Raw genomic sequence first — 57,671 nt, 5'->3', positions numbered from 1 at the left:
GCCATCGTCAACATCGCCACGCTGGTCACCAACGACCCCTCCCTCGGTGACTCCCCTCTCGGCCTGCTCCGGGACGCGGCCGTCGTCATGGACGGCGACCGCGTCGTGTGGACCGGTGGAACAAGCACAGCACCCGCCACCGACAACCGGGTCGACGCCGAGGGCCGGGCGGCGATCCCGGGCTTCGTCGACTCCCACTCCCACCTGGTCTTCGCGGGCGACCGCACCGAGGAGTTCAACGCCCGGATGTCCGGCCGCCCCTACAGCGCGGGCGGCATCCGCACCACCGTCGCCGCCACCCGGGCCGCGAGCGACGCGGAACTGGAGGCGAACCTGACCCGCCTGCTCACCGAGGCGCTCCGCCAGGGCACCACCACCCTCGAGACCAAGTCGGGCTACGGCCTGACCACCGAGGACGAGGCCCGTGCCCTGCGCCTGGCGGCCCGTCACACCGACGAGGTCACCTACCTCGGCGCCCACATCGTCGCCCCCGAGTACGCCGACGACCCGGCCGGCTACGTCGACCTGGTCACCGGAGTGATGCTGGACGCCTGCGCGCCGCACGCCCGCTGGATCGACGTCTTCTGTGAGAAGGGCGCCTTCGACGGCGACCAGGCGCGCGCGATCCTCACCGCGGGCCGGGCGAAGGGCCTCCACCCGCGCGTCCACGCCAACCAGCTCTCCCACGGTCCCGGCGTCCGGCTCGCCGTCGAACTCGACGCGGCCAGCGCCGACCACTGCACCCACCTCACCGACGCGGACGTCGACGCCCTGGCCGACAGCAGCACGGTGGCGACCCTCCTGCCGGGCGCCGAGTTCTCCACCCGGGCCCCGTGGCCGGACGCCCGCCGACTGCTCGACGCGGGCGTCACCGTCGCGCTGTCCACGGACTGCAACCCGGGGTCGTCCTTCACGTCCTCGGTGCCGTTCTGCATCGCGCTCGCCGTGCGGGACATGGGGATGACGCCCGACGAGGCCCTCTGGTCGGCCACCGCGGGCGGCGCCGCGGCCCTGCGGCGCACCGACATCGGCCGCCTCACCCCCGGCGCCCGCGCCGACCTCGTCCTCCTCGACGCCCCGAGCCACGTCCACCTGGCCTACCGTCCAGGCGTCCCGCTGGTCGGCGGAGTGTGGCGGCGCGGCGTCCGCGCGCTCTGACCTGGCTGATCTGGCTGACCGGCCTGACCTTCGTGACCTGCCTGACCCGCGGACTCAGGCCCCGGCCCGCCACCGCTGGTCCGCCCGCCCCGCCTCCCCGGCCAGGGACACCGAGCCGCCCCCGGCCGGCGTCACCGCGTGGTCCGGCGCGATGGCCGGGCGGATCACTCCGCGGGCGTCGACGGCGAAGCGCAGGTTCTGTCCGTTGCGGCCGTCCACCGAGGCGCACTCCCAGATGCCGACCCCCCGGCCCACCGCGCCACGGCTGTCCAGGCAGTAGTCGGAGTCGGCGTAGGACTGCAGCACACCGCGCTCCGCGTCGACCCGCCACCGCTGGGAACGGGAGGAGTCGCAGGGCGCGGTGACCACGTCCGTGCGGTTCTCCAGGTCACCGTCGATGTCCAGGCACAGGCCCGACGCCAGATTCACCACCTGCGCGTACCCGCCGCCCGGCGGCGGGTACACGGGCGGGGAGGACGGCGTGGGAGGCGGGGTCGGGGACGGCGTGGGGTGCGGGGTGTCCGACGGGACGGGCGTCCCGGTCCTCGAGGGGGACGGCGCGGGGGAGCGCGTCGCGGAGGCGGTGGGGGGCGGTGAGGGGGTGGCGGTCACGGTCACCGGCGGCGGGACCGCCAGGGTGGGGCCCGGTTCCGGGGCGCGCTCGACCGGAGTGCCGCCCGGTGACCACAGCAGGAACAGCAGTGGCACCACGGCCACGCCGAGCGCCGCCGAGGCCAGCACCAGACGCCGGGACGGCGGCCACGACCCGACGGCGCCGTGACCGGCCCCGGCACCGACCGTGGCACCGGCGCCGGCCGAGGGCTGGGCGGACCCCGGCAGGGGAGCGGTGTACGACGCGCCCGCCCACGGCAGCAGACCCTCGGCCAGGGTGGTGCGCGGAGCCTCCAGCAGGGCACGCTGTTCCTCGTACGCCGCGACGCAGTGCCCGCAGCGGGCCATGTGGGTGTTCAGGTCAACGCTGTCGCGGGGGCTGTCGGGCCGTACCGCCTCCTCGATGAGCCGGCGGAAGTCGACGCACCGGGGATCGTCCGAGGCGGCCAGCCGGGCCCGCAGGCAGGCCCGGCCCAGTGCCCGCAGCGCGGGCCGGGTGTCGTGGGCCACGTCCTGAGGGGTGAGGCCGAGCAGCGTCGCCGTGCGGTCCGCGGATTCCTCTTCCACGATGCCGTACCAGACGAGGCCCTGCGCCCGGTACGGCAGTGTCCGGAAGGCGGCGAGCATGGACGGGACCGGGCCCTCGGGACCGGACGAACTCAGCACGAGGTGCAGTCCGGGGTCGAGCCCGCCGGCCCGTCCGTCGGCGGCCCAGGCCGCTGCCGTCCGGGCGGTCAGCAGCAGGAGCCGGTGGCGCAGGGGGCCGCCGGTATCGGTACCGCGGGCGGTCTCGCGGACGGCGTCCGTGAAGGCCTGCGCGGCGAGTTGGCGCGCGCCGGAGTCGCCCGTGGTGCACCGGCGGGCGTAGGCGAGCACGGACGGGCCGTGCCGGGCGCGGAGTTCCTGAAGCGCCGAGTACGCGGCCGGGGTGTCGGCGCGCAGTGATTCGGTCAGCCGGATGTCGGACGCGCCCGCGTACGCGCCCGGGTCCTCGTCGCCGAGCCCGTCACCGTCGACGGTCCCCTCGCCCCGGTCCATGCACCGCCTCCTAGCCCTGGCCGTCGGACCCGTCGTCCTGACATACCAGCCGGTCTGGGCGTGCCCATAGTGGAGGAAGAGGGCCCGCGGGGAAAGGGGTGACCGAGGGTAACGCGTCGCGCCCCGCGTCCTGTCGGCGCCGGACACCCCTCGCGGGTACCGGGCGCCGACAGGACGCGGGGCGCGGGCCGTCGGTCCCCGGCCGTCATTCCTCCAGGGTCAGCCCCTTGCGCAGCCGCTTCAGCGTGCGCGACAGCAGCCGGGAGACGTGCATCTGTGAGATCCCCAGTTCCTCGCCGATCTCCGACTGGGTCATCCCGGCGACGAAGCGCAGCGAGAGGATCGTCCGGTCGCGCGGCGGCAGTTCGGCGATCAGCGGCTTCAACGACTCGACGTACTCGATGCCTTCGAGCCCGTGGTCCTCGTAACCGATCCGGTCCGCCAGCGCGCCCTCGACGTCGTTCTCCTCCGGCTGCGCGTCCAGGGAGGAGGCGGTGTAGGCGTTCGACGCCGCCATGCCCTCGACGACCTCGTCCTTGGAGATGCCCAGGCGCTCGGCCAGTTCGGCCACGGTCGGGGACCGGTCGAGCTGCTGGGCCAGCTCGTCGCCGGCCTTGGCCAGGTCGAGCCGGAGTTCCTGCAGCCGGCGCGGTACGCGCACGGACCACGAGGTGTCACGGAAGAAGCGCTTGATCTCGCCGATGATGGTCGGCATCGCGAAGGTGGGGAACTCCACACCGCGCGACAGCTCGAAGCGGTCGATCGCCTTGATCAGACCGATGGTGCCGACCTGGACGATGTCCTCCATCGGCTCACTGCGCGAGCGGAACCGGGAGGCGGCGAACTTGACCAGGGCCAGGTTCAGTTCGACGAGCGTGTTGCGTACGTACGAGTATTCGTGGGTGCCTTCGTCCAGCGACTCCAGCCGCTCGAAGAGGCTCTTGGACAACGCCCGCGCGTCGACCGGGTCCACCTCGTCATAGGGGGGGATCTCCGGTAGGCCGGTGAGGAGGCCGTCGTCCGGGACGACACCCATGTCGTCCTGCTCGATGGGAGCCGGATGTTCCGGAGGGAGTGCCGACGACGCTTCCTGGGTACGCGATTCGTCGAGCCGGGGTGACATGATGTCCTCCATCGTTCTCGGCATATGGCTGCCGATGCCGTTACGTGCATTGCGGTGTGCGGCGCCTCCAAAGCCGGCCGTGTCGGGTGCGTGTCCTTACTAGCCCTACCCGTTTCCACGAACTCATCGCAAGTGAGTTCTGTGGCTGTATGTCCGTTTGTTGCTGATTGTTCGGCTGTCGAAGTGCGGCGGCAGGGCGTAATGTTCATCAACGTCAGCAGCAGTCAAGACCGGTGGGAGAGAGGGTCGGCATGGACCGCGGGACGGTCGGCAGCGCACAGTCGGGCCGGCTTCTGGTGGAGGTGCGGGAGGAAGGCTCCAGCGCCGTCGTGACTCCGGCGGGTGAGCTGGATCACCACACCGCCGATCTGTTGCGTGAGCCGCTGGAGGAGTGCCTGGCCAAGGGGTTCAGTCGGCTTGTCGTCGACTGCTCCGGACTGGAGTTCTGCGACTCCACCGGGCTCAACGTGCTGCTCGGCGCCCGGCTGAAGGCGGACGCCGCGGGGGGCGGGGTGCACCTCGCGGGGATGCAGCCCGTGGTCGCGCGCGTGTTCGAGATCACCGGGGCGGAAGCGGTGTTCACCCTTCACGACAGCCTCGAGGCGGCCCTCGCCGACGATCCCGGATGACCGCGCGGACGGGCCGACGCCGCCCCGGGGCGGGCCCCGGAACCGGCGGTCTCCTTCCGGCGCGTTTTCCCCCGCGTCCCGCGATGCGCTTCTCCTCGCGTTTCCCGGCGTCTGCCTTGAGTTCCCGAGCCCTTCGAACCCTGTGCGCCCCGTGCGCCCTTCACGCCCTTCGTGCCGCCTGCCCGCCGTCGCGCCCTCCTCGCGCGAATACGGAAGTGTTCCCCGGGGCGCCCCGGGCAGGAGACAAACTGGATGTGTCCGCCGTCATGGTCGCGGGGAGACCGGGAACCGGACGATTCCGCACCGTGTGACTGACTGAATACGGATTATTTGAAACCATGAACTGGTGAATCGGTGAGGTGAAGCGCTGATGAGCACCACCCGGCCCTATCCGGCGGGCGACCGCGGTCCGGAGCCCAGCGCGGCTCCCGGGAGCGGCGCGCCGGCGGCGAGCGGGTCCGGCGAGGCGGCCGTGCCGTCCGGATCGTCGTCCGGGCCGACGGGGCCGTCGTCCGGGGCACCGGACTCGCCGGGCGGGCGGCAGGTCCGTCGGCTGAGCTTCGACGACCAGAGCGGCGTCGTGCCCCTCGCCCGGGACTTCACCCGCCAGGCACTGCACGCGTGGGGCTGGCTGCCCGCCGCCACCGCCGACCGGCGGGCCGCCGCCGAGGACGTCCTGCTCGTCGTGTCCGAACTGGTCACCAACGCCTGTCTGCACGCCGAAGGTCCCGACCAGTTGGGCATCGTCTGCGACAACAAGACGATCCGGCTCGAGGTCACCGACCGGGGCACCGGCCAGCCGGCCCCGCGCACCCCGCACCGGTCGGGCCGACCCGGTGGCCACGGCATGTTCATCGTCCAGCGGCTCTGCCTCGACTGGGGGGTCGTCCGCACCCCGGGCATCGCGGGCAAGACCGTGTGGGCGGAACTCGGGGCGCCCGCCTGACCGGACGGCGGACCCCGTCGCCCCGGCTGCGGCGTGACGCCCGTGAACGCCAGGAGGGCCCCGCTTCCACGGATCCGTGGAAGCGGGGCCCTCCTGGCGTGTGGGCCCGGCCGGTTCACCGGCCGGGCCCAGCAGGTCAGCGGACGCCGCCCATGAGCGACTTGACCTTGCGGCGGTACATCCACACCGCGACACCGGCGGCCACGGCGAGGGCGGCCTCCATCACGACGACGCCCGGCTTGTCCAGGTCGACGCCGGCGATGGAGAGCAGGCCGGTCGTGGCGTCACCGGCGGTGACGGCCAGGAACCAGACGCCCATCATCTGCGAGGCGTACTTCACGGGCGCCATCTTCGTGGTGACCGACAGGCCCACCGGGGAGAGCAGCAGCTCACCGACGGTCTGGGTGAAGTAGATCGCCACCAGCCACATCGCCGCCGCCTTGTGGCCGCCCTCGGCGATGGACAGCGGGGCGAGGAACAGGAAGAAGGACGCGCCGACCAGCACCAGACCGGAGCCGAACTTCACGATCGTGCTGGGCTCCTTGCCGCGCCGGTTCAGCGCCAGCCAGAACCAGGCGAAGACCGGGGCCAGCGCCATGATCAGGACCGGGTTGACCGACTGGTACCAGGAGACCGGGAACTCCCAGCCGAGGACGCTGTTCTCGGCCGACGACTCGGCGAAGATCGCCAGGGTCGAGCCGCCCTGGTCGTAGATCATCCAGAAGATGGCCGCGGCCACGAAGAACCAGATGTACGCGGACATCTTCGACTGCTCGGCCTGGTCCAGGGCCCGGTCGCGCTTGATCCGGACCAGCACCAGCACCGGGATGATCACGCCGAGCAGCGTCAGCGGGACCAGGATCCAGTTCAGGGTGTAGGTGCCGGAGAAGCCGAGGACGGCGTAGGCGACGGCGGCGACGCCGGCCCAGAGGGCGGCCTTGCGCAGCGTGGAGGACTTCTCCGCGGCGGACAGCGGCTTGGGCACGACGCTGGAGTGCGCGGCGAGGTGACGGCTGCCCAGCAGGAACTGGAGCAGGCCGAGCCCCATGCCGACCGCGGCGAGCGCGAAGCCCAGGTGCCAGCTGACGCCCTCGCCGACGGTGCCGATGATCAGCGGCGAGAAGAAGGCACCGAGGTTGATGCCCATGTAGAAGACGGTGAAGCCGCCGTCACGGCGCGGGTCGTCCGGACCGTCGTAGAGCTGGCCGACCATCGTGGAGATGTTGGCCTTCAGCAGGCCGGAACCGATGGCGACCAGGCCGAGGCCCGCGTAGAAGGTTCCGGCGGACGGCAGGGCCAGCGTCAGGTGGCCGAGCATGATGACGCCGCCGGCGACGGCGACGGTCTTGCGCGGGCCCAGGACCCGGTCGCCGAACCAGCCGCCCGGCATCGTGAGCAGGTACACCAGCGACAGGTACACCGAGTAGATGGCCGTCGCCGTGCCGGCGTTCAGGCCCATGCCGCCCGGGGCGACGAGGTACAGCGGGAGCAGAGCTCGCATGCCGTAGTAGGAGAACCGCTCCCACATCTCGGTCATGAAGAGAGTGGCCAGCCCGCGGGGGTGGCCGAAGAAGGTCTTCTCGGAGCCGGGGGTGCCGGGTGAGACCGAGCCCTTCGTCAGGCTGGACGCCATGGTCGTTCCTTGCTGGTCGGGACGCGACACGCGAACGGGTACGCGCCCGGTGGGGGGCGGCCGGCACCGGCGGGCCGTGCCGTCCACCCCACGCCCCTGGGGAGTCCGCTCCGGATCACGCAGCGGGGGACGGCGACCACCGGGATCCACGCCTCTACGCGCGTCGAAGTGCGTAGAGGCCCGGCCACAGGTCATTGCTTACGAGGCCGGCGGGAAGCCGACCGGCACGCAAAAGAGACCTTCAGCGGCAACTGCGCCAAAGGTCCCCGCGGTGCAACAGGCGTTGGTTCACCATACGGCAGGACAGTGCCCGATATGGAAGGACTTGAGACGGGGATCACAGGTTCGAAGGGAACCTTGATCGCTCATTCGAAGGTCTTTCCCAGCATCGCACCCCACAGTCCCAGGCCCCTTGCGCGGGTCCCCGGGGTGGGAAACCGGTGTGCGCCCGGCGGGAACCGGCCGCCGTGATCACACCCCGGACCGTGTCGTGGCGGGACTACCATCAGTGCATGACCCGTGTACTGCTCGCCGAGGACGACGCGTCCATCTCGGAGCCACTGGCCCGCGCCCTGCGCCGGGAGGGCTACGAGGTGGAGGTGCGTGAGGACGGACCCAGCGCGCTCGACGCAGGCCTGCAGGGCGGCATCGACCTGGTGGTGCTGGACCTCGGGCTGCCCGGCATGGACGGCCTGGAGGTCGCCCGCCGGCTGCGTTCCGACGGCCACACGGTTCCCATCCTGATCCTGACCGCGCGCGCCGACGAGGTGGACACCGTCGTCGGTCTGGACGCCGGCGCCGACGACTACGTCACCAAGCCGTTCCGGCTCGCCGAACTGCTCGCCCGGGTGCGTGCCCTGCTGCGGCGCGGTGCCACCGAGCCGCAGCAGCCGCCCGCCACCCACGGTGTGCGCATCGACGTCGAGTCGCACCGGGCGTGGATGGGTGAGGAGGAACTCCAGCTCACCGCCAAGGAGTTCGACCTGCTGCGGGTTCTGGTCCGGGACGCGGGCCGGGTCGTCACCCGCGACCAGCTGATGCGCGAGGTCTGGGACACCACCTGGTGGTCGTCCACCAAGACCCTCGACATGCACATCTCCTGGCTGCGCAAGAAACTCGGTGACGACGCGGCCAACCCCCGCTACATCGCGACCGTCCGGGGCGTGGGTTTCCGCTTCGAGAAGAGCTGACCCCCGCCACCGCGGTGGGTTCTTTCAGGTAAGAGGTCATGCGCCGCCGACTGATCCAGTCCACGCTCGCCGTGGTGCTCGTCGTGATCGCCGTCTTCGGCGTGTCCCTGGTGATCGTGGAGACCCGCACCATCGGCGACACCGCCAGGGAGCGGGTCGAGTCCGAGGCCGTACGGCTGGCCAGCATCGTCGACAGCCGGCTGCTCGTCGAGGAGAAGGTCACCGCCGAGGTCCTGAGCGACCAGATCACCGAGGACCGCTACGCCGTCATCCGCATCCCCGGCAGGGCGCCCATCGAGGTGGGCGACAAGCCCGACGGCGACGTCATCAGCGCCACGGCCCCGGGCGAGGAGGGTGAGACGGTCACCGTCCAGGAACCGCGTTCCTCGGTGACCCGGGAGGTCGGCCGCACGCTGCTGATCATCGGGCTGGTGGCGCTGCTGGCGGTGATCGCCGCGGTGCTGCTGGCGGTCCGCCAGGCCAACCGGCTCGCCTCCCCGCTGACCGACCTCGCGGAGACCGCCGAGCGCCTCGGCTCGGGCGACCCGCGCCCCCGCCACCGGCGGTACGGCGTCCCCGAGCTGGACCGGGTCGCGGACGTGCTGGACTCCTCCGCCGAGCGCATCGCCCGCATGCTGACCGCGGAACGGCGACTGGCCGCCGACGCCTCCCACCAGCTGCGCACCCCCCTCACCGCCCTGTCCATGCGCCTCGAGGAGATCACCCTCACCGACGACCCGGACACGGTGAAGGAGGAGGCGGCCATCGCGCTGACGCAGGTGGAGCGCCTCACGGACGTGGTGGAACGGCTGCTGACCAACGCCCGCGACCCGCGCAACGGCTCCGCGGTCACCTTCGAACTCGACGAGGTGATCCAGCAGCAGCTCGCCGAGTGGCGTCCCGCCTACCGCAGCGTCGGCCGCGCCGTCGTCAGCTCCGGCAAGCGGAACCTGCGGGCGGTGGGCACCCCGGGCGCCGTCGCCCAGGTGCTGGCCGCCCTGATCGAGAACTCGCTCATGCACGGCGGCGGCACGGTCGCCCTGCGCACCCGGGTCACCGGCAACCAGGTCGTCGTGGAGGTCACGGACGAGGGCCCCGGCGTCCCCGCCGAACTGGGCGCCCGCATCTTCGAACGGGCGATCAGCGGCCACAACTCCACCGGCATCGGCCTCGCGGTCGCCCGGGACCTCGCGGAGGCGGACGGCGGGCGCCTGGAGATGCTCCAGGCCAAGCCCCCGGTCTTCGGCCTGTTCCTGTCCCGTACCCCGCCGCGGAAGTCCAGGGACGAGGACCGCCGCACGATCAGGTAGCGGACGGAACGGACGGCCCGAGAAGCCCGAGGAGGAGGACGGGCGGGCAGGAGGGCCGGGCCGTCGGCGCCTACGGCACGCGCTGCCGGGCGGGCGGCTTCGCCCCGCCCCTGGCGACGGCGCCCGCGCCCGCCCCCACCGCCGCGCTCCCGGTGCCCGGCACGCGGGCCGGCAGCGCGCGGAACACCCAGGTGCGGTAGGACCAGAAGCGGAACAGGGTGGCGACACCGATGCCGAGGAACTTGAAGATGTTGCTCTGCAGCGGGCTGTCCCAGCCGAACCCGTACGTCGCCGTGTACAGCAGGCCGTTCTCGATCACCAGCCCGACCACGCTGAACAGCAGGAACAGCGACATCTCCTTGGTGCGTCCGGAGCTGTCGCGGTCCCGGTAGGTGAAGTAGCGGAAGCCCAGGTAGTTGAAGATGATCGCGACGACGGTCGCGATGACGCTCGCCCGCACCACCTGGAGGTCGGTCACCTGCCGGACCAGGTTGAACACGAGGAGATTGACCAGCAGCCCGGCCCCGCCGACCGCGCCGAACTTCACGACCTCACGGACGAGCCGATCGAGGCGCTGCCGCACGGTGCCGCGCGGGGCCGGGGCTGTCGAGGGCCCCGAGGAACCGCGTCCCATGGTCGTGCCGGCCCCCGTCCGTAGTGTGGCCTCAGAGTGGCGTCAACCACACCATGCTAACCACCCCTTCTCGTGATCTTCCTGCGGACGGTCCTTCCGGCCGCAGACCGTCCGGGAACGGCCGGTGGAAGGCCGAAGAGCACGGGCCGACCGCCGAAGGGGTGCCGGGAGCCGCCGTGGAACCGGCCACCGTGGCTCGACCGATACCCTGGGGGTGTGACGTTCCCGGTAGTCGGCATGGTCGGCGGGGGGCAGCTCGCTCGTATGACACACGAGGCGGGCATCCCGCTCGGCATCAGGTTCAAGCTCCTCAGTGACACTCCGCAGGATTCCGCGGCGCAGGTCGTCGGCGATGTCGTCGTCGGCGACTACCGCGACCTGGACACGCTGCGCGCCTTCGCGCGCGGCTGCGACGTGATCACCTTCGACCACGAGCACGTGCCCACCGAGCACCTCAGGGCCCTGGAGGCCGACGGCATCCCCGTCCGTCCCGGCCCCGACGCGCTGGTGCACGCCCAGGACAAGGGCGTGATGCGCGCGAAGCTCGACGCGATGGGCGTGCCCTGCCCGCGGCACCGCATCGTCACCGGTCCGGAGGACGTCGCCGCGTTCGCGGCGGAGGGCGAAGGTTTCCCCGTCGTCCTCAAGACCGTCCGCGGCGGCTACGACGGCAAGGGCGTGTGGGTCGTCGACTCCGCCGAGGAGGCCGCCGAGCCCTTCAAGGCCGGCGTCCCGGTGCTGGCCGAGGAGAAGGTCGACTTCGTGCGCGAGCTGGCCGCCGACGTGGTCCGCTCCCCGCACGGCCAGGCCGTCGCCTACCCGGTCGTCGAGTCGCGGCAGGTGAACGGCGTCTGCGACACGGTGATCGCCCCCGCCCCCGGCCTCGACGAGGCCCTCGCGCTGCGCGCCGAGGAGATGGCGCTGACGATAGCCAAGGAACTCGGTGTCGTCGGTCATCTCGCCGTGGAGCTGTTCCAGACCCGCGACGGCCGCGTCCTCGTCAACGAGCTCGCGATGCGCCCGCACAACTCCGGCCACTGGTCCATGGACGGCGCGATCACCTCGCAGTTCGCCAACCACGTCCGCGCCGTCCTCGACCTCCCGCTCGGCGACCCGCGCCCGCGCGCCAGGTGGACGGTCATGGCCAACGTCCTCGGCGGCGACTACCCCGACATGTACTCCGCGTACCTGCACTGCATGGCCCGCGACCCCCAGCTGAAGATCCACATGTACGGCAAGGACGTGAAGCCCGGCCGCAAGGTGGGCCACGTCAACACCTACGGCGACGACCTGGACGACGTGCTGGAGCGCGCCCGTCACGCTGCCGACTACCTGAGAGGCACGATCACCGAATGAGCCCCAGCCCCGTAGTCGGCATCGTCATGGGATCGGACTCGGACTGGCCCGTCATGGAGGCCGCGGCCAAGGCCCTCGACGAGTTCGAGATCGACCACGAGGTCGACGTCGTCTCCGCGCACCGCATGCCCCGCGAGATGATCGCCTACGGCGAGCAGGCCGCGGACCGGGGACTGAAGGTGATCATCGCGGGTGCGGGCGGCGCGGCCCACCTGCCCGGCATGCTCGCCTCGGTCACCCCGCTGCCCGTCATCGGCGTCCCGGTGCCGCTGAAGCACCTGGACGGCATGGACAGCCTGCTCTCCATCGTGCAGATGCCGGCCGGTGTCCCGGTCGCCACCGTCTCGGTGGCCGGCGCCCGCAACGCGGGCCTGCTGGCGGTCCGCATGCTCGCCGCCCACGACGAGGAACTCCTCGGCCGGATGCGGGAGTTCCAGCAGGACCTCAACGACCAGGCCACGGAGAAGGGCAAGCGCCTGCGGGCCAAGGTCGAGGGCGCCGGCAACGGCTTCGGCTTCGGGAAGTGAGTTCCGTGACCGCTGCTGACGGTTCCTCACTCGACGTCGCCCGCGCCCTCCTCGCCGACTTCCCCGTCGTGGACGGGCACAACGACCTGCCCTGGGCCCTGCGCGAACAGGTCCGCTACGACCTCGACGCCCGGAACATCGCCGAGGACCAGGCCGCGCACCTGCACACCGACATCCCCCGGCTGCGCGCGGGCGGCGTGGGAGCCCAGTTCTGGTCGGTGTACGTCCGCGCGGACCTGCCCGACGCGGTGCCGGCCACCCTGGAACAGATCGACTGCGTACGGCAGTTGCTGGCCCGCCACCCGGAGGACCTGGCACCCGCGCTGACCGCCGCCGACATGGAGGCCGCCCGCGGACAGGGCCGCATCGCCTCGCTGATGGGGGCGGAGGGCGGCCACTCCATCGCCAACTCCCTCGGCACCCTGCGCGGGTTGTACGCCCTCGGCGTGCGCTACCTGACCCTCACCCACAACCACAACGTGGACTGGGCGGACTCGGCGACGGACGAGCCCGGCGTGGGCGGACTGTCGGCGTTCGGCCGCGAGGTGGTCCGCGAGATGAACCGGCTCGGCATGCTGGTCGACCTCTCGCACGTCGCCGCCACGACCATGCGGGACGCGCTGGACGCCACGTCCGCGCCGGTGATCTTCTCCCACTCCTCCGCCCGCGCGGTCTGCGACCACCCGCGCAACATCCCGGACGACGTACTGGAGCGGCTGCCCGCCAACGGCGGTGTCGCGATGGTGACGTTCGTACCGAAGTTCGTGCTCCAGGCGGCGGTCGACTGGACGGCCGAGGCCGACGAGAACATGCGCGCCCACGGCTTCCACCACCTGGAGACCACCGCGGAGGCGATGAAGGTGCACGCCGCCTTCGAGGAGCGCCGCCCCCGCCCGGTCGCCACGGTGTCCACGGTGGCCGACCACCTGGACCACATGCGTGAGGTGGCCGGCGTCGACCACCTCGGCATCGGCGGCGACTACGACGGCACCGCCTTCACCCCGGACGGCCTGAACGACGTCTCCGGCTACCCGAACCTGATCGCCGAGCTGCACGACCGCGGCTGGTCCGGGGCCGACCTGGCCAAGCTGACCTGGCAGAACGCGGTACGGGTCCTGGGCGCCGCCGAGGACACGGCCCGGGAGCTCCGGGCGACCCGCGCACTGTCCCACGCGACCATCGAGTCGCTCGACGGCTGACCTTCCCGGCGCCCCCGGGCACCCGGTTCAGCAGGCGCACAGGCAGAACGGGTGCCCCGCCGGGTCGGCGTAGACCCGGAAGGTCCGCGAGCGGTCCTCCGTCTCCAGCGGCTTCGCGCCGAGCGCCAGCACCTCCTGCTCCGCGGTGTCCAGGTCCTCGACGGTCAGGTCCAGGTGGAACTGCTGCGAGTGCTCGGGCGCCGGCCACCGGGGCGGTACGTGTCCGGGGGCCGCCTGGAACGCGAGCGTGGGCCCGCCGGGCACCCGGAGCTCCACCCAGTCGCCCTCGTCCACGATCGTGCCGCCCACCACCTCGGCGTAGAAACCGGCCAGCGCGCGCGGATCGGGGCAGTCCAGGACGACGGCGCCCACCTTGGCAACGGACATGGCTTCCTCCTCGAATCCCCCGGTTACCCGTAGGTGCGGGTAACCGGTAACCGTTACTCCATGTTGCCGTGCTGGAGGTAACGTCGCAAGGGGAAAGCAGCGGGAACGCGAGAGGTACCGTCCTGAGATGAGTGAGAGATCGGCTGCGCCCGGTGGGCTGGTCCTGGTCGAGGGCCTCGTCAACACGCTCGACCTGGAGACGGGCGCCGACGCGCTGGACACGGTGGACGGCCGCGCCCGCTTCGGGCTGGCGGAGGGCGACGCGGCGGGCGTCGAGGCGGCGCGCGAGCTGCGCGAGGCGCTGCGCGCGACCCTGCTCGCCCATGCCGGCCGTCCGCCGCACCGCGGGACCACCCCGCTCGGCGCGCTGCTCGCGCGCGCCCCGCTGGTGGTCACCGTCGACCCGGCGGACGGCTCCGCCGCCCTCGCCCCCGTCGACGAGGGGGCCCTGCTCTCCCGGGTCGCGGCGGCCGTGGCGGAAGCGGTCACGGCGGGCACCTGGAACAGGCTGAAGGCCTGTGAGGCCGCCGACTGCCACTGGGCGTACTACGACCGCAGTCCCGCCGGACGCGGCCGCTGGTGCTCCATGCAGGTGTGCGGGGCCCGCGCCAAGATGCGCCGCTACCGCGCGAAGGGGGCCTGAGAGGGGCCGGAAAAACCGGAAAGGGGCCGGAGAGGGGAGCGGGGCGCGCTGCGGCGGCCGATGGGGCCCCGGGGGCCCCGCCCGGTCCGCCCCGTGGTGCAGAATGCAGTCAGACGCCGGTTCGGCCGACTGAGCCTCGGCCGAACCGGCGTCATCCGTTCCGTCAGGCGGTGGGGCGGCCCATCGCGCGGTAGCGCCAGCCGGCCCGGCGCCAGGCCTCGGCGTCCAGGGCGTTGCGCCCGTCGAGGACCAGCCGCTGGGCCGCCACCTCGCCCAGCGCCGCCGGGTCCAGCTCGCGGAACTCCCGCCACTCCGTCAGGTGCAGCACGACGTCGGCGCCGCGCACCGCCTCGAGCGCCGAGTCCGCGTACCCCAGGGTGGGGAAGAGGCGCCGGGCGTTGTCCATGCCCTTCGGGTCGTACACGGTGACCTGGCCGCCCTGGAGGTGTATCTGGCCGGCGACGTTCAGCGCCGGCGAGTCCCGCACGTCGTCCGAGTCCGGCTTGAAGGTGGCGCCCAGCACCGCGACCCGCTTGCCCAGGAACGCCCCGCCGCCCAGCTCCTGCAGGGCCAGCTCCACCATCCGGCCGCGCTGGCGCATGTTGATCGAGTCGATCTCCCGCAGGAAGGTCAGCGCCTGGTCCGCGCCCAGCTCACCGGCGCGCGCCATGAACGCCCGGATGTCCTTCGGCAGGCACCCGCCGCCGAAACCGATCCCGGCCCGCAGGAACTTCTTGCCGATCCGGTCGTCGTACCCGATGGCCTCCGCCAGCCTGGCCACGTCACCGCCGGTGGCCTCGCACAGCTCGGCCATGGCGTTGATGAACGAGATCTTGGTGGCCAGGAAGGAGTTCGCGGAGGTCTTCACCAGCTCCGCGGTCGGGAAGTCGGTCGCCACGAACGGGGTGCCCTCGCCGACCGGGGTGGCGTACACCTCCCGCAGCAGCTTCTCCGCCCGCTCGCTGCGCACGCCCGCCACGATCCGGTCCGGGTGCAGCGTGTCCTGGACGGCGAAGCCCTCGCGCAGGAACTCCGGGTTCCAGGCCAGCTCGGCGTCCGCGCCGGCCGGGGCGTGCTCGGCCAGGTAGGCGGCCAGCCGGTCGGCGGAGCCCACCGGCACGGTCGACTTGCCGACGACCAGCACGGGGCCGGTCAGGTGCGGGGCCAGCGAGGCGAACGCGGAGTCGACGTACGACATGTCGCAGGCGTACTCGCCGTGCCGCTGCGGGGTGTTCACGCAGACGAAGTGGACGTCGCCGAACGCCCCGACCTCGGCCCAGTCCATGGTGAACCGCAGCCTGCCGGTGGACCCCTCGATCCCCGCCACGTGCCGGCGCAGCAGCTCCTCGAGCCCCGGCTCGTACATCGGGACCTCGCCCCGCCGGAGCATCTCGATCTTCTCCGGCACGACGTCGAGGCCCAGTACCTCGAATCCGAGCTCCGCCATGGCCGCGGCGTGTGTCGCACCGAGATAACCGGTGCCGATCACGGTGATCCTGAGGGCCATGCGTGCTCCAAGGGGTATACGGCAGGTGGTGCGGGCCTGAGCATAACCGGGGGCGGTGAGCGCGCAGCAGCGGGCGATCCGGTCGTTGTCGGCAAACTCACGTACGTCCGCGCGGGCAGGAGTTCTACTATGAGAGTTACTTAACGGTAGTTAGCATCATCAGAGCGTCGCCCTCGTCGTCTTTGGAGTGAGAGACCTTGGCCGGATCGGCTGACTTCGACCTGTACCGCCCGTCCGAGGAGCACGACATGCTCCGCGACGCCGTCCGCTCGCTGGCCGAGGCGAAGATCGCGCCGTACGCCGCCGCGGTGGACGAGGAGGCCCGCTTCCCGCAGGAGGCGCTCGACGCGCTGGTCGCGAACGACCTGCACGCCGTCCACGTGCCCGAGGAGTACGGCGGCGCGGGCGCCGACGCGCTCGCCACCGTCATCGTGATCGAGGAGGTGGCCCGCGTCTGCGCGTCCTCCTCGCTCATCCCCGCCGTGAACAAGCTCGGCTCCCTCCCGGTGATCCTCTCCGGTTCCGAGGCGCTGAAGAAGAAGTACATGACCCCGCTCGCCCAGGGCGACGGCATGTTCTCCTACTGCCTCTCCGAGCCGGACGCCGGCTCCGACGCGGCCGGCATGAAGACCAGGGCGGTCCGCGACGGCGACCACTACGTCCTCGACGGCGTGAAGCGCTGGATCACCAACGCCGGTGAGTCCGAGTACTACACGGTCATGGCGGTCACCGACCCCACCAAGCGCTCCAAGGGCATCTCCGCCTTCGTCGTCGAGAAGTCCGACGAGGGCGTCTCCTTCGGCGCCCCGGAGAAGAAGCTCGGCATCAAGGGCTCGCCCACCCGCGAGGTCTACCTCGACAACGTCCGCATCCCCGCCGACCGGATGATCGGCGAGGAGGGCACCGGCTTCGCCACGGCGATGAAGACCCTCGACCACACCCGCATCACCATCGCCGCCCAGGCCCTCGGCATCGCCCAGGGCGCCCTCGACTACGCCAAGGGCTACGTCAAGGAGCGCAAGCAGTTCGGCAAGCCGATCGCCGACTTCCAGGGCGTGCAGTTCATGCTCGCCGACATGGCCATGAAGATCGAGGCCGCCCGGCAGCTCACCTACGCGGCCGCCGCCAAGTCCGAGCGCGGTGATGCGGACCTCACCTTCCAGGGCGCCGCCGCCAAGTGCTTCGCCTCCGACGTCGCCATGGAGGTCACCACGGACGCCGTCCAGCTCCTCGGCGGCTACGGCTACACCCGCGACTACCCGGTCGAGCGCATGATGCGCGACGCGAAGATCACCCAGATCTACGAGGGCACGAACCAGGTCCAGCGGATCGTGATGGCGCGCAACCTGCCGTGACGGCGGGCTGCGCCCCTCCTGTGGTGCTCATGGGGCGGCGGGCGTAGGACGGAAGGGCGGGGGCGCACTCCGGCCCCCGCCGCCCCCCTGGGAGGAATCATGACCCAGCAGTCTGCCGCCGCGACCCCGATGAGCAAGGAGATGCAGGACTGCGTCAACGCGTGCATGTCCTGCCACACCGTCTGCGAGGAGACCATGAGCTCCTGTCTGCAGATGACCGACCAGGCCCCCACCCAGATCATGCGGGCGCTCATGGACTGCTCCGAGATGACCCGCATGTGCGCCGACATGATGATGCGTCGCTCGCCGCTCGCCGCCGAGATGTGCGCGATGTGCGCCGAGGCCTGTGACCTGTGCGCCCAGGCGTGCATGTCCATGCCGGACGACGAGCGGATGACGCGCTGCGCGGAGTCCTGTCGCCGTTGTGCCGAGTCCTGCCGTGCCATGGCGGGCGCCACGATGTGACACCGCCGCCCGACACGGCCGAGGGCGCCGTCCGCCGGCGCCCTCGGTCTCCTCGGTCCGTCCTGGGGTCAGTTGCCCTTGACGGTGACCTTCTCGTCGTTGTTCAGCTGCTCCACCAGCTGCTTGACCTTCGCCTTGTCCCAGAGCAGGTTGCCGCCGGAGGAACCCGCGAGGGGCATGTTCATGGAGGTGCCGTCGCCGCCGCTGACGCCCTTCATCGCCCAGAACATGCCGGCCAGGTCGAACAGGCCCATCTCCTCGTCGACGATCAGCGAGTCCAGGCCCGCGCCCAGGGTCGGGTACAGCTTGAACGGGTTCAGGACCGTGCCCGGCGTCGCCACCTGGTTCGCCAGGGCGGAGAGGAACTTCTGCTGGTTCTTCGTACGGTCCAGGTCGGAGCCGGCCAGCGCGTACCGGGTGCGGACGAAGGCGAGGGCCTCCTCGCCGTTCAGGGTCTGCTTGCCCTTCTTGAAGTCGGCGCCGGACTTGGTGTCCTTGATGTCCTTCGGTATGTCCATCTCCACGCCGCCGACCGCGTCCACGATGTTGGCGAAGCCGGCGAAGCCGATCTCGACGTAGTGGTCGATGTGCAGACCCGTGTTGAACTCGACCGTGCGGACCAGGAGTTCGGGGCCGTCCTCCGCGTACGCGGCGTTCAGCTTCACCTGCCGGCCCGTGCCCTGGAAGGTCTTGCCGGACTCGGAGCCCTTGAAGGTGGGTATCTCCACGTTCGAGTCGCGGGGCAGCGAGATCAGGGTGGGGCCGTTGCTGCCGGTGTGCAGGATCATCATCGAGTCCGTGCGCTTGCCCTCGGCGGACCCGGTGCGCAGCTTCTTCTTCTGCTCGTCGGTCAGCCCGGCCCGGCTGTCGGAGCCGACGATCAGGTAGTTGGTGCCCTTGCCCGCCTCCGGCCGGTCGATGACGACGGACAGGTCGACCTCGCGGTTGAGCTTGGAGTCGGCCCAGAAGTAGGTGCCGACGGTCGTCACCACCAGCACCGTCGCGACCGTGATCGCCGTCAGCTTGACGCGACGGCGCCAGTCCGGCGCGGAACCGTGCGCGTAACGGCCGTCGCCGCCCGGCCCGCCGTGGCCGCCCCCGGCGGGGGACCCGTAGACCTGGCCGGTGTTGTAGTCGCCTCCGTGGTCGCCGTAGTCGCTGTGGCCGCCGTGCCCGCGGCCGTCCACGTACGACGCCTGCTGCGGCACTCCGCCGTACGCCCCCTGGCCGGGCGGGACCCCCTGGCCGCGGCGGACCTGCCGCATGACGCGGGCGCTCTCGGGCCGTGCGCTCCCGCTTCCGCGTCCGTAGCGGGCGCCGCGGTCGTCCTGGGGCCATGCCTCGGGCCAGTTAGTCATGCGCAACAGTGTGCAGGCCCGGGCCGTCCGCCGTACCGGTCACCGGTGAATAGCAGCACCGATGTTGCCAAGCTGACACAAATTCTCCGGATGAGAGCTCGGCATAAGGTGGAGGCCATGACAGATCAGGCTCCAGCCGCACCCACGGAGAGTCCCGACATCCCGGGCAAGCCCACCTCGGCGTCGCGGACGACCCTCAGCCACATCATGACCCACAACGACACCAACCTGCTGGGTACGGTGCACGGCGGCGTGATCATGAAACTGGTCGACGACGCGGCGGGCGCGGTCGCCGGCCGCCACTCCGGAGGACCCGCCGTCACCGCCTCCATGGACGAGATGGCCTTCCTGGAGCCGGTCCGCGTCGGTGATCTGGTCCATGTGAAGGCCCAGGTCAACTGGACCGGCCGGACGTCCATGGAGATCGGCGTGCGGGTCCTGGCCGAGCGCTGGAACGAGTCCACCCCGCCCACCCAGGTCGGCTCCGCCTACCTCGTCTTCGCGGCCGTCGACGCCGACGGCAAGCCCCGCCGGGTGCCGCCGGTGATACCGGAGACCGAGCGGGACCGGCGCCGGGGCCAGGAGGCCCAGATCCGCCGCACCCACCGCCTGGCCCGCCGCCGCGCCATCGTGGAGCTGCGTCAGAAGCGGGCGGCGGAGGGCATCTCCGACTGACCCCGAGGGCATCTCCGACCGACCCGGAGGGGACCTCGGACCGAACCCGCCCCGCACCTTCGCCGCGGGCCTACGAGCACCCCACCTCGTCGCCCCGCACCACTCCGAACTCGTCCTTCCCCGGGTCCTCGGCCCGGACCTTGCGGACCTTCTCGAAGTCGCTCCCGGCGATCACCCTCAGGGTGGCGCCCTGGCCCTTCACCGCACGCAGTTCACTGCCCGGCAGGGCGGCGGCGAGGGACTTCGCGGAGCGGTCCCAGCGGGGGTCGTGGGCGACGACGGTCCGCCGTACGGAGCGGTCCGCCGCGTTGACAGGGGCGTGGGTGGTGTTGAAGCCGGTCGCCGCGAGGGCCGCGTCCACACGGCGGCCGAGCCCCTGGATCCCGGTGCCGTTCTCGACCTGGACGCGGATCTGCCGGGGGTCCACCGGGACGCGCAGCGCCGCGTCGGGCGAGGAGTGCGTGGAGAGCGGCTTGTCCTCGCGCAGCGCCTCGAAGATGCGCTGAGACTTCTCGGGATGCCACTTCAGGGTCGAGCCGAGGCCCTTGACCGTGACCCCCCTCCTCGCGAGCGGCACGGTGGTGAACTCGGAGGAGGAGGGCGAGAAGTTCCGCATCGCCCGCCCCAGGTCCAGCAGTTGGTCGGTGCCGAAGCCCTTGTCGGCGCGGACCGAACCGAGCACCGCGCGGGTCACGTCCCGGAACTTCATCGGGTTCAGCAGGATCCCGGAGGACGTGGCCCGGTCCACCAGCGCCGCCATGAAACGCTGCTGGCGTCTCATCCGGCCGAGGTCGGAGGCGCCGTCGACGTGCCGGGCGCGTACGTACTGCAGGGCCTCGCCGCCCCGCAGGGTGTGCCGGCCGGCGGGCAGGTGGAGGCCGGTGTGGCTGTCCTCGAGCGGTTCGGTGGTGCACAGTTCGACGCCGCCGACCACGTCGACGGTCTTCATGAAGCTGGTGAAATCGAGCTCCAGGTAGTGGTCGATCTTCACCCGGGTCATCTTCTCCACCGTGCGCACGGTCAGCTCCGGCCCGCCCTCCGCGTACGCCGCGTTCAGCCTGACGGGGTGCCCCTCGTGCTCCTCGCCGCTCACCCGGTCGGTGTGCGGGGGCGTCATGGCGTACGAGTCGCGCGGCAGGCTGACGACGCTGGTCCGCTCCCGGTCCTCCGAGATGTGCAGGATCATGATGGTGTCGGTGCAGTTGCAGGACGCCCCGCCGAGCCGGTACTTCCGCCGTTCCTCCTCGCCGATCCGCTCGCGGCCGTCCGTGCCGACGAGCAGAACGTTCATGCCGTGGCCGGCCGCGGGGCGGTTCTTCATGTCCCGGAACGGGTCGACCCGGTCGATCCCCGAGTCGAGGCTGGTGACCACCGCGTGTCCGATCCCGGCGGAGGCGAGCACCACGACCGACAGCGTGGTCACCGCCCGCATGCCCCAGCGGGGCTTCCGGCGTCGCGCCGTTCGCGGACCGCCCCGGCCGGACGGTCGCGGGCGGCGCTGCGGCGCGGTGCGGGGACGGGGGCGGGGGCGGGGGCCGGGGCGAGGGGACGGCGGCTGCGGGGGCAAAGGGAGGACACCTCCGGACGAGGGCCGGACGAGGGCCGCGGCTCCGTACGGGGCCGTGCCCGGGATCCTGAGCACCGTAGGCCGATACGATCTGCGGCCCGGCGCAGCCGCACCCGGCGCGCGCACCGCTGTCCCCCGTTCGCGGTAACGTGAGGACCCTATGAACGCCAATCCCGACGTGCGGCACCCCGCCGTTTCCGTGATCATGCCCGTGCTCAACGAGGAAAGGTATCTGCGTGGCGCCGTCCATGCGATCCTCGCCCAGGAGTACGCCGGCGAGATGGAGGTCGTGATCGCCCTCGGTCCGTCCACGGACCGCACGGACGAGATCGCCGCCGAACTCGTGGCCGAGGACCCGCGGGTGCGTACCGTGCCCAACCCGACCGGCCGCACTCCGGCCGCCCTCAACGCGGCGATCAAGGCCTCGCGCCATCCGATCGTGGTCCGCGTCGACGGACACGGGATGCTCTCGCCGGGCTACATCACCACCGCGGTACGGCTCCTGGAGGAGACCGGCGCGCAGAACGTCGGCGGCATCATGCACGCCGAGGGGGAGAACGACTGGGAGCACGCGGTCGCCGCCGCGATGACCTCGCGGATAGGCGTCGGCAACGCGGCCTTCCACACCGGCGGCACGGCGGGCCCCGCCGAGACCGTCTACCTCGGGGTGTTCCGGCGCGAGGCGCTGGAGCGGCAGGGCGGCTACAACGTCGAGTTCATCCGCGCCCAGGACTGGGAGCTGAACTTCCGCATCCGCGAGGCCGGCGGGCTGATCTGGTTCTCGCCGGAGCTGAAGGTGTCGTACCGGCCCCGGCCGAGCGTGCGGGCGCTGGCCAAGCAGTACAAGGACTACGGCCGTTGGCGGCACGTCGTCGCCCGCTACCACTCCGGCTCCATCAACCTGCGCTATCTGGCCCCGCCGGCCGCGGTGTGCGCGATCGCGGCCGGAACGGTGGTGGGGGCGGCGCTCACCCCGTGGGGCTTCGTGGTGCCCGGCGGGTACCTCGCGGCGATCGTGCTGGGCTCCGTACCCGCGGGCAAGGGGCTGCCGCTGAAGGCGCGGCTGCGGATACCGGTGGCGCTGGGCACCATGCACATGTCGTGGGGCTGGGGCTTCCTGACCAGCCCGCGCTCGCTCGCGAAGAAGGTCATCGCCTCCCGGCGGCCCGCGGTCCACGCGGACGCCCCGGCCGCCTGACCCGCCTTCCCCGCGGACACCGAGGGCCCCCTTCCCGAACCCGGGAAGGGGGCCCCGCCGTGTGAGGGCCGGTCAGGACCGGCCAGGGCCGGTCAGGACCAGGTGAAGGCCGGGTTGACCTTCATGCAGGCCGTGTCGTCCGCGCCGTTGAGGGCCTCGGCCGACTCGGGGGTGGTGTCGTCCTGTTCGGGGGCCTCGTACGTCTTCCCCTCACGCCAGTCGGCGCCCACGACGAGTGTGACTCCGGAGACGTCGGTGGAGCGCCGCACCGAACTCCCCGGGATCCCCAGGGACTCGGCGACGCGGTGCGCGTCGCCCTCCAGGTCGGCGCTCGGGTACCGCACCACCGTCTGCTCCCTGCTGAGGGAGCCGGAGGTGCCGGCGAACGCACCGGTGAAGCCCATCTCCCGCAGGAGCCCGGTCACGGTGCTCGCGCGGCCGGGCGCCGCGGCCAGTGAGTCGGTGCGGGTGCCGTTGACGACCTGGATCGCGATCTCGGCGTCGGGAGCGGGCGGTTCGGTGGACGTGGCCTTTTCTGCCGCTTCCCCGGCCCCTGCCGACTTCTTGTCCCTGCCGTCCAGCGCGATGTCCTCGCGGACCAGTCGGAAGAGCTGTTCGGCGTCCTCGGTCGGCTCCACCCGGGCGCCCACGTACCGGTTCGGCATCGTGGTCATGGTGACGCGCTCCGGCTTCACCTTGCGCAGCTCGTTGCTGAGGTCGTACAGCTTCTTGACGGTGTCGAGGCCGGGGTCGACGGTGAGTGCCCGGGTGGCCTCCTCGGCCAGCCTGCGCAGCTTGTTGGGGCTGCTCAGGGTGGCGTTCTCGCGCAACTCGCGGACCAGCGAGTTCATGTACATGTGCTGGGCCTTGGCGCGGGCGAGGTCGCTGCCGTCCTCGAAGCCGTAGCGCGTCCGCAGCCACTGCAGGGCCTGCTCGCCCTTGACCGGGTGGGTGCCCTCGGGCAGCTTCAGCCCGGAGCCGTGGCCCTTGCTGTCGCGGGAGAGGATGTTGGCGTCCACGCACACCGGGACGCCGCCGACGGCGTCCGCCATGGAGACCACACCGGCGAAGTCGACCATGATGAAGTGGTCGATGTGGATGCCGGTGAGCTCCTGCCAGGTGGCCACGGTGCAGCCCGGACCGCCGTGCCCGAGGCTCTGGTTGGTCATGGTCCGCCCCTTGCTCGCCTCGTAGACGGTCCCGTCCTCGGGGTCGGTGCACTTGGGGATCTGGACGAGGGTGTCGCGGGGCATGCTGATCACGGACATGTTGGTCCGGTCGGCGGACAGGTGGAGCAGCATCTGCACATCGGCCAGCGGTGTCGCGCCGAACGTCTCGCGGGCGCCGCCGAGTTTCTGGTTCGCCTCGTTGTCCCGGGCGTCGGAGCCGATCAGCAGGATGTTCAGCGGGGTCTGTCCGGCGGCGTTCGGCGTCGGCTGGGCCACCTTGTTGTCGCCCAGGTTCAGCGGGTTCTGCTTGATGTTGTCGTTCAGGTGCCGGTAGTAGACGTAGCCGGCTCCGGCCGAGCCGAGGAGGAGCAGCGCGAGGACCGCGGCGAGCCACTTGAACACCCGGCGCCGCGGGCGCCGGCCGCCGTCGGCGCCGGACTCCGGTATGTCCCCGCCGTCGCTGTCGGACATGCCGTCGGAGGCGCCGCCGTCCGCGCCGCCGTCCGGTTCACGCCGGTCGTCGCGGAGCGTCCTCCGCGCGGCGCTCTGCGTCACTGCCGCCGTCCTCCCCACCCCTGAAACTCCTCGCGTCATGGAACAAGGCCCGTCCTGCGTTGTGTTAGACGCACGACGGGCCCGTCAGTTGCACGCGAAACGCAACCGATTCAACAACTTTTGGCGAGGGTTCGGCACTTACTCGGCTGAATGTCAGCTCGCGCACTGCACCTTGTCGGCCGTGGACTTCTCCACGTCCGGGACCCCTGCCGCGGAGGCGTCGAGCTGTGCCCCGGCGTCCGTGAAGTCCTCGCCGAGGGTCAGCGTCATCGTGGGCAGGCCCTGGGCGTTGGTGGCGCTCTCGCCGGGCTTCATCCCGGATCCGGACAGGCCGAGGATGTCGGCGAGGCGGCGGGCCTGGTCGGCCTGGTCGGGCGCGTACTCCAGGGTGGTCTTCTTCAGCGTCCGGGGGGCGTTGCCGGCGTTCTCCGACTTGCTGACGCCCTCCTCGATCTGGAGCCGGTTGAGCATCTGCTGGGCGCTGCCCTGCGGGGCGCCGCCGTTGAGGACCCGCACCCGCACCTCGGAGACGTCCGCCTTGGGGCCCTTGAGACGGGCGGCGACGGCGGTCTTCCGCTCCTTCTTCCTCTCCTCGACCTCGGTCAGCGACACGTCGTTCGCGATCGCCGCGAAGAGCTGCGGCGCCTTGGCCTCGTTGAGGACGACGGTCGCCTTCACCGTCTCCGCGGGGTTGTCGACCACCGGCACCGTGGTGAAGGAGATGTTCTTCGGCGGCACCTTCTTCAGCTCCAGGGCGACGTCCTTGAGCGTGCTCACCTTGCCGAGACCGGTGTCCACGCTCAGGGCCTCGGTGGCGGCCTCGGCCAGTTTCACCAGCCGGGTGGGGCTGGTGAGGGTGTCGCCGGAGGAGATCTTGCGCATCAGCGAGGCCAGGAAGTGCTGCTGCACCTTGATCCGGTCGAGGTCGCCCTCGTTGCCGAAGCTGTGCCGGGTACGGACGAAGGCGAGGGCGTCCTCACCCGCCACCGTCGACTCGCCCGCCGGCAGCCTCAGCTTCGACTGCTTGTCGTCGACCGCGTGCTCCAGGCACACCTTGACGCCGTCGACCGCGGTGGTGAGGGTCTTGACCGCGTTGAAGTCGGCCATCATGAAATGGTCGACGGGGATGCCGGTGGCCTCCTCCACGGTGCGCATCGCGCAGCCCGGATCCCGGCCGCCCTCGCCGAGGCTGCGGTTGAACCGGGCGCCCTGCAGCCCCGGAACCACCTTCCGGGTCCCGTCCTCCAGCGTGGTGGGGCAGTCGGGGATGTCGACGATGAGGTCGCGCGGGATGCTCAGCGCGGTGGCGTTGGTGCGGTCCTCGGCGACGTGCAGCAGGATCGTGGTGTCGGCGTGCCCGACGCTGTTCTTGTCGCCGTAGCCCTCGTTGCCCGCGCCGGTGCGCTTGTCGGTGCCGAGGATCAGGATGTTGAAGGCCTCGTCCTTGCTGAAGTCGCCCGAGCCCGCGTCGCCGACGTCGGTCGTGCGGACGTTGCCCTCGAGGTGTTTCAGATAGAGGTAGCCGGCCGTGCCGGTGGCGAGCACCGTGAACGCCATCGTCCCGCCCACCCACAGCAGGGCCTTCCTCGCCTTCGGCCTGCGCTGGACCGGCCGGTCGCCGCGCCGTCCGGGCAGTGCCTCGGGGGCGCCGCGCCGCCGCGGCGGCGGGACCTCACGGCCGGGTGTCCGGGTGCGGCCGGGCACGGCGTCGACGGCGCCGTCGGTGCCGACTGCGCCGTGGGCGTGGTGGCCGCTGCGGCGGGGGCCGGGGACGGGCGGCTGCGGTGCGGAAGGGGCCAGCCGCAGTTCGTACTCACCGGTGACCGGGTTGAGTATCCATTGGTCTGCGGGGTCGACGTTGTCCGCCCGCCCACGGCTCTGCGCGTCCACGCTCGTCCGAATCCTCCGTCCGGGCCACGCGGCGCCCTCCCCCTCCAGAGGGTGTCCGCGCGCGTACTGGTCACCACCGTGCGCGACGCCAGGACGGTCCTCGCGGCCGGGGCACTGGAGCGTTCACATTAGCCGCCCGCCTGAGCGAGAAGTGGCTTCAGTGACGAATTCCTCGCCCCCGGAACGGGGCAAACCGCCCTATTGGGTGGGGAAATGGCACCGTCGGCCGTCTGCCTGCGGGCAGGGCTTCCGGTGCCCTGCCCGGCAGGTCACTTGGCGCACTGCACCTTGTCGGCCGTGGACGCGTCCTTGATGACGTCGTCCGGCGCCTTGGACGGAGCCGTCAGGGATATGCCCGCGCCCTTGAAGTCCTCGCCGAGGGTCAGCGTCATCGTGGGCAGGCCCTGGGCGTTGGTGGCGCTCTCGCCGGGCTTCATCCCGGATCCGGACAGGCCGAGGATGTCGGCGAGGCGGCGGGCCTGGTCGGCCTGGTCGGGCGCGTACTCCAGGGTGGTCTTCTTCAGCGTCTCGGAGGCGTTGCCGGCGTTCTCCGACTTGCTGACGCCCTCCTCGATCTGGAGCCATCTGAGGGTGTCCTGGGCGCTGCCCGAGGGGGCGCCGCCGTTGAAGACCCGCACCCGCACCTCGGAGGCCTCCGCCTTGGGGCCCTTGAGGCGGGCGGCGACGGCGGCCTTCTCCTTCTTCTCCTTCTTCTTCTTCTCCTGCTCGACCTCGGTGAACGACACGTCGTTCTTGATCAGGTCGAGTATCTGCGGCGCCTTGGACTCGTCCATGACGACGGTGGCCTTCACCGTCGTCTCCACGGGGTTGTCGACCACCGGCAGGGTGGTGAACGTCAGGTTCTTGACGTTGAGCTTGCCCAGCTCCAGACCGAGGTCCTTCAGCTTGTTGATGCTGTCCAGCTGGGCGTCGACGGTGAGCGCCTCGGTGCCCGCCTCCGCGAGCTTGACCATCTTCGTCGGGCTGGTGAGGGTGTCGCTGGACTTCAGCTGCCGCATCAGCGCGCCGAGGAACTGCTGCTGCACCTTGATGCGGTCGAGGTCGCCCCGGTTGCCCCACGCGTTCCGGGTGCGGACGAACGCCAGCGCCTGATCGCCCTCGATGGTGTGCGTGCCGGCGTCCAGGTTGAGCTTGGAGTCCTTGTCGTTGACGGCTTTGGCGAGGCAGACGTCGACCCCGCCGACCGCTGTGGTCAGCGTCTTGACCGCGTTGAAGTCCGCCACCATGAAGTTGTCCGGCGTGATCCCGGTCAGCTCGGTGACGGTGCGCATGGTGCAGCTCGGTGTGCGTTCGTTCTGGCCGAGGCTGGTGTTGAAGCGGTCCCGGGAGCCCGGGATCACCTTCTGGGTCCCGTCCTCCAGCGTGGTGGGGCAGTCGGGGATGTCGACGATGAGGTCGCGCGGGATGCTCAGCGCGGTGGCGTTGGTGCGGTCCTTGGAGACGTGCAGCAGGAGCGTGGTGTCGGCGTGCCCGACGCTGCCCGCGTCGCCGTAGCCCTCGTTGCCCGCACCGGTGCGCTTGTCGGTGCCGATCAGCAGGATGTTGATGGCCTTGTCCTTCTGGAAGCCACCGGTGCTCGCGCCGTCGTCGGGGATGGCGTCGATGTTGTCGTTGAGGTGCTCCAGGTACAGGTAGCCGCCCACGCCGGTGGCGAGCACCGTGAACGCCATCACCCCGCCCGTCCAGAGCAGGACCTTCTTCGCCTTCGACTTCTTCTTCGCCGGCCGGCGTCCGCGACGGCCCGGCGGCGGCTCCTCCGGCGCACCCCGGCGCCTGCGCGGCGGCGGTGCCTCGCGCTCGGGCGCCTTGCCCTCGGGTGCCTTGTCCTCGGCCGTCCCGCGCTCGGCCGTCCTGCGGCCGGCGGGGCGCTCCGCCGTGCGCCCGGGCGCATCGGTACGGCCGCGCGGCGCACCGGCGCCGGCACCCTTGCGCGCACCCGCTTCGGCGGGGCGCGGCCTACGGGGAGAGGGGATCGGCGACTGCGGTGCGGAATCGTTCAGCCGCAGTTCGTAATCACCGGTGTCCGGGTTGAGCACCCACTGGTCTGCGGGGTCCATGTCGTTGCCCCGCCCACGGCTCTGCGCGTCCACGGTCGTTCGAGTCCTCCGTCGGTGCCACGCGGCGCCCTTCCCCTCCTGGGCGCCCGGTCGGTCACGCAGTGCGCGACTGCAGGACGAACTTCGGGTGCGCGCGCACCGGAGCGCTCACATTAACGGCACCGAATGACTTCCGGCGACGCCGGTGGCACATTTCATGTCCCTACAACTGGGCAATTCGCGCATATCCGTTGACATGGCTCCACTGTTGTGGGGTCGTCCGTGCGCCGGCTTTACGCGCAGCCGTCCTCGGCCGCCGTGTTTCCGGAGAATGTGGGCGCGGGGGAAGGGCTCCCGGACGGGTTCGCGGATTCCCTCCGAGTGACCTTTCCGTCACTGTCCGTGCCGCCTTCGTGCGAATTCCCGGACGGTGCGCCGGAGTCCGTTCCGGCGCCGGAGTTCCGCGCCGCCTCCTGTGCGACCGTCACCGAAGCGTCCCTGCGCAACCGCTCGAACAGGGCCTCCGCCTCGGGCTGGGAGAGTTGGTCCCGATCGGCGTCGGCGGCATACGGCTCCCGTGGGACGGTGAGGAATTGCACGCGTTCCGTCGGGATCTCGCGCAGCCCGCGGACGAGCTCGTACAAACCGCGCAGACTGGCCAGTCCCGGGTCGGTCGTCAGTGCCGAAGTGGCCGCGTCCAGAACGGGATACAGCTTCACCGGATTCAGCAGCACGTCATTGCCGCGCACCTTGTTGGCGAGCGCCCCGAGGAACTGCTGCTGGCGTTCCATGCGCTGTGTGTCGCTGCCGTCACCGAGCGACTTGCGGGCACGGACATAACCGAGGGCCTGTTCCCCGTTCAGCGTCACCCGGCCCGCGGGCAGCCTCAGTTTCGCCGCCTTGTCGTCGATGGGTTCGCGCAGACAGACCTCGACGCCGTCGACCGCCTCGACCATCTTCTTGAAACCGTGGAAGTCCACGACGATGTGATGGTCCACGTGAATGCCGGTGAGTTTCTCGACGGTGCGGACGGCGCAGGCCGAACCGCCCCGCTGGAAGGCCTGGTTGAACATCGTGAACACGGGTTCGGCGCGGGTGCCGTCCTCGCGCAGGCAGTCCGGCACGGCCACCATCAGGTCACGGGGCAGGGACACGGCGGTGGCGCTGCGCCGGCCCGCCGACAGGTGCAGCAGGATCGCGGTGTCGGACCGCTCCGTCCCCGAGTCCCGGCCGTAGCGGCGGTTGCCGTCCCCGGAGCGCGAGTCCGAGCCGATCAGCAGGATGTTCCGGGCCTCCTCGGCCAGCGGGGCGGGCCGTTCCCCCTCGAACCGCGCGAGTTCGGCCGCGGCCGCCTCGTCCGGCGTGATGTTCCCGTCGAGCTTCACGTACACCGCCCACCCGGCCCCGGCGGCCAGGACGAGCAGCACGGCGAGACCGAGCCCGGTGCCCCGCACCCACCGCCGCCGCCTGCGCCGGGCCTGCCCCGCCCCGCTCGCCGAGGCCCCCGCCCCCGGCCCGAGGACGCGCCCGCTGCCCGCGCCCGCGGGGGAGGCGCCTGCGGTGTCGCTCATGACCGGTCCACCCCCTCACTGCGTACGGCGTGCGGCGTGCGGTGGAGGCCGTACGCGCCGTACGTGCCGTGCGGGCCGCTGATACGACGATGACCCGGATCCGGGGCCGAGGCGGGCACTGCTGAGCCGTACGGGGGCCGGGGTGCGGCGAACGGGGGACGGGCCCGGCGGGCCCGGTTTGGACGGGTCCGCCCGCACCGAGCGGGGTCTGCGGGCTCTAGCGGGAGATGACCGTGACCCGTTCGCTCTCGACGCGCTTGTCCAGGGCCTCGTCCCCGAGCCGGTCCAGGTTGCGGCACAGCACCACCGAGCCACCGGTCGCCAACGGCCCGTACAAGCCCGCGTGCAGGCCCTCCCATGTGTCGTACGGCAGACCCGACAGGATGCGCGAGCCCGGTCCGGTCAGCCCGAGGTCCGTCGCCTCCGCGCGGGCCCGTTCCACCACCTCGGCCCCGGTGAACTCCCGCCCCGCCACGATCAGCGCCGGAGCCTCGGGGTCGACCGGTGCGTACGGCGTGAACCGGTCGCCCTGCCCCGGCACCTCCACGGCGTAGTCGGCGAAGCCCTCCGGGGGCTGCGGGAAGCGTCCCCCGAGCGGCCTGAGCGCCAGCGCGATCCGCGCGCCCGAGCAGGACCGCGCGGCCTCCAACGAGTCCGGTCCGCTCACCACGACGTCGGCGGCAGCCGGATCGCCGGACACGTCCGCGACCGCGCCCACCGACGCGCACGCCAGCAGCCACACGGCCGTCTGCCAGTGCGCGGGCAGCAGGAGCGACACGCGGTCGCCCGGCTCGGCGGACAGTTCGTCCTGGAGCAGGTTCGCGGTCTTGGCCACCCAGTTGGCGAAGGTGGCCACGGACAATTCGACGCGTTCGCCCGTGGCGTCGTCGTAGAAGGTCACCAGGGGGCGGCCCGGGTCCGCGGCGAGCGCGGAACCCAGCAGGTCGGCGGGGGTGCGGTCGGTGGCGTTCACCCGCGCAAGCGTACGCGGACGCGGCTGTGCGCACCGGGTGGCGGGGGCACCGGTTCGGCGGAAGGGGTTTCGATGTCCCGTCAATTCCCCGATGGACAGATTCGTATGACTATGTTCAAGATCAGGGGCATGCGTAGAATTCCTGCTTCCGCCATCGGTGTCATCTGCGCGACCGCTCTCGCGCTCCCCCTCGCGCCGTCCGCCGCCGCGGCGAGCGCCGGGCCGGGGCACCCGGTCCGGGCTGCCCCGCGTGCGGCGGTGACGGCGGTGACGGCCGAGTCCGGCGCCACGGGCGGCACCGAGTCGCTGCCCCTGCAACCCCTCGACCCCGACCGTGCCTCCGGCGCCACCACGTTCGGCCTGACCCCCCGGTCCGTACGGAACTTCTCCCTCCTCGGCGTCGTCTGGGACGACCCCGCCGCCGAACTCCACGGCCGGGTCCAGGTCCGCACCCGCGCGGCCCGCACCGGCTCCTGGTCCGGCTGGCGGGACGTCGAGGCCCGCAACGCCGACCACGCGGCCGACCCCGGCACCGGGGAACGCGCCTCGGGCCGGGTCCGCGGCGCCACCGCACCGCTGTGGGTGGGCGACTCGGACGGCGTGGAGATCAGGGTCCTGGCGGAGTCCGGAGGTCCGGGGCACGCCGGCACGACTGCCGAGGGCGCCGAGGACGCCGAGGACACCGTGCTGCCGCTGCCGTCCGGGATGCGCCTCGAACTCGTCGACCCCGGCGAGGGCGCCGAGCCGGCGGACGGCACTGCCGACGGCACGGCGGACGGTGGTGAGGGCGCGCGGCGGAAGGGCGCGGTCGCGCGGCAGCGGGCGAATCCGTACACCGCCCCGCGCCCCGACATCGTCACACGGGCCGGCTGGGGAGCGGACGAGAGCCTGCGGACGGAGGGATTCGTCTACACGAACGAGGTCGGTGCGGTCTTCGTGCACCACACCGCCTCCGGCAACGACTACACGTGCGAGGAGGCGCCTTCGCTCATCCGCGGTATCCACCGCTACCACACGGAGAGCATGGGCTGGCGGGACCTCGGCTACAACTTCCTCGTCGACAAGTGCGGGACGATCTACGAGGGCCGCGCCGGGGGAGTGGCGGAACCGGTCCTGGGCGCCCACACTCTGGGGTTCAACTCCAACAGCACGGGGGTGGCGGTTCTCGGTACGTACAGCTCCACGGAGCCGTCGGGCTCGGCGGTGAGGGGCATCGCCCGGCTCGCCGCGTGGAAGCTCGGTCTGTACGGAGTGGATCCGAGCGCGGAGACATACCTGACGTCCGACGGTGGAAATCTCTACGCAAAAGGCACGAAGGTCCGACTGAACGTGATCTCCGGTCACCGGGACGGGTTCAACACCGTGTGCCCAGGGGGGAAGCTCTACGACCAGCTCGGCGCCATCCGCTCCACGGCGGCCGGTTACCAGGGCCGCTGAACCGCGCGGAGCCGCCGGGCCGGGTTCCTCCCTGCCGGAGACACACCGTCGAAAGCGCTGTGGAACGGTCTGCATAAACTGGCCGGCCGAAAGACAGTTCGGCCGGTCCCGGCAGGAAGCAGAGACGACAGGTGACAGAAGCGATCCTCCTGGTCGGCGGCAAGGGCACACGGTTGCGCCCGCTCACGGTGCACACCCCGAAGCCCATGGTCCGGGCCGCCGGGGTGCCTTTCCTCACGCACCAGTTGGCGAGAGCGAAAGCGGCGGGCGTCGAGCACATCGTCCTGGCCACGTCCTATCTGGCCGAGGTCTTCGAGCCGTACTTCGGCGACGGGTCGTCGCTGGGGCTCCACATCGAGTACGTGACGGAGGCGGAGCCGCTCGGCACGGGCGGCGCGATCCGCAACGTCGCCTCCCGGCTGCACTCCGGCCCGGACGAACCCGTACTGGTCTTCAACGGCGACATCCTCACGGGCCTGGACATCCGGGCGCTGGTGCGCACCCACGAGACGACGGGCGCGGACGTCTCGCTGCACCTGACGAAGGTGACCGACCCACGGGCGTACGGGCTGGTCCCCACGGACGACACGGGCAGGGTCCTGGCGTTCCTGGAGAAGCCGCAGACGCCCGAGGAGATCGTCACCGACCAGATCAACGCGGGGGCGTACGTGTTCCGCCGCTCGGTCATCGACACGATCCCGGCGGGACGGCCGGTGTCGGTGGAGCGGGAGACGTTCCCGGACCTGCTGTCGGCGGGGGCGCACCTCCAGGGTCTGGTCGACTCCACGTACTGGCTGGACCTCGGCACCCCGGCCGCCTTCGTCCGCGGCTCCGCGGACCTGGTGCTGGGCCGTGCCCCGTCCCCGGCGGTCCCGGGGCGCTGCGGCGACCGGCTGGTCCTGCCGACGGCGAGAGTGGCACCGGACGCCAAGCTGGCGGGCGGGACGGTGGTGGGCGAGGGCGCGTTCGTGGCGGAGGGTGCGCGCGTCTTCGGCAGCACGATCCTGCCGGGTGCGGTCATCGAACCCGGAGCGGTCGTCACCGACTCGCTGATCGGCACCCGCGCGCGGGTGGGGGAGCGGTCGGTCCTCACCGGGACGGTCATAGGGGACGGCGCGGTCATCGGCGCCCGCAACGAACTCCGGGACGGGGTGCGGGTGTGGTGCGACGCCCGGATCCCGGCGGGGGCGGTGCGGTTCTCCTCGGACGAGTAGCCGGTCGGTCGAGGGCTTGCACGACTGGGGACGCGGGCGGCTGAGGGTTCGGTCGGTCGAGGACGCGGACGGCTGAGGGCTCGGGCCTCACAGCCGTCCGATGTCCCAGCGCGGCCTCTTCGGAGCCCGCCGGGCCGGCGTTCTTCCGCTCAGCAGGATCAGCCGGGCCGCCCGGTGCCGCTGCCCGGCGTACGGCTCCAGCAGTTCGAGCATCGCCGCGTCGTCCGCGTCCCGGTCCCCGGCGAGGGCCCACCCCACGATGCCCGGCAGGTGCAGGTCCCCCACGGTCACCTCGTCCGCCGAGCCGTGACTGCGCTGCACCGTCTCCGTGGACGTCCACGGACCGATGCCCGGCACCAGCTCCAGCCGCGCCCGCGCCGCCGCCGGAGCCATCCCGGCCGCCTCCTCCAGCCGCGCGGCGACGCGCACCGCCCGCAGGATCGTGGACGCCCGCTTGGTGTCGACGCCGGCCCGGTGCCACTCCCAGGAGGGGATCAGCGCCCAGGTCCGGGGCGAGGGCATCACCGACATCCGTTCGGGCGCGGGCCCGGGTGCCGGCTCCCCGTACTTCCGTACCAGCAGCCGCCACGCCCGGTACGCCTCGTCCGTGGTGACCTTCTGCTCCAGGACCGACGGGATCAACGACTCCAGCACCAGCCCGGTCCGCAGCAGCCGCAGTCCCGGACGCCGGTGCCGGGTGAGCGCCAGCACCTTGTGCCGGGGGACGAACGCCGCCGGGTCGTCCCCGGCCCCGAGCAGGTCCGGCAGCCGCTCCAGGAGCCAGTCGGCGCCGGGGCCCCAGGCCTCGCCCCGCACCTCGCCGCCGTGCCGCGTCACCCGCAGCGTCCCCGGCCCGGCGGGCGTCAGGCTCGCCCGCCAGACGGAGCCGTCCGGCAGTGCGCGGAACGTCGGGTCCCCGGGCCCGCGCCGCAGCGGCGCCAGGACCAGACCGAGGTCCAGCGGCCCGTCCGGCACCCAGGTCCGCACCAGCGCCGGGGCCGGTGCCTGGCGCGGCACCCCCGTGGGCACGGCGGTCCGTCCGCCTCGCACGGTCGTGCGATCGGGCCGGGGAGCGAAACGTCCTGCCACAGAGAGGATTCCGGGGAGTGGGGAGATACAGAAAAGAAGGGAAAGAGGGAAAGAGGGGAAAGAGGGGAAAGAGGGGAGGGCGCGGAGAGCCCTGCCGGAGTGGGGCTCCTACGAGGGTAGGCGCCCCACGCGTCCGGCTCACCGCACCTCGATGAACGCGCCCGCCTCCCGCTCCGGTCGGGGCCGGGGCGCCTCGGCGGGATGGCCGACCGCCACCGCGCCCATCGGGTCCCAGTCCGCGGGCAGGTCCAGGACCTCGCGGACCACGTCCCGGCAGAACATCGTCGACGACACCCAGGCCGAGCCCAGCCGCTCCCCGGCCAGGGCGACCAGGAAGTTCTGCACCCCGGCGCCCGTCGCGACCACGAACATCTCCCGCTCGGCGGCGTCCCGCCGCGCGTCCCCGTAGGTGTGCGAACCGTCCATGACCAGGCAGGGCACGACCAGACAGGGCGCGTTGCGCAGGACGTCGCCGCGGCGGACGCGCTGGGCGATGGACTCCTCCGTCTTTCCGTCCCGGCGCAGGTCCGCGATCCAGGCCTCCCGCATGGCGTCCAGCAGACGGACACGGGACTCGGGGGACTCCAGCAGGACGAAACGCCACGGTGTGGTGTGGTGCGGCGCCGGAGCCGTCACGGCCGCGGCCACCGCGCGGCGCACCGACCCCGGGTCGACGGGCTCGTCGGTGAAGGCCCGTACCGTGCGGCGGCCGGTCACCGCCTGCCGCACCGCCTCCGACGTGCCGAGCCGGAACATGTCGTCGCGGGAGTCGCGGACCAGGGCCCGCGCGCCGTCGCCGTGGTCGTCGTCGGCCGTGACCAGGCCGGACAGCCCGCGGACGACGGCCACCGGCAGGCCGGCGGCCTTGCCCTTGACCAGGTCGCCCGCCGCGGCGAGCTCGTCGGCGGTGGCGACGACGGTGGCGCCGAGCGGATTGCCGTGCGCGTCCGTGCCGCCGCGCAGGTCGTCCAGTACGTGCACGCCCGCGGCGCCGATCGCGACGTCCGTCAGACCCGCGCGCCAGGGGCGCCCGAAGGTGTCGGTGACCAGCACGCCGACCGTGACCCCCAGGGCGTCGCGCACGCCCTCGCGGATCGCCCGCGCGGACCCGTCCGGGTCCTCGGGCAGCAACAGCACCGTGCCGGCCGGGGTGTTGGACGCGTCGACCCCGGCCGCGGCCATGACCAGGCCCTGCCGGTTCTCCACGATGCGCAGGGCTCCGCGCCGGGCCACCACCCGTACCGTCTCCGCGTCGATCGCGGCCTCCCGGTCGGACGCCTCCAGCATCCGGCCCTCCGCCTTGGAGACGATCTTGGAGGTGACGAGCAGCACGTCACCGTCGGCCAGTCCCGGCTCCGCGGCCGCGATCAGCTTGGCCAGGTCGTCCCCCCGCCGGACCTCGGGCAGGCCCGCGACGGCCCACACCCGGTACCCCGCGGACGCCGCGCCGCCCGCGTACGGGCCGTCGTGCCCGCGTGCGCCGTCCGGCTCGTGGCTCACGCCGTGGTTCACGCCGTTCACGCCGTTCGCTTCGTTCGTGCGGTTCACGTCGTTCAAGCCGGCCGCACCTCCTCCGCCAGCGCCAGCGCCTCCCGCGCCATCCGCGTGGTCGCGTCGACGTCGGTCATCATCAGCGGCACCGCCCGGCAGCGGATCCCGGCCTCCTCGACGCGCTCCACACAGCCCGCGTCGACCGTGTCGACCAGCCAGCCGTCCAGCAGGCCCGAGCCGTAGTGCTCGGCCACCGCCGGCGCAGTGGACTCGACGCCGACCGCCGCGAGCACCTTGTCGGCCATGCCGCGCACGGGCGCGTCCCCGACGATCGGCGACAGGCCGACCACCGGCACGCCCGCGTCGGCGATCGCTTCACGGATGCCGGGGACGGCGAGGATCGTGCCGATGGAGACGACCGGGTTGGACGGCGGGAAGAGGATCAGGTCCGCCCCGGCGATCGCCTCCAGCACGCCCGGCGCCGGCTTGGCCTGCTCCGCGCCGACCGGCACGACCGCCTCGGCCGGGACCGACGCCCGCAGCCGCACCCAGTACTCCTGGAAGTGGATCGCCTTGCGCTCGCCGGGTCCCGCGGCCTCCGCCGAGTCGTCGGCGGGCAGGGTGACGGCGACATGGGTCTCGACGCGGTCGTCGGTCATCGGGATCAGCCGGACGCCCGGCTGCCAGCGGTCGCAGAGCGCCTCGGTCACCGCGCTCAGCGGATATCCGGCGGCGAGCATCTGCGTCCGCACGATGTGGGTGGCGAAGTCCCGGTCCCCGAGCCCGAACCACCCCGGGCCGACGCCGTACGCCGCGAGCTCCTCCTTGAGGCGGAAGCTCTCGTCGGTCCGTCCCCAGCCCCGCTCCTCGTCGATGCCGCCACCGAGCGTGTACATCACCGTGTCGAGGTCCGGGCAGACCTTCAGCCCGAAGAGGTGGATGTCGTCCCCGGTGTTGCCGATGACCGTGATGTCCGCGTCCGGCGCGGCCCGCTTCAGACCGCGCAGGAAACGGGCACCGCCGATGCCGCCTGCCAGAACCACAATGCGCATGGGAAACAGTGTGTCAGTCGCCGGGCCGGCCGCGGCACCGTCTCAGACGGTCAGGGTGCCGGACACCGGTCGTGCCTCGCAGTGCGGGGCGAGGGGACGCACCGGCATCTCGGTCAGGCCCGGGTAGTACACGTGCAGGCTGACCGCCGACTCCAGTGTGTCGTTGACGACCTCGTGCACGTAGCCGGGCGGGAACACCCTCTCGGCACCCGCCGTCAACGCGCGGGTGCCGCGCTCGGCGCGCTCGGTGAGGGTGCCGTCCAGGACGGTCATGACTCCGGAGGAGGGGCCGTGGCCGTGCGGTCCGCTGCCCTGACCGGGAACCCAGGACAGCAGCCACACCTCGTAGCCCGGCCCCGTGCGCAGCCGGTGGTACCAGCGGCTGGTCGCGTCGTACCGCACCAGGTGCTCCCACGAGGAGCGGTCGGCGGCGAGGGAACGGGCCAGCCCGACGAACTCGGCGACGGTCGCCGGGTGCTCGCGCGGGGTCTGCAACAGGTGGGGGACTTCGAGGATGTCGCCGGCGATCTGGAGGTCGCTGTCACTGTTCATGGGGTGCGGGGTTCCTCGGCGGAGAAGCGGTCGGGAAACGGAGGAGAGCTGGGGAGAGCTGGGGAGAGCGGGGGAGAGCTGCTGAGGAGAGCCGGAGAAGGCTCAGGGCAGCCGGTGAAAGAAGTCCCGAGTCGAGGGTGACTCGAAGGGCCGGAGCGCGTTGGGCTCAACAACCGGAACAGTGACAGCTACAGCGAGCGCGGGCAGCACCGAGGGACCCGGCGGAGCGGGTCGAGGCGAGTGCCAAGTTCGCGAGCATGCCCACAAGGACAGCGGTTCACACCTCCAGTGTCAACTCGACGCCCGGATCGTGGGACACGGTTCACTCCATCCGGTTCACCTGCGGGGCGAAAGGTTTGTCCATGCGGTTCCGGGGACACAAGGTGCGCACGGCCGGGCACGCAAGTGCTGTTGCGGTCCTGTGATCCGAATGTGATCCGGCTCGCCGTGGCGCCGGGGCGACAACGGGGCCGGCCGACCGGGCTTCCTTCCGTGCGGAGGTTCCGCACGGGGCGGGAAGCTCTGCCGGGGTCGTCGGTGTGTCAAGGTTTAAGGCGATTTGAACACTTTCGACTCGGGCTTGGTTCCGCAGAGTGAATAAGGGCGCCAATAGCAGATCTCGGCTTGACTCGCCCGGAGCAGCACACTTGTAATTTCACTCGTGTCGTTTGGCCGGGACAGGTAACGGCAGCGTCACGGGACGCGAAAGACAGACGAGGGGCGCACATGACGGAGCTGGTGCAGCAACTGCTGGTCGATGACGCGGATGAGGAACTCGGCTGGCAGGAGCGCGCGCTGTGCGCCCAGACCGACCCCGAGTCGTTCTTTCCCGAGAAGGGCGGTTCCACCCGGGAGGCCAAGAAGGTCTGTCTCGCCTGTGAGGTCCGCTCCGAGTGCCTCGAGTACGCCCTCGCCAACGACGAGCGCTTCGGCATCTGGGGCGGCCTGTCCGAACGGGAGCGGCGCAGGCTGAAGAAGGCAGTGATCTGAGGGTGCCGCCGGCGAACGGAGCGTCAGCTCCGGTGCGCCGCGTCCGGAGCGTCACCTTCGTGTGCGTGCCCTGTCGGCGAATATGTCAGATGTTCTGTATGCGGGCATGGTGTGGATGCTGTGCATATGTCGAGTGCGGCCCGTCGCGGGTGGGTTGTCCACAGGCGGCGGGCCGCTCTGCCGCCCAGCCGATAGTGTGGGCGCTCGTCCGAGACGTCACGCCGCCCCCACCGGGCACGGGCGTCCCCCACAGTCCACCGAACCGGGGCCCGTACCTCGATGTCCGTGCACAGTCACCCGGCAGCCCGTCAAGACGTAGCTGCCGCTCCAGAGTTCCCGCGTCATGTGGTGACCGCGGTCCTCGTCTCCCACGACGGAGCCCGCTGGCTGCCCGACGCGCTCGCCGGGCTACTCGGCCAGGAACGTCCCGTCCAGTTCGCCATGGGCGCCGACACCGGCAGCGGTGACGACTCCGCCCGACTGGTCGCCGAAGCCCTCGGCGACGACCACGTCCTGCACCTCGCCCGGCGCACCGGCTTCGGTCAGGCCGTCGAGGAGTGCGACCAGGCCGCGCCGCAGCTCACCCCGGACGACCTGCCCTATCTGAAGCGGCCGAGCGGCTGGGACCCGGTCACCCGCAGCTGGCACGACGACGCCTACGACCTGCCCGACCTCCCGCACGGCGAGCCGGTGCAGTGGCTGTGGCTGCTGCACGACGACTGTGCCCCCGAACCCGACGCGCTGGCCCGGCTGCTGAGCGTCGTGGACAACGAGTACGAGCTCGGCCGTGACGACGTCGCCGTCGTCGGCCCCAAGCTGCGCGGCTGGTACGACCGCCGGCAGCTGCTGGAGGTCGGCGTCTCCATCGCCAACTCCGGCCGCCGCTGGACCGGCCTGGACCGCCGGGAACAGGACCAGGGCCAGCACGACCAGGTCCGGTCCGTGCTGTCGGTGTCCACCGCCGGCATGCTGGTCCGCCGCGACGTCTTCGAAGAACTCGGCGGCTTCGACCGGCACCTGCCCCTGATGCGTGACGACGTCGACCTGTGCTGGCGCGCGCACACGGCGGGGTACCGGGTGCTCATAGCCCCCGACGCGGTCGTGCGGCACGCCGAGGCGGCCTCCCGCGAGCGCCGCGCCGTCGACTGCGTGGGCCGCACCGCGGCCTCCCCGCACAAGGTGGACAAGGCGGGCGCCGTCTACACCCTGCTCGTCAACACCCGGACCGCGGCCCTGCCCTGGGTGCTGCTGCGGGTCGTCCTCGGCACCCTGCTGCGGACCCTCGCCTACCTCGTCGGCAAGGTCCCCGGACAGGCCGTCGACGAGATCCGCGGTCTCGTGGGCACCCTGCTGCGGCCCGAGCGCATCCTCGCCGGACGGCGCCGCCGCGGCAGCCCGCAGGTCGACAAGGGCGAACTGCGGCCGCTGTTCCCGCCCCCCGGCGCGACCGTCCGCGTGACCGTCGAGCAGGCCGCGAGCAGCCTCGTCGGCCGCTCCGACCCCGAAGCCGCCTCCGGCGCCGGACGGCACGGCGGCGCCGTCGAGTCCGGTCCCGGCGGGGACGACGTCGACTTCCTCCAGGTCGAGCGGTTCGCCCGGCTCAAGCGGATCGCCCGCAAGCCCGGCCCGGTGCTCGTCCTGGCCCTGCTGTTCCTCTCCCTCGCGGCCTGCCGCGAACTCCTCGGCGGCGGCGCGCTCGCGGGCGGCGCCCTGCTCCCCGTACCCGCCGACTCCGCCGACCTCTGGGCGCGGTACACCGACACCTGGCACGCGGTGGGCGCCGGCACCACCGGGTCCGCACCGCCCTACCTCGCCGTCGTGGCGGCCCTGGGCACCTTGTTCTTCGGCTCCCCCGGGATCGCCGTGACGGTCCTGCTCGTCGGCTCGGTGCCGCTGGCCGGCTTCAGCGCGTACTTCGCCTCCCGCCCGCTCGTCGAGTCCCGGCTGCTGCGCGCGTGGGCCGCCGTCGCCTACGCCTTCCTGCCCGCCGTCGCCGGCGCCCTGGCGGGCGGCCGGATCGGCACCACCGTCCTCGCCGTGCTGCTGCCGCTGATCGCCCGCGCGGGCATCGCCGCGAGCGGACTCACCAACCCCCCGGACGTCCGCGGCAGTTGGCGCGCGACCTGGGCGTACGCGCTGCTGCTCACCGTCACCACCGCGTTCACCCCGATCGTGTGGCCCATCGCCCTGGTCCTCGGCATCGGCGTCCTCGCCCTGCGCAGGTCCGACCTCCCGGCGTACGGGCTCCGCTTCCTCGCCCAGTTCGGCACACCGCTGCTGGTGCTGGCCCCCTGGTCGCTGTCGCTGCTCCCGTTCGGGTTCTTCCAGGAGGCGGGCCTGGAGTACGGCCCCTCCGCCGCCTCCGCCCTCGACCTGCTCGGCACGAGCCCCGGCGGGCCCGGCGCGACCGGCGGGGCGGTGCTCCTCGGCATCGTGCTCGCGGCCCTCGCCGCCCTGCTCCGCTCCGAGCGGACCCTCGCCGTCCGCGCCGCCTGGGCGGCCGCCCTGGTGGGACTCGTCTTCGCGGTCCTGTCCAACGGCTCCACCTGGGCGGGACCCGCGACCCTCGTCTACGGCATCGCCCTGCTGGCCGCCGCCACCCTCGGCGCCGACGGGGCCCGCGCCCGGGTCGCCGAGCAGAGCTTCGGCTGGCGTCAGCCGGTCGCCGTCCTGATCGCCCTCGCCTGCGCGGTCGGCCCGCTGCTGGCCGCCGCCGGCTGGGTGATCCGCGGCGCCGACGGACCGCTGCAGCGCCGCGACCCCGTGCAGGTGCCCGCGTTCGTCGCCGAGGAGAGCGGCACCCGCGACCAGGCCCGCACCCTCGTCCTCGACAGCGACTCCGCCGCCCGCGTCGACTACGTGCTGGTCCGCGGCTCCGGCGCCCGGATGGGCGACGCCGAGATCGCCGCCTCGGACAGCGGGAACAGCGGGCTCGACAAGGTCGTCGCCAACCTCGTCGCCGGCTCGGGCGCCGACCAGGCCGACCAGCTCGACGGATTCGCGGTGCGCTACGTCCTCGTCCACCCGGGCACGCCCCGCGACGTGACCCGCGTCCTGGACGCCACTCCCGGCCTGACCCGGCTCAGCCAGCAGGCGGGCGGCGCGCTGTGGCGCGTCGACCGGGACGTGGCCCGCGCGAGCATCGTCCCCGGCAAGGGGAGCGAGGGCGAGTCGCAGCCCGTGGCCGCGGGGCCCGTCGAGATCCACACGAAGATCCCGAACGGCTCCGAGGGACGCATCCTGCGCCTGGCCGACTCCGCGGCCGAGGGCTGGACCGCCACCCTCGACGGCAAGCCGCTGACCCCCACCACGGTCGACGGCTGGGCCCAGGGCTTCCAGCTGCCCGCCACCGGCGGACGACTGGACGTCACCCACGACGACCCGATCACCCACACCGCGTGGCTGTGGGCCCAGGGTCTGCTCGCCGTCGTCCTCGTCGTCCTCGCCCTGCCCGGCCGGCGCCGCGACATCGACGACGACCTGCCCGAGGAGTCGGCCGTCGCCGCCGAGGCGCTCGCCGGTGACGGCCGCCGGGCCCGCCGTCTGCGCGCCCAGGCCGAGGCGGAGGCCGCCGCCGGGGAGGCGGGCACGCCCGGGGAAGCGGATACGCACGGAGCGGCGGGTGAGGACACGGGCGCGGAGGACGACGGATTCGACGCCCCGTCGGAGCCGGCTCCCGCGGCCGTCCCGCACCAGCGGTCCTACGACGAGTGGGACGCGTCGAGCCATCCGGCACCCGAGTACGACAACGCCCACCCCGCCGACCAGTACCAGCAGCAACAGCAGCAGTACGTGACGGACGACTACGGCCGGACGTACCCCGCGGACCAGTACCAGGGCGGTCAGTACGACCCGTACGCCTACGACGGCACGCCCCAGCAGCAGCCGCCGTACGACCCCGCGACGTACGGACAGGGCTACGAGGGGTACGACCAGACCTACGCGCAGGGCTACGACACGTCGTACGACCCCGAGCAGCAGCACCGCCCCCAGCCGGGCAGTGAGCGTTCCGACGGGAGCCAGCAGTGAACCGCACCACCCTGTCCCTGATCGCGGGAGCCACCGCGCTCGCCGCCGTCACCGGCTTCGCGGTGCTGTCCGCACCGGACCCCACGGCCGCGGACGACGGCGTCGAGGCCGCTGCGGCGCAGCTGCCCGTGGAGCGCACCAGCCTGCTGTGTCCGACGCCCAGCACCTCCGACCTCGCCGAGACGACGTACACGTCCTTCACGCCCGTCACCAAGGGCGCGGAGGGCGAGGGCACGGCCGAACTCCGGTCGGCCGCCAAGGGCCGGTCCGCGGCGGCCGACGCGAAGGACGGCGAGGGCGACGGCGAGAAGGACGGCGACGGCGAAGAGCCCGCCGAGGACGGCGAGGAAGCCGCCGCCGGCGAGAAGGCCGCCGACGGTGAGAAGGGCGAGAAGGCCGAGAAGCCGGTTCTCGAGCCCAAGGAGCCCGGCAAGCCGGTCGTCGCGGACGTCTCCGGAGGCGAGGCGCCGGCGCTCGTCGGCACCGCGGAGGGCCGGCTCGCCCCGGGGTGGACCGTACAGCAGACGACCGAGGTCGCCGCGGGCACCGGCCGGGGCCTGCAGGGCGTCAACTGCGCCGCCCCCGACACGGAGTTCTGGTTCCCCGGCGCGAGCACCGCGACCGAGCGCACCGACTACGTCCACCTCACCAACCCGGACGACTCCGCGGCCGTCGTGGACATCGAGATCCACGGCAAGGACGGCGCCCTCGAGACGGAGGCGGGAGAGGGCATCACGGTCCAGCCGCACTCCGCCGAGCCGGTGCTGCTGTCCACGCTCACCGACGAGGAGCAGACGGATGTGACCGTGCACGTCGTCGTCCGCAGCGGGCGGGTCGGCGCGGCCGTGCAGGCCCTGGACGACACGCTCGGCGGTGACTGGCTGACCGCGTCGGCCGACCCCGCGGGCAGCCTGGTCCTGCCCGGCATCCCCGAGGACGCCACCGCCGTGCGGCTGGTCGCCTTCACCCCCGGTGGGGTGGACGCCGACCTGAAGGTGCAGCTCGCCTCGCCCTCCGGTCTGATCACACCGGCCGGCAACGAGACGGTGCACGTGAAGGGCGGCATGACGACCGCCGTCGACCTCGGTGACGTCACGCGCGGCGAGGCGGGCTCCCTGGTCCTCACGCCGACGGGCCGCTCGGTGCCGGTGGTGGCGGCGGTCCGGGTACTGCGCGGCAAGGGCGACGACCAGGAGTCGGCCTTCGTCCCGGCGGCCCGCCCGGTCGGCCTGCGCGCCACGGCCGTCGGCAACACGGCCGAGGGCAGCACCCTCGCCGTGACCGCGCCCGAGGGCGCCGCCAAGATCAAGGTCACCGCGTCCGCGGGCAGCGAGGGCGGCACCCCGGCGTCCGAGACGTACACGATCAAGGCCGGCACCACTCAGCACATCGAGGCCCCGGTCCCGGACGGCGTCAAGGGCACGTACGCCCTGACGATCGAACCCGAGTCGGACGGCACTCCCGTGTACGCGTCCCGGACCCTCTCCGCCGATGACGACGGCCTCCCGGCCTTCACCGTCCAGGTCCTCCCCGACGACCGGGGCCTGGTGGCGGTGCCGAAGGCGGAGGAGGACCTGTCGGTCCTGCAGAGGTAGGGGCCCCTCGGCGGAGCGGGTGCGGGGCGGGTGCCGCGGTCGCCGCTCAGTCCTCCCCGTAGCGGGGATCGACGGTCTCCGGCGTCAGCCCCAGGAGCTCGGCGACCTGCTCCACGACGACCTCGTGGACCAGTGCCGCCCGCTCGTCGCGTCCCTTGGTGCGGATCTCCACCGGCCGGCGATAGACCACGACCCGCGCGGGGTGCCCCTCCCGGCCCGGCACGGTGCCGCCCAGCGGCACCGCCTCGTCGCTCCACGCGAGTCCGGGCCCGTCCAGCCGGGGCACCTCCAGAACGAGGAAATCGATGTCGGTCAGCTGCGGCCAGCGTCGCTCCAGCCGCTCCACGGAGTCCTGCACGAGATCGGCGAAGGTCTCCGCGCGGCTGGCGGCGAGCGGCACCTGGGGCGGTGCGATCGGCCCGCGCATGCCCCGGCCGTGACGGTCACGGCGGCGGGGCCCGCGGTCGGCGGCACGGGGAGTCACAGGGGTGTCCATCAGGGTGAAGGGTAGTCTCCGCCGGTCCGGAGCGCCCGGCCCCCGCACGGCCCCGGGAACGCGCCACCCGCATGGCGTCGGGGTGCGGCGCCGTCCGCCCGGAACGGCATGTCGTCACATGACCATTCCGGCCAAGGTTCGGCTCGATCCGATATCTTTCGCGAGCCGGTGATCTCAAGGTATTTGACGGTGTTTGTACCAGCTGATGACCGGAACAGGGGGCGCGGGCGCCTCGAACACGGGCGTCGGAGCAGGTCAACGACGTGTGTCCGCGGGGGCGGGTGAGGTGTTTCAGGCCACGACACGAGGGAGCGCCGGGGCGGGGAGTCTTCGCGACCCGCTCAAGAGTGCGGTACCGTCCAACACCGTGAGCCCTGTACGTCGCTGTTCGCGCACCGCTTGCGGCCGTCCCGCCGTCGCGACGCTGACGTACGTCTACGCCGACTCGACCGCGGTCCTCGGCCCGCTCGCCACCTACGCCGAACCCCACTGCTACGACCTGTGCGCCGAGCACTCCGAGCGCCTCACCGCGCCGCGCGGCTGGGAGGTCGTCCGCCTGCTCGACGGTTCGGCCCCCGCGCAGCCCAGCGGGGACGATCTGGAAGCGCTCGCGGACGCGGTCCGCGAGGCCGCCCGCCCCCAGGAGCGGGCGGTCGGCGGTGCGGGGCGTGGCGCGGACCCGATGGAGGTCGCACGCCGCGGCCATCTGCGCGTGCTCCGCTCTCCCGACAACTGACCGCGGCCCCGTTCCGCCGCGCTCTTGCCGGCTCTCCCCGGCCTCCCCCTCTTTTCCCGGCCGTCCCACCTGTCCCGTCGGTAAGGTGCCGCACGACCATTGACGCGCACTTGTCGGGGACACGACCATTCCGGGCACGTAGCGAGAAACCTCTTTCGCATTGCGGAATTCGGGAGGCGCGTCCGTGTACGTCCAGGAACTGGAACCAGTCGCCGGCTCACTCGGTCTCTCCGCCCTCGTGGCGGCATTACCCCTCGTGATCGTCCTCGTCCTGCTCGGCGGCTTCCGCATGAAGGCACACCTGGCGGGCCTGATCGGGCTGCTGGGCGCCGTACTGGTGGCCTGCCTGGCGTACGGCATGCCCTGGGGCCAGGCGGCGTCCAGTGCCGTCCAGGGAGCCGTCTTCGGTCTCTTCCCCATCATGTGGATCGTCGTCAACGCGCTGTGGGTCTACCGGATGACGGTCCGCACCCGGCACTTCGACATCCTGCGCCGCTCCTTCGGCCGGCTCTCCGACGACCCGCGGATCCAGGCCCTGGTGGTCGCCTTCTGCTTCGGGGCCCTGCTGGAGGCGCTCGCCGGTTTCGGCGCCCCCGTCGCGATCTCCGCCGTGATGCTCGTGGCGCTCGGCTTCGATCCGGTGCGCGCCGCGATCGTCGCGCTGGTCGCCAACACCGCGCCGGTGGCGTTCGGGGCCATGGGGACCCCGGTGGTCACGCTCGCCCAGGTCACCGGACTGCCGCTGGACTCGGTGGCGTCCGTGGTCGGACGCCAGACCCCGCTGCTGGCCCTCGTGGTGCCGCTGGTGCTGGTCTGGCTGGTGGACGGGCGGCGCGGACTGCGGGACACCTGGGTGCCCGCGGTGGTGTGCGGAGTCGCCTTCGCCGTCGCCCAGTTCGTCGCGTCCAACTACGTCTCCGCGCAACTCGCCGACATCGCCGCGGCCATGGCGGGCGCGGGCGCCCTGGTCGCCGTACCGCACGCGCGCGTGCCGGCCTCCGAGGCCGTACGCACCTCCGTACTGACCGGCGTACGCAGCGAGGAACTGGACGAGGAGGACCCGCGCGGCGAGGTCCTGCGGGCGTACGCCCCGTACGGGCTGATCGTGGCGGTCTTCTCCGTCGCGCAGATCCCCGTGATCAAGGACTGGCTGGCCGGGGCGACCCGGAAGACCGACTGGCCCTTCCTCGACGTCGCCGCGCCCGGCGGGGAGCCGGTCGGCGCCAACGTGTTCACCTGGCCGATCGTCTCGACCGGCGGCACCCTCGTCCTGTTCGCCGGGGTGGCCACCGCGGTCGTGCTCGGTGTGCACGCGCGCGTGGCGGTCAGGGAATGGGCGGCGACCGTGTACGAACTGCGCTTCGCCATCCTCACGGTGACCTCCGTGCTGGCGCTCGCCTACGTCATGAACCTCTCCGGCCAGGCGGCGACGATCGGCCACTTCGTGGCCGCCGCCGGTGCCGGACTGGCCTTCCTGTCACCCGTGCTGGGCTGGTTCGGCGTCGCCGTCACCGGGTCGGACACCTCGGCCAACGCCCTCTTCGGCGCTCTCCAGGTGACCGCCGCCCGGGAGTCCGGACTCTCGCCCGACCTGCTGGCGGCCGCGAACAGTTCGGGCGGTGTCCTCGGCAAGATGATCTCGCCGCAGAACCTCACCATCGCCTGCGCCGCCGTCGGACTGGCGGGCAGGGAGGGAGACCTGCTGCGCAAGGTGCTGCCCTGGAGCCTCGGCCTGCTGCTCGTGATGTGCCTGGTCGTGGTGGGCCAGAGCACCGCGGTGCTGGGATGGATGCTGCCCTGACCGGGACCTGCCGGACCACGACGAACCGCCCGCAGCGGGGTGTCGACCGCTGCGGGTAGTTTGTGGTGACCACAGGACTTTCGGAAGGGTTGGCCGTGGCTGCTGATCTGTCACAGATCGTGAAGGCGTACGACGTACGTGGGATCGTCCCCGACCAGTGGGACGAGTCCCTGGCCGAACTCTTCGGCGCGGCCTTCGCCCGGGTGACCGGTGCGAGCGCCCTCGTCACCGGCCACGACATGCGGCCCTCCTCACCCGGCCTGTCGGGCGCCTTCGCCCGCGGCGCCGCGGCCCACGGAGTCGACGTGACCGAGATCGGCCTCTGCTCCACGGACCAGCTCTACTACGCCTCGGGCGCGCTGGACCTGCCCGGCGCGATGTTCACCGCCTCGCACAACCCGGCCCGGTACAACGGCATCAAACTGTGCCGCGCGGGCGCCGCCCCGGTCGGCCAGGACACCGGACTGGCGGAGATCCGCGAACTCGTCGAGAAATGGAGCGAGACCGGCGCCCCCGAGCCGGTCGGCCCGGTGGGAACGATCACCCGGCGGGACACGCTGGGCGACTACGCGGCCCATCTGCGCTCCCTCGTCGACCTGACCGCCGGCCGCCCCCTGAAGGTCGTCGTCGACGCGGGCAACGGCATGGGCGGGCACACCGTTCCCACGGTGCTGGCGGACCTGCCGCTCACCGTCGTCCCGATGTACTTCGAACTCGACGGCACCTTCCCCAACCACGAGGCCAACCCGCTCGACCCGGCCAACCTCGTCGATCTGCGGCAGCGGGTCCGCGAGGAGGGCGCCGACCTCGGCCTCGCCTTCGACGGCGACGCCGACCGCTGCTTCGTCGTCGACGAGCGGGGCGAACCGGTCCCCCCGTCCGCGATCACCGCCCTGGTCGCCGCCCGCGAACTGGCCCGCAACGGCGGCAAGGGCACGATCATCCACAACCTGATCACCTCCTGGTCGGTGCCGGAGGTCGTCGAGGAGAACGGCGGCACACCGGTACGCACGCGCGTGGGCCACTCCTTCATCAAGGCCGAGATGGCCACGCACGGCGCGATCTTCGGCGGGGAGCACTCGGCGCACTACTACTTCCGCGACTTCTGGAACGCCGACACGGGCATGCTGGCCGCCCTGCACGTCCTGGCCGCCCTCGGCGGCCAGGAGGGCACCCTGTCCGACCTGGTCGCCCAGTACGACCGCTACGCCGGCTCGGGCGAGATCAACTCCACGGTCGACGACCAGTCGGCCCGCCTCGCCGCGATCAGGGCCGCGTACGAGGGCCGCGAGGGCATCACCCTGGACGAACTGGACGGCCTCACCGTCACCGCCGCCGACTGGTGGTTCAACGTCCGCCCCTCCAACACGGAGCCCCTCCTGCGCCTGAACGCCGAAGCCCGCGACGAGGCCACCATGACCAGGATCCGCGACGAGGCCCTGGAGATCATCCGAGGCTGAAGCCCCGCGCGGGCGGGCACACGGCGCTCCCGGGGCGTCCGGGCGGACCGGGCACCGGCCCGACGCCGCTGCCCGCCCGCGCCGGCTCCACCGGCGGTACCCTGACCAGGCACATCCGCATACGCCCGCCCCGAAGGGAACCCCCATGCCGCTGGAAACCGGCCTCCTGGAGATCCTCGCCTGCCCGGCCTGCCACTCCCCCCTCAAGGAGCAGGACAGTGAGCTGATCTGCACCGGCCAGGAGTGCGGCCTGGCGTACCCGGTCCGCGACGGCATCCCCGTCCTCCTCGTCGACGAGGCCCGCCGCCCCGGGTAACCGACGACCCGGCGACCCTGCGCATCAGCGACCCGCCGCCCCCGCGTACCGACGCCCCGCCGTTCGAAGGCTGCCGCCCATGATCGACGAATCGCTGCTCGACTCACCGGAGGGCCTCGCCGAGGCCGACCACCGCGGGCTGCTCCGCGGCGCCGCCGAAGCAGGCGCCCGCGTCCGCACCGCCGCCCGGTACGCCGCCGAGGCCGGTGTCCACGATCTCAAGCCCGACGGCCGCCCCCGCGCCGTCCTGATCGCGGGCCCCGGCGCCGCCGCCACCCAGACCGCCGACCTTCTCGCCACCCTCGCCGGCGCCGGCAGCCCCGTCACCCGGCTCGCGCCCACCGGCGTGGCCCCCGCCGCGGGCGCGCTGCGCTGGGAGCTGCCCGGCTGGGCCGGCTCCGTGGACCTGCTCCTGATCGCCACCCCGGACGGCACCGAACCGGGCCTGTCCCTGCTCTCCGAACAGGCCTACCGGCGCGGCTGCACCGTCGTCGCCGTGGCCCCCGCCCGCACCCCGCTCGCCGACGCGGTCAACGGCTCCCACGGGCTGTTCGTCCCCCTGGCGACCGCGTCCTACGAGCAGGACGAGCAGGAGGAGCCGCTCGCCTCCTCCGCCCCCGGGGCCCTGTGGGCGCTGCTCACCCCGCTGCTCGCGCTGCTGGACCGCACCGGCCTGCTCACCGCCCCGCCGGACGCCCTGGAGAAGGTCGCCGACCGGCTCGACCGCGTCGCCGAACGCTGCGGCCCGGCCATCGCCATCTACAACAACCCCGCCAAGACCCTGGCCGCCGAACTCGCCGACTCACTCCCCGTCGTATGGACCGAGGGCACCTCGGCCGGCCCGGCGGGCCGCCGCTTCGCCGCCGCGCTCGCGGAACTGTCCGGCACCCCCGCCGTCGTCGCCGACCTCCCCGAGGCGCTCGGCGTGCACAGCGCCCTGCTGGCCGGCCCGCTCGCCGCCCGCGCCAACCCGGACGACTTCTTCCGCGACCGGGTGGAGGAGCCGCCCGCCCTGCACGCCCGCGTGGTGCTGCTCCGCGACCGCCCGATCGGCGGCCTCACCGCCGCCCCGGCCGCCCGCGAACTGGCCCTCAGCCACGACACGCCGATCAGCGAACTGGAACCGAGGGAGGGCGGCGAACTGGAGACCCTCGCCGAACTGATCGCCGTCACGGATTTCGCCGCCGTTTACCTGGGGCTCACCTCGGGAGCCTGATCATGCCCGGGGCGGCCCGACCCGAGACGGCCCGCCCCCCCGTACGAGAACCTGCCGAAGGACCCAGAGAGAACCCGATGGATCGCCTCGACAACACCATCCGCCCCTACGCCTGGGGCTCCACCACCGCCATCGCCGAACTGCTCGGCGTCGAACCGACCGGTGAGCCGCAGGCGGAGATGTGGCTGGGCGCCCACCCCGGCGCGCCCTCGCGCACCGACCGGGGCACCCTCGCCGAGGTCATCGACGCCGACCCGGAGCGGGAACTCGGCGCGGCCTCGGTCGCGAAGTTCGGCCCGCACCTGCCCTTCCTCCTCAAACTCCTCGCCGCCGGTGGGCCCCTCTCCCTCCAGGTCCACCCCGACCTGGACCAGGCGAAGGAGGGCTACGCGGACGAGGAGCGGCGCGGTGTCCCCGCCACCGCCCCGCACCGCAACTACAAGGACGCCAACCACAAGCCCGAACTGGTCTGCGCCCTCACCGACTTCGACGGCCTGTGCGGCTTCCGCGACCCGCGGCAGGCCGCCGAACTGCTCGACGCCCTCGGCGTGGACTCCCTCAAGCCGTACGTCGACCTGCTGCGGGCCCGCCCCGAGGACGCGGCCCTGCGCGAGGTCCTTACCGCGATCCTCACCGCCGACCGCGACGAGATGACCCGGACCGTCACGGAAGCGGCCGCCGCCTGCGAACGCCTCGGCGGCGACCACGCCCCGTACGCCGAGATCGCCCACCACTACCCGGGCGACCCCGGCGTCATCGCCGCCATGCTCCTCAACCACGTCCGGCTCCAGCCCGGCGAGGCCCTCTACCTCGGCGCCGGCGTCCCGCACGCCTACCTGAACGGCCTCGGCGTCGAGATCATGGCCAACTCCGACAACGTCCTGCGCTGCGGGCTGACCCCCAAGCACGTCGACGTCCCCGAACTCCTGCGCATCGTCCGCTTCGAGCCACGCGACCCCGGCGTGCTGCGCCCGGAGGCCGCACCGGACGGCGAGGAACTCTACGAGACCCCCACCGACGAGTTCCGGCTCTCCCGCTACGTCCTCCCGGCGGCCGGCACCACCCACGACCTCACGCTGGACACCCCGCAGATCCTGCTCTGCACGGCCGGTTCGGTACGGGCCGGTGAGCACGAGCTGTCCCCGGGAGCCTCGGTGTTCGTACCGGCGGGCGAGAAGGCCGAAGTCTCCGGCACCGGAACCCTCTTCAGGGCAACTGTCGTCGTCTGACCGCCCGATGACCAGGTTCTGACCCACCGTCGTCCCATCGAGCTGCAACAATGTCCCCCCGTCAAAGGGCAGTCGGAGCCCCGGGCGGCGTACGCGTACGTCCGCCCGGGCCCGTGAGCGGCATACGAAGGGACAACGCGGACACATGAGCGCGTCAGGCGGCACCAAGGCGATCGTCGCGGCACTCGCCGCCAACGCCGCGATCGCGGTAGCGAAGTTCGTGGCGTTCCTCTTCAGCGGCTCCTCGTCGATGCTCGCCGAGTCGGTGCACTCCGTGGCCGACTCCGGCAACCAGGCCCTGCTGCTGCTCGGCGGCAAGCGGGCGCAGCGGCAGGCCACCCCGCAACACCCCTTCGGCTACGGCCGCGAGCGCTACATCTACGCCTTCCTCGTCTCCATCGTGCTGTTCTCGCTCGGCGGCATGTTCGCCCTCTACGAGGGCTACGAGAAGATCAAGAACCCGCACGAGCTCACGCACTGGTACTGGCCGGTCGGCGTCCTCGTCTTCGCGATCATCGCCGAGGCCTTCTCCTTCCGCACCGCCATCAAGGAGTCCAACGCGGTGCGCGGCAAGCGCTCCTGGAAGGAGTTCGTCCGCCACGCCAAGGCCCCCGAGCTGCCCGTCGTCCTCCTGGAGGACCTCGGTGCCCTCGTAGGCCTCGTCCTCGCCCTCGGCGGCGTCGGACTCGCCCTGCTGACCGGCGACAGCGTCTGGGACGGCATCGGTACCCTCTGCATCGGCGTCCTGCTCGTCCTGATCGCCCTGGTCCTCGCCGTGGAGACGAAGTCGCTGCTGCTCGGCGAGGCCGCGGGCGCCGAGGAGACCCGGAAGATCGAGGCCGCCCTCGTCGACGGCGACACCGTCACCCGCGTCATCCACATGCGCACCCTCCACATCGGCCCCGAGGAACTCCTGGTCGCCGCGAAGATCGCCGTACGGCACGACGACACGGCCGCGGAGGTCGCCGCCGCCATCGACGCCGCCGAGGCCCGTATCCGCGAAGCCGTCCCGATCGCCCGCGTGATCTACCTGGAGCCCGACATCTACAGCGAGGCCGAATCCGCCAAGGGCGCCGACGCCGAGGCCACCCCCGGCGGCCCGGCCCGGACGGAACACTGACCCGGGCCCCGGCCCGGCCGTCCGTGCACGACGGTCGGCCCGATGTGTTCGGTGACTCACTGGGGACGACCGGGCCGGTCGGTGTAGCTTGGGACGAAGCCAGACGTCGCTGCTGATGGCGGTCGGGCGGTCCCTGCGGGACCGGCCGAGGGAGAGAGGGCCTCCGACGGACTGCGCTGCGCCGCACGCGGGCATGCCCGTGTCCTTCTCGGGCACCCTTGTGTCCGCCGCCGCGCAGACCAGCCGTACCCACCTCGACCCACACCCCGAGGAGCAGCTCTCCATGACGACTGTCGACAACCGACAGGACTTCAAGGTCGCCGACCTCTCCCTGGCCGCCTTCGGCCGCAAGGAGATCACCCTCGCCGAGCACGAGATGCCCGGCCTGATGGCGATCCGCAAGGAGTACGCCGAGGCGCAGCCCCTGGCCGGCGCCCGTGTCACCGGTTCCCTTCACATGACGGTGCAGACCGCCGTCCTCATCGAGACCCTGACCGCCCTCGGCGCCCAGGTCCGCTGGGCGTCCTGCAACATCTTCTCCACCCAGGACCACGCCGCGGCCGCCATCGCCGTCGGCCCGAACGGCACGCCCGAGAACCCGCAGGGCGTCCCGGTCTTCGCCTGGAAGGGCGAGACGCTGGAGGAGTACTGGTGGTGCACGGAGCAGGCGCTGTCCTGGCCGGACACCCCCACCGGCGGCCCGAACATGATCCTGGACGACGGCGGTGACGCCACCCTCCTGGTCCACAAGGGCGTCGAGTACGAGAAGGACGGCAAGGTCCCCTCGCCCGACACCGCCGAGTCCGACGAGCACCGCGTCATCCTCGAACTCCTCACCCGCACGGTGGCCGAGTCGCCGCAGAAGTGGACCCAGCTGGCGTCCGAGATCCGCGGCGTGACCGAGGAGACCACCACCGGCGTCCACCGCCTGTACGAGATGCACCGCGACGGCACCCTGCTGTTCCCGGCGATCAACGTGAACGACGCCGTCACCAAGTCGAAGTTCGACAACAAGTACGGCTGCCGCCACTCCCTGATCGACGGCATCAACCGCGCCACCGACGTCCTGATCGGCGGCAAGACCGCCGTCGTCTGCGGCTACGGCGACGTCGGCAAGGGCTGCGCGGAGTCCCTCCGGGGCCAGGGCGCCCGTGTGATCGTCACCGAGATCGACCCGATCTGCGCCCTGCAGGCGGCGATGGACGGTTACCAGGTCACCACGCTGGACGAGGTCGTCGACAAGGCCGACATCTTCGTCACCACGACCGGCAACAAGGACATCATCATGGCCGCCGACATGGCCAAGATGAAGCACCAGGCCATCGTCGGCAACATCGGCCACTTCGACAACGAGATCGACATGGCCGGCCTCGCCCAGATCCCCGGCATCGTCAAGGACGAGGTCAAGCCGCAGGTCCACACCTGGACCTTCCCGGACGGCAAGGTGCTCATCGTCCTCTCCGAGGGCCGCCTGCTGAACCTGGGCAACGCCACCGGCCACCCCTCGTTCGTGATGTCCAACTCCTTCGCGGACCAGACCCTGGCCCAGATCGAGCTGTTCACCAAGCCCAACGAGTACCCGACCGGCGTCTACGTGCTGCCCAAGCACCTGGACGAGAAGGTCGCCCGCCTGCACCTCGACGCGCTCGGCGTGAAGCTGACCACGCTCCGCCCCGAGCAGGCCGAGTACATCGGCGTGACGGTCGAGGGCCCGTACAAGTCGGACCACTACCGCTACTGAGCCGACGCACCCGCCGGCGCACCCGCCGTGGGGAGCGCACCGGTCCACCGGCGCGCTCCCCGGCAGCGGACCCACCCGGGACAGGCCCCCGCACCCCCGTGTCGGGGGCCTGCCCCATGGGTCGGCCGACGACCGGCCCGGCCCGGCCCGTCAAGATCCAGGACCCTCATGCCCCGCGGCCGTTATTCGCTCCACGATCCGCACGATCGCACCCCCCTCGCCGAAGAGCACTTCCAGTGCGCCCCCGGCCCCTCCGGCTGGCGCTACGTCTCCCAGCTCACCGCCCCCTCCGGCGATCACCTGGGCTCGGTCGACCTCGCCCTCGACGAACTCGGCCGCCCCATCCGACTCGAACTGCACGCCGCGAGCTGGCAGGTCCGCGGTGCCGCTCTCGACGGCGTCACCTGGGTCCGTACCGACCCGACCGGAACCCACGCCACTGAAGGCAATGTGCGCGCCCACGCCTTCACCGGCTCGTCCCCGGCGTTCCTCGTCGCCACCGCCCGTCTGCTGCGCCTCACCCCCTCCGCGTCGGCCACCCGCGTACGCCTCGTCGCCCTCACCGATCCGGTGCTCGCCCCGCGCACCGTGGACCAGTCCTGGGCCTTGGTGGGAAGAGAAGCACACGCCACTGACAACGGCCCCCTGACCGTGGACGAATACCAGGTCACAGCCCTGGACACCGGTGAGCAGCACACCGTGCACCTTGCCGGGGACGTGGTCCTCGCGGCCCCCGGCATCGAGCTCGAGGACCTCGAATCGCCGCCCTCGGCCTTCGACTGACCGAAGACGCGGGCGACCGCCCGCCGCGGCCTACGCCGGCGGCACGAACCCGGTCGAGGAGCCCTCGGACGACGGAGCGGCGGGTGAGGAGGACGTGGCGGAGGGCGTGGCGGGTGGCGCGGTGGGAGCGGACGGGTACGGGGACGGCGGAGCCGCCGCATGGTGCGCGGGCGGTCCGTACGCACCCGCCGCACCGACGGCACCGACCGGCCCGCCCCCCGCGGCAGCGGCCTGTCCGAAGGCACGCCGTGCCTCCCGGACCTGCCGCTCCTGCACCACCGCCGCCAGATACGCCGCGGCCGGCACGCCCTGCGGCACCGGCGCCCCGGTCCGGTCCGCCAGGTCCGCCGCCAACCGCTCCGCCATCGTCCGGCTCACCTGCGGGTCCAGATGCCGCATCCGCGTCAGGTACTGGCGGACGGCGAGCCACAGACCGTCGGGCACCGCGGAGAGATCGAGCCCGGAGAAACGACCGGCCAGCCAGGGCGGAGGCGGCGGTACGAACCCCACCGGCCCGACCGGCAGCCTCTCCCGCACGACCAGGGTCCCCGCGAAGACGTCCCCGAGCCGCCGCCCCCGCGACGACGCCAGCGAGGCGATGCACGCGATGACGCCCATCGTCATGAGGATCTCGATCACACCGATCAAGCCCCGTACCAGCGCATGCCGGAAACGGATCGGACCCCCGTCGTCCCGCACGACCCGCAGCCCGCACGCCATCTTCCCGAGTGACCGCCCGTGGCTGAGCGTCTCGACCGCGATCGGCCCGCCCACCAGCAACAACACGAACATCGCGATGAAGATCGCGGTCTGCGCGGCCTCGTCCAGGGAGGCCGTGGCGGCCACCAGCGCGATCGTCGCCACGACGTACACGGTCAAGGCCGCGGTCAGGTCGAGCAGCACGGCCAGCGCCCTGCTGGGCACCTTCGCGGGGCGCAGCTCCAGCGCCACCGCCTCGCCCGTCACCAGCTCACTCATGTCCGCACGTCCTTCCCTGGCCTGCCTCGAGCACCGCCAGTCTGCCAAGCTGATGACACATCGCACCGCGGTACGACCAGCTGATCATGTCGTACGACTCATGCCGTACGCCCCATGAGGCCGCCCCGCACGACCGACGACGAGCCTTCGGCCCAGAGCCGACGAACAGCCGAGGAGTAGGCACACCGATGGACCTCGACGTCTTCGTCTCCGCCCACCGCGCGGAGTGGGACCGCCTCGACACCCTGCTCCGGCGCCAGCGCCGCCTGACCGGCGCCGAGGTCGACGAACTCGTCGTGCTCTACCAGCGCACGGCCACCCACCTGTCGCTGATCCAGTCCGCGGCTCCCGACCCGCAGCTCACCGGCAGGCTCAGCCAGCTGGTGGCACGCGCGCGCGGTGCCGTGACAGGAGCCCGCCGCGCGTCCTGGCGGGACGTCACCCACTTCCTCTCCCACAGCTTCCCGGCCGCCGTCTACCGAACGCGCCACTGGTGGGTGCCCACCGCGCTGCTCTCCACCGCCGTCGCGGCCCTCTTCGGCTGGTGGATAGGCACCCACCCCGAGGTCCAGGCGTCCATCGCCGCCCCCAGCGAACTGCGCGAGCTCACCCGCCCCGGCGGCCAGTACGAGACGTACTACTCCAGCAATCCCGCGGCTTCCTTCGCCGCCCAGGTCTGGACGAACAACGCGTGGGCCGCCGCCCTCTGCCTGATCCTGGGCGTCTTCCTGGGCCTGCCGGTGATCTGGATCCTCTTCCAGAACATGCTCAACCTGGGTATCGGCTTCGGACTGATGGCCTCCGCCGGCCGGCTCGACACCTTCCTCGGCCTCGTGCTGCCCCACGGCCTCCTGGAACTGACCGCGGTCTTCGTCGCCGCCGGCACCGGTCTGCGCCTCGGCTGGACCCTCGTCGATCCCGGTCCGCGGCCCCGACGCAGGGCCCTCGCGGAGGAGGGCAGAGCAGCACTGGCCATGGCGATAGGCCTTGCGCTGGTCCTCTTCGTCTCCGGCGCGATCGAAGGCTTCGTCACCCCCTCGGGCCTTCCCACCTGGGCCCGCATCAGCATCGGCGTCGTCGCGGAGCTGCTCTTCCTCGTCTACGTCTACGTCGTGGGCAAACGTGCGGCGCGTGCCGGGGAGACCGGCGACCTGGAGGCCGCCGAGCGCAGCGCGGCCGTGCCCACGGCCGCCTGATGTGCGAACCGGCCGACCGAGCTGCTAATCTCCTCTTCGCCCCACAGGAGCCGTTGACACGGACCGTGTGGGGAGGTAGATTCGAACAGTTGCCTGGAGCAGGGTCCCTGGATCCGCAGAGGTAACCGTGAGCATCTGACTGCTTCTCGATACTTCAAACTCTCGATGAAGCCCCCCCGATGAATCGGAAAGCTGCAGCCGGTCAATCCGGCGCGAAACTTCTGATAAAGTCGGGTCCGCCGGAAAGGGAAACGCACCAAACGTTCCCCCGGAAAGCGAAAACCCCGAGGAAATCGGATCGGAAAGATCTGATAGAGTCGGAAACGCAAGACCGAAGGGAAGCGCCCGGAGGAAAACCCGCCAGGGTGAGTACGAAGGAAGCGTCCGTTCCTTGAGAACTCAACAGCGTGCCAAAAGTCAACGCC

47 protein-coding genes (1 of these 47 running past the window's edge) are annotated in these 57,671 nt (G+C 72.1%); 28 read left to right on the top strand and 19 right to left on the bottom strand.

Going from position 1 to position 57,671, the window contains the following annotated elements; translation table 11 throughout:
* A protein-coding gene (gene hutI / locus ACWEQO_RS17215) for an imidazolonepropionase (protein WP_452983876.1) crosses the window boundary here: on the top strand, positions 1-1,158 show its 3' portion. It extends 12 nt beyond the left edge of the window; the window shows 1,158 of its 1,170 coding nt (coding positions 13-1,170); its start codon lies off the left edge, out of view; its stop codon occupies positions 1,156-1,158.
* Between the two features lie 54 nt (positions 1,159-1,212).
* Here hutI and ACWEQO_RS17210 read toward each other — a convergent pair whose 3' ends face one another.
* Positions 1,213-2,808: a ricin-type beta-trefoil lectin domain protein gene (locus ACWEQO_RS17210; protein WP_452983873.1), complete on the bottom strand. Its 1,596-nt coding sequence runs from the start codon at positions 2,806-2,808 to the stop codon at positions 1,213-1,215.
* A gap of 205 nt (positions 2,809-3,013) precedes the next feature.
* On the bottom strand, positions 3,014-3,943 hold the full coding sequence (locus ACWEQO_RS17205) for an RNA polymerase sigma factor SigF (protein ID WP_361455091.1): 930 nt from the start codon (positions 3,941-3,943) through the stop codon (positions 3,014-3,016).
* A gap of 239 nt (positions 3,944-4,182) precedes the next feature.
* On the opposite strand from ACWEQO_RS17205, the gene ACWEQO_RS17200 reads away from it, so the two are divergent.
* A complete protein-coding gene (locus tag ACWEQO_RS17200) occupies positions 4,183-4,560 on the top strand; it encodes an STAS domain-containing protein (RefSeq protein WP_452983869.1) in 378 nt (125 codons plus the stop codon).
* A gap of 370 nt (positions 4,561-4,930) precedes the next feature.
* Positions 4,931-5,506, top strand: coding sequence for an ATP-binding protein (locus tag ACWEQO_RS17195; protein WP_452983866.1), 576 nt, complete (start codon positions 4,931-4,933; stop codon positions 5,504-5,506).
* Positions 5,507-5,642: 136 nt separating this feature from the next.
* Here ACWEQO_RS17195 and ACWEQO_RS17190 read toward each other — a convergent pair whose 3' ends face one another.
* Positions 5,643-7,139 (bottom strand): oligopeptide:H+ symporter, encoded by a 1,497-nt coding sequence (locus tag ACWEQO_RS17190; protein ID WP_452983863.1) that lies wholly within the window; start codon positions 7,137-7,139, stop codon positions 5,643-5,645.
* A gap of 512 nt (positions 7,140-7,651) precedes the next feature.
* Between ACWEQO_RS17190 and ACWEQO_RS17185 the strand changes: the two genes are divergently transcribed.
* Together ACWEQO_RS17185 and ACWEQO_RS17180 are read left to right on the top strand one after the other, a co-directional pair.
* Positions 7,652-8,329: a response regulator transcription factor gene (locus ACWEQO_RS17185; protein WP_109383624.1), complete on the top strand. Its 678-nt coding sequence runs from the start codon at positions 7,652-7,654 to the stop codon at positions 8,327-8,329.
* A 38-nt stretch (positions 8,330-8,367) separates the two neighbouring features.
* Positions 8,368-9,639 (top strand): ATP-binding protein, encoded by a 1,272-nt coding sequence (locus tag ACWEQO_RS17180; RefSeq protein ID WP_361455103.1) that lies wholly within the window; start codon positions 8,368-8,370, stop codon positions 9,637-9,639.
* A gap of 70 nt (positions 9,640-9,709) precedes the next feature.
* On the opposite strand, the gene ACWEQO_RS17175 is transcribed toward ACWEQO_RS17180, so the two are convergent.
* Positions 9,710-10,273 carry a GtrA family protein gene (locus ACWEQO_RS17175; RefSeq protein ID WP_361455106.1) on the bottom strand — a complete coding sequence of 188 codons (564 nt, stop codon included), beginning with the start codon at positions 10,271-10,273 and terminating at the stop codon, positions 9,710-9,712.
* Between the two features lie 216 nt (positions 10,274-10,489).
* Between ACWEQO_RS17175 and ACWEQO_RS17170 the strand changes: the two genes are divergently transcribed.
* From ACWEQO_RS17170 to ACWEQO_RS17160, 3 genes are read left to right on the top strand one after another with little or no spacing between them, the layout of a single operon-like run.
* Positions 10,490-11,629: a 5-(carboxyamino)imidazole ribonucleotide synthase gene (locus tag ACWEQO_RS17170; protein ID WP_361455109.1), complete on the top strand. Its 1,140-nt coding sequence runs from the start codon at positions 10,490-10,492 to the stop codon at positions 11,627-11,629.
* On the top strand, positions 11,626-12,156 hold the full coding sequence (gene purE, locus ACWEQO_RS17165; protein ID WP_452983858.1) for a 5-(carboxyamino)imidazole ribonucleotide mutase: 531 nt from the start codon (positions 11,626-11,628) through the stop codon (positions 12,154-12,156). The genes ACWEQO_RS17170 and purE overlap by 4 nt, the downstream gene beginning before the upstream one ends.
* Positions 12,157-12,161: 5 nt before the next feature.
* Complete coding sequence (locus ACWEQO_RS17160) at positions 12,162-13,355, top strand: dipeptidase (protein WP_452983855.1); 1,194 nt, start codon at positions 12,162-12,164, stop codon at positions 13,353-13,355.
* Positions 13,356-13,382: 27 nt separating this feature from the next.
* On the opposite strand, the gene ACWEQO_RS17155 is transcribed toward ACWEQO_RS17160, so the two are convergent.
* The gene (locus ACWEQO_RS17155) at positions 13,383-13,742 is read right to left on the bottom strand and encodes a VOC family protein (RefSeq protein ID WP_361455118.1); all 360 of its coding nucleotides are present in this window, start codon (positions 13,740-13,742) and stop codon (positions 13,383-13,385) included.
* A gap of 127 nt (positions 13,743-13,869) precedes the next feature.
* On the opposite strand from ACWEQO_RS17155, the gene ACWEQO_RS17150 reads away from it, so the two are divergent.
* On the top strand, positions 13,870-14,385 hold the full coding sequence (locus ACWEQO_RS17150) for a CGNR zinc finger domain-containing protein (protein ID WP_452983851.1): 516 nt from the start codon (positions 13,870-13,872) through the stop codon (positions 14,383-14,385).
* Between the two features lie 163 nt (positions 14,386-14,548).
* Here the strand turns inward: ACWEQO_RS17150 and ACWEQO_RS17145 are convergent, their stop codons facing one another.
* On the bottom strand, positions 14,549-15,892 hold the full coding sequence (locus ACWEQO_RS17145) for a UDP-glucose dehydrogenase family protein (protein ID WP_452983848.1): 1,344 nt from the start codon (positions 15,890-15,892) through the stop codon (positions 14,549-14,551).
* 197 nt (positions 15,893-16,089) lie between these two features.
* Here ACWEQO_RS17145 and ACWEQO_RS17140 point away from each other — a divergent pair, with 197 nt between their 5' ends.
* Positions 16,090-17,247 carry an acyl-CoA dehydrogenase gene (locus ACWEQO_RS17140; protein WP_361455127.1) on the top strand — a complete coding sequence of 386 codons (1,158 nt, stop codon included), beginning with the start codon at positions 16,090-16,092 and terminating at the stop codon, positions 17,245-17,247.
* Positions 17,248-17,346: 99 nt separating this feature from the next.
* The gene (locus tag ACWEQO_RS17135) at positions 17,347-17,712 is read left to right on the top strand and encodes a four-helix bundle copper-binding protein (RefSeq protein ID WP_361455130.1); all 366 of its coding nucleotides are present in this window, start codon (positions 17,347-17,349) and stop codon (positions 17,710-17,712) included.
* A gap of 68 nt (positions 17,713-17,780) precedes the next feature.
* Here the strand turns inward: ACWEQO_RS17135 and ACWEQO_RS17130 are convergent, their stop codons facing one another.
* Positions 17,781-19,070, bottom strand: coding sequence for an LCP family protein (locus tag ACWEQO_RS17130; RefSeq protein ID WP_452983844.1), 1,290 nt, complete (start codon positions 19,068-19,070; stop codon positions 17,781-17,783).
* 117 nt (positions 19,071-19,187) lie between these two features.
* On the opposite strand from ACWEQO_RS17130, the gene ACWEQO_RS17125 reads away from it, so the two are divergent.
* Positions 19,188-19,745 carry an acyl-CoA thioesterase gene (locus ACWEQO_RS17125; protein ID WP_361455136.1) on the top strand — a complete coding sequence of 186 codons (558 nt, stop codon included), beginning with the start codon at positions 19,188-19,190 and terminating at the stop codon, positions 19,743-19,745.
* Positions 19,746-19,815: 70 nt separating this feature from the next.
* Here the strand turns inward: ACWEQO_RS17125 and ACWEQO_RS17120 are convergent, their stop codons facing one another.
* A complete protein-coding gene (locus ACWEQO_RS17120) occupies positions 19,816-21,312 on the bottom strand; it encodes an LCP family protein (RefSeq protein WP_452983841.1) in 1,497 nt (498 codons plus the stop codon).
* Positions 21,313-21,472: 160 nt separating this feature from the next.
* On the opposite strand from ACWEQO_RS17120, the gene ACWEQO_RS17115 reads away from it, so the two are divergent.
* Complete coding sequence (locus ACWEQO_RS17115) at positions 21,473-22,510, top strand: glycosyltransferase family 2 protein (RefSeq protein WP_361455142.1); 1,038 nt, start codon at positions 21,473-21,475, stop codon at positions 22,508-22,510.
* A 92-nt stretch (positions 22,511-22,602) separates the two neighbouring features.
* On the opposite strand, the gene ACWEQO_RS17110 is transcribed toward ACWEQO_RS17115, so the two are convergent.
* The 5 genes from ACWEQO_RS17110 to ACWEQO_RS17090 form a co-directional block, all read right to left on the bottom strand.
* The gene (locus ACWEQO_RS17110) at positions 22,603-24,234 is read right to left on the bottom strand and encodes an LCP family protein (protein ID WP_452983837.1); all 1,632 of its coding nucleotides are present in this window, start codon (positions 24,232-24,234) and stop codon (positions 22,603-22,605) included.
* Positions 24,235-24,387: 153 nt separating this feature from the next.
* A complete protein-coding gene (locus ACWEQO_RS17105) occupies positions 24,388-26,124 on the bottom strand; it encodes an LCP family protein (RefSeq protein ID WP_452983834.1) in 1,737 nt (578 codons plus the stop codon).
* 269 nt (positions 26,125-26,393) lie between these two features.
* Entirely contained in the window at positions 26,394-28,235 is a 1,842-nt protein-coding gene (locus ACWEQO_RS17100) for an LCP family protein (RefSeq protein WP_452983831.1), read from the bottom strand.
* A 239-nt stretch (positions 28,236-28,474) separates the two neighbouring features.
* Positions 28,475-29,752 carry an LCP family protein gene (locus tag ACWEQO_RS17095; protein ID WP_452983828.1) on the bottom strand — a complete coding sequence of 426 codons (1,278 nt, stop codon included), beginning with the start codon at positions 29,750-29,752 and terminating at the stop codon, positions 28,475-28,477.
* A gap of 217 nt (positions 29,753-29,969) precedes the next feature.
* Entirely contained in the window at positions 29,970-30,725 is a 756-nt protein-coding gene (locus tag ACWEQO_RS17090) for a TIGR03089 family protein (RefSeq protein ID WP_361455153.1), read from the bottom strand.
* Positions 30,726-30,854: 129 nt separating this feature from the next.
* On the opposite strand from ACWEQO_RS17090, the gene ACWEQO_RS17085 reads away from it, so the two are divergent.
* Positions 30,855-32,162: a peptidoglycan recognition protein family protein gene (locus tag ACWEQO_RS17085; protein ID WP_452983825.1), complete on the top strand. Its 1,308-nt coding sequence runs from the start codon at positions 30,855-30,857 to the stop codon at positions 32,160-32,162.
* A gap of 131 nt (positions 32,163-32,293) precedes the next feature.
* The gene (locus ACWEQO_RS17080) at positions 32,294-33,376 is read left to right on the top strand and encodes a sugar phosphate nucleotidyltransferase (RefSeq protein WP_452983822.1); all 1,083 of its coding nucleotides are present in this window, start codon (positions 32,294-32,296) and stop codon (positions 33,374-33,376) included.
* Between the two features lie 87 nt (positions 33,377-33,463).
* Here ACWEQO_RS17080 and ACWEQO_RS17075 read toward each other — a convergent pair whose 3' ends face one another.
* From ACWEQO_RS17075 to ACWEQO_RS17060, 4 genes are all read right to left on the bottom strand, one after another.
* Positions 33,464-34,465 (bottom strand): DNA-3-methyladenine glycosylase family protein, encoded by a 1,002-nt coding sequence (locus tag ACWEQO_RS17075; protein WP_361455159.1) that lies wholly within the window; start codon positions 34,463-34,465, stop codon positions 33,464-33,466.
* A gap of 138 nt (positions 34,466-34,603) precedes the next feature.
* Complete coding sequence (locus ACWEQO_RS17070; RefSeq protein WP_452984008.1) at positions 34,604-35,965, bottom strand: coenzyme F420-0:L-glutamate ligase; 1,362 nt, start codon at positions 35,963-35,965, stop codon at positions 34,604-34,606.
* Between the two features lie 53 nt (positions 35,966-36,018).
* A complete protein-coding gene (cofD, locus tag ACWEQO_RS17065) occupies positions 36,019-37,008 on the bottom strand; it encodes a 2-phospho-L-lactate transferase (protein WP_361455162.1) in 990 nt (329 codons plus the stop codon).
* Between the two features lie 42 nt (positions 37,009-37,050).
* Positions 37,051-37,560, bottom strand: coding sequence for a cysteine dioxygenase (locus tag ACWEQO_RS17060; protein WP_361455165.1), 510 nt, complete (start codon positions 37,558-37,560; stop codon positions 37,051-37,053).
* Positions 37,561-38,286: 726 nt separating this feature from the next.
* Between ACWEQO_RS17060 and ACWEQO_RS17055 the strand changes: the two genes are divergently transcribed.
* From ACWEQO_RS17055 to ACWEQO_RS17045, 3 genes are all read left to right on the top strand, one after another.
* A complete protein-coding gene (locus tag ACWEQO_RS17055; protein ID WP_055628451.1) occupies positions 38,287-38,550 on the top strand; it encodes a WhiB family transcriptional regulator in 264 nt (87 codons plus the stop codon).
* A gap of 279 nt (positions 38,551-38,829) precedes the next feature.
* Positions 38,830-42,579 (top strand): glycosyltransferase, encoded by a 3,750-nt coding sequence (locus ACWEQO_RS17050; protein ID WP_452983817.1) that lies wholly within the window; start codon positions 38,830-38,832, stop codon positions 42,577-42,579.
* Positions 42,576-44,174 (top strand): DUF5719 family protein, encoded by a 1,599-nt coding sequence (locus tag ACWEQO_RS17045; protein ID WP_452983814.1) that lies wholly within the window; start codon positions 42,576-42,578, stop codon positions 44,172-44,174. The genes ACWEQO_RS17050 and ACWEQO_RS17045 overlap by 4 nt, the downstream gene beginning before the upstream one ends.
* A 46-nt stretch (positions 44,175-44,220) precedes the next feature.
* Here ACWEQO_RS17045 and ACWEQO_RS17040 read toward each other — a convergent pair whose 3' ends face one another.
* Positions 44,221-44,670, bottom strand: a complete 450-nt coding sequence (locus tag ACWEQO_RS17040) for a metallopeptidase family protein (RefSeq protein ID WP_361455174.1) — start codon at positions 44,668-44,670, stop codon at positions 44,221-44,223.
* A 367-nt stretch (positions 44,671-45,037) separates the two neighbouring features.
* Here ACWEQO_RS17040 and ACWEQO_RS17035 point away from each other — a divergent pair, with 367 nt between their 5' ends.
* From ACWEQO_RS17035 to ACWEQO_RS16995, 9 genes are all read left to right on the top strand, one after another.
* Complete coding sequence (locus ACWEQO_RS17035) at positions 45,038-45,406, top strand: DUF3499 domain-containing protein (protein WP_361455177.1); 369 nt, start codon at positions 45,038-45,040, stop codon at positions 45,404-45,406.
* A 184-nt stretch (positions 45,407-45,590) separates the two neighbouring features.
* The gene (locus tag ACWEQO_RS17030; RefSeq protein ID WP_452983810.1) at positions 45,591-47,207 is read left to right on the top strand and encodes an L-lactate permease; all 1,617 of its coding nucleotides are present in this window, start codon (positions 45,591-45,593) and stop codon (positions 47,205-47,207) included.
* A 95-nt stretch (positions 47,208-47,302) separates the two neighbouring features.
* On the top strand, positions 47,303-48,667 hold the full coding sequence (locus ACWEQO_RS17025; protein ID WP_452983807.1) for a phosphomannomutase/phosphoglucomutase: 1,365 nt from the start codon (positions 47,303-47,305) through the stop codon (positions 48,665-48,667).
* A gap of 145 nt (positions 48,668-48,812) precedes the next feature.
* Complete coding sequence (locus ACWEQO_RS17020; protein WP_361455186.1) at positions 48,813-48,983, top strand: Trm112 family protein; 171 nt, start codon at positions 48,813-48,815, stop codon at positions 48,981-48,983.
* A gap of 79 nt (positions 48,984-49,062) precedes the next feature.
* On the top strand, positions 49,063-50,199 hold the full coding sequence (locus tag ACWEQO_RS17015; RefSeq protein WP_452983804.1) for an SIS domain-containing protein: 1,137 nt from the start codon (positions 49,063-49,065) through the stop codon (positions 50,197-50,199).
* Positions 50,200-50,276: 77 nt separating this feature from the next.
* A complete protein-coding gene (manA, locus tag ACWEQO_RS17010) occupies positions 50,277-51,428 on the top strand; it encodes a mannose-6-phosphate isomerase, class I (protein WP_361455192.1) in 1,152 nt (383 codons plus the stop codon).
* Positions 51,429-51,573: 145 nt separating this feature from the next.
* Positions 51,574-52,548, top strand: coding sequence for a cation diffusion facilitator family transporter (locus tag ACWEQO_RS17005; protein ID WP_452983800.1), 975 nt, complete (start codon positions 51,574-51,576; stop codon positions 52,546-52,548).
* A 283-nt stretch (positions 52,549-52,831) separates the two neighbouring features.
* Positions 52,832-54,289 (top strand): adenosylhomocysteinase, encoded by a 1,458-nt coding sequence (ahcY, locus tag ACWEQO_RS17000; protein WP_361455198.1) that lies wholly within the window; start codon positions 52,832-52,834, stop codon positions 54,287-54,289.
* Positions 54,290-54,457: 168 nt separating this feature from the next.
* On the top strand, positions 54,458-55,072 hold the full coding sequence (locus ACWEQO_RS16995; RefSeq protein WP_361455201.1) for a hypothetical protein: 615 nt from the start codon (positions 54,458-54,460) through the stop codon (positions 55,070-55,072).
* Between the two features lie 30 nt (positions 55,073-55,102).
* Here the strand turns inward: ACWEQO_RS16995 and ACWEQO_RS16990 are convergent, their stop codons facing one another.
* Positions 55,103-56,050: an RDD family protein gene (locus ACWEQO_RS16990; RefSeq protein ID WP_452983796.1), complete on the bottom strand. Its 948-nt coding sequence runs from the start codon at positions 56,048-56,050 to the stop codon at positions 55,103-55,105.
* Positions 56,051-56,238: 188 nt separating this feature from the next.
* Here ACWEQO_RS16990 and ACWEQO_RS16985 point away from each other — a divergent pair, with 188 nt between their 5' ends.
* On the top strand, positions 56,239-57,246 hold the full coding sequence (locus tag ACWEQO_RS16985; protein WP_361455207.1) for a stage II sporulation protein M: 1,008 nt from the start codon (positions 56,239-56,241) through the stop codon (positions 57,244-57,246).
* Positions 57,247-57,671: the final 425 nt, after the last annotated feature.

It is taken from the genome of Streptomyces sp. NPDC004051 (assembly GCF_053604275.1).
This window is presented reverse-complemented; position numbering and strand designations above follow the sequence as displayed.

Bases quoted from the DNA above. Each gene is read 5' to 3' on its own strand.
- ACWEQO_RS17210 (WP_452983873.1), bottom strand. From the start codon at position 2,808: ATGGACCGGGGCGAGGGGACCGTCGACGGTGACGGGCTCGGCGACGAG.
- ACWEQO_RS17205 (WP_361455091.1), bottom strand. From the start codon at position 3,943: ATGGAGGACATCATGTCACCCCGGCTCGACGAATCGCGTACCCAGGAA.
- ACWEQO_RS17200 (WP_452983869.1), top strand. From the start codon at position 4,183: ATGGACCGCGGGACGGTCGGCAGCGCACAGTCGGGCCGGCTTCTGGTG.
- ACWEQO_RS17195 (WP_452983866.1), top strand. From the start codon at position 4,931: ATGAGCACCACCCGGCCCTATCCGGCGGGCGACCGCGGTCCGGAGCCC.
- ACWEQO_RS17190 (WP_452983863.1), bottom strand. From the start codon at position 7,139: ATGGCGTCCAGCCTGACGAAGGGCTCGGTCTCACCCGGCACCCCCGGC.
- ACWEQO_RS17185 (WP_109383624.1), top strand. From the start codon at position 7,652: ATGACCCGTGTACTGCTCGCCGAGGACGACGCGTCCATCTCGGAGCCA.
- ACWEQO_RS17180 (WP_361455103.1), top strand. From the start codon at position 8,368: ATGCGCCGCCGACTGATCCAGTCCACGCTCGCCGTGGTGCTCGTCGTG.
- ACWEQO_RS17175 (WP_361455106.1), bottom strand. From the start codon at position 10,273: ATGGGACGCGGTTCCTCGGGGCCCTCGACAGCCCCGGCCCCGCGCGGC.
- purE (WP_452983858.1), top strand. From the start codon at position 11,626: ATGAGCCCCAGCCCCGTAGTCGGCATCGTCATGGGATCGGACTCGGAC.
- ACWEQO_RS17155 (WP_361455118.1), bottom strand. From the start codon at position 13,742: ATGTCCGTTGCCAAGGTGGGCGCCGTCGTCCTGGACTGCCCCGATCCG.
- ACWEQO_RS17150 (WP_452983851.1), top strand. From the start codon at position 13,870: ATGAGTGAGAGATCGGCTGCGCCCGGTGGGCTGGTCCTGGTCGAGGGC.
- ACWEQO_RS17145 (WP_452983848.1), bottom strand. From the start codon at position 15,892: ATGGCCCTCAGGATCACCGTGATCGGCACCGGTTATCTCGGTGCGACA.
- ACWEQO_RS17135 (WP_361455130.1), top strand. From the start codon at position 17,347: ATGACCCAGCAGTCTGCCGCCGCGACCCCGATGAGCAAGGAGATGCAG.
- ACWEQO_RS17130 (WP_452983844.1), bottom strand. From the start codon at position 19,070: ATGACTAACTGGCCCGAGGCATGGCCCCAGGACGACCGCGGCGCCCGC.
- ACWEQO_RS17125 (WP_361455136.1), top strand. From the start codon at position 19,188: ATGACAGATCAGGCTCCAGCCGCACCCACGGAGAGTCCCGACATCCCG.
- ACWEQO_RS17115 (WP_361455142.1), top strand. From the start codon at position 21,473: ATGAACGCCAATCCCGACGTGCGGCACCCCGCCGTTTCCGTGATCATG.
- ACWEQO_RS17095 (WP_452983828.1), bottom strand. From the start codon at position 29,752: ATGAGCGACACCGCAGGCGCCTCCCCCGCGGGCGCGGGCAGCGGGCGC.
- ACWEQO_RS17085 (WP_452983825.1), top strand. From the start codon at position 30,855: ATGCGTAGAATTCCTGCTTCCGCCATCGGTGTCATCTGCGCGACCGCT.
- cofD (WP_361455162.1), bottom strand. From the start codon at position 37,008: ATGCGCATTGTGGTTCTGGCAGGCGGCATCGGCGGTGCCCGTTTCCTG.
- ACWEQO_RS17060 (WP_361455165.1), bottom strand. From the start codon at position 37,560: ATGAACAGTGACAGCGACCTCCAGATCGCCGGCGACATCCTCGAAGTC.
- ACWEQO_RS17055 (WP_055628451.1), top strand. From the start codon at position 38,287: ATGACGGAGCTGGTGCAGCAACTGCTGGTCGATGACGCGGATGAGGAA.
- ACWEQO_RS17050 (WP_452983817.1), top strand. From the start codon at position 38,830: ATGTCCGTGCACAGTCACCCGGCAGCCCGTCAAGACGTAGCTGCCGCT.
- ACWEQO_RS17040 (WP_361455174.1), bottom strand. From the start codon at position 44,670: ATGGACACCCCTGTGACTCCCCGTGCCGCCGACCGCGGGCCCCGCCGC.
- ACWEQO_RS17020 (WP_361455186.1), top strand. From the start codon at position 48,813: ATGCCGCTGGAAACCGGCCTCCTGGAGATCCTCGCCTGCCCGGCCTGC.
- ACWEQO_RS17015 (WP_452983804.1), top strand. From the start codon at position 49,063: ATGATCGACGAATCGCTGCTCGACTCACCGGAGGGCCTCGCCGAGGCC.
- manA (WP_361455192.1), top strand. From the start codon at position 50,277: ATGGATCGCCTCGACAACACCATCCGCCCCTACGCCTGGGGCTCCACC.
- ACWEQO_RS17005 (WP_452983800.1), top strand. From the start codon at position 51,574: ATGAGCGCGTCAGGCGGCACCAAGGCGATCGTCGCGGCACTCGCCGCC.
- ahcY (WP_361455198.1), top strand. From the start codon at position 52,832: ATGACGACTGTCGACAACCGACAGGACTTCAAGGTCGCCGACCTCTCC.
- ACWEQO_RS16995 (WP_361455201.1), top strand. From the start codon at position 54,458: ATGCCCCGCGGCCGTTATTCGCTCCACGATCCGCACGATCGCACCCCC.
- ACWEQO_RS16990 (WP_452983796.1), bottom strand. From the start codon at position 56,050: ATGAGTGAGCTGGTGACGGGCGAGGCGGTGGCGCTGGAGCTGCGCCCC.
- ACWEQO_RS16985 (WP_361455207.1), top strand. From the start codon at position 56,239: ATGGACCTCGACGTCTTCGTCTCCGCCCACCGCGCGGAGTGGGACCGC.